Annotated in this window: 52 protein-coding genes, 1 tRNA gene and 1 pseudogene (1 of these 54 cut by a window edge); 35 read left to right on the forward strand and 19 right to left on the reverse strand. The window is 64.4% G+C overall.

Going from position 1 to position 57,244, the window contains the following annotated elements:
* The 8 genes and pseudogenes from HZZ13_RS04880 to HZZ13_RS04915 form a co-directional block, all read right to left on the reverse strand.
* A pseudogene (locus HZZ13_RS04880) lies at nt 1-460 on the reverse strand (DUF2147 domain-containing protein); the annotation flags it as partial.
* Between the two features lie 169 nt (nt 461-629).
* Nucleotides 630-1,421: a transporter substrate-binding domain-containing protein gene (locus tag HZZ13_RS04885; protein WP_197958527.1), complete on the reverse strand. Its 792-nt coding sequence runs from the start codon at nt 1,419-1,421 to the stop codon at nt 630-632.
* A 372-nt stretch (nt 1,422-1,793) separates the two neighbouring features.
* Nucleotides 1,794-2,285: a hypothetical protein gene (locus HZZ13_RS04890; protein WP_197958528.1), complete on the reverse strand. Its 492-nt coding sequence runs from the start codon at nt 2,283-2,285 to the stop codon at nt 1,794-1,796.
* Between the two features lie 168 nt (nt 2,286-2,453).
* Nucleotides 2,454-3,443 (reverse strand): hydroxyacid dehydrogenase, encoded by a 990-nt coding sequence (locus tag HZZ13_RS04895; protein WP_197958529.1) that lies wholly within the window; start codon nt 3,441-3,443, stop codon nt 2,454-2,456.
* Nucleotides 3,444-3,473: 30 nt separating this feature from the next.
* The gene (locus tag HZZ13_RS04900; protein WP_197958530.1) at nt 3,474-4,574 is read right to left on the reverse strand and encodes an ABC transporter ATP-binding protein; all 1,101 of its coding nucleotides are present in this window, start codon (nt 4,572-4,574) and stop codon (nt 3,474-3,476) included.
* Between the two features lie 20 nt (nt 4,575-4,594).
* Nucleotides 4,595-5,506: a carbohydrate ABC transporter permease gene (locus tag HZZ13_RS04905; protein WP_197958531.1), complete on the reverse strand. Its 912-nt coding sequence runs from the start codon at nt 5,504-5,506 to the stop codon at nt 4,595-4,597.
* Nucleotides 5,506-6,444, reverse strand: a complete 939-nt coding sequence (locus tag HZZ13_RS04910; protein ID WP_197958532.1) for a carbohydrate ABC transporter permease — start codon at nt 6,442-6,444, stop codon at nt 5,506-5,508. The genes HZZ13_RS04905 and HZZ13_RS04910 overlap by 1 nt, the downstream gene beginning before the upstream one ends.
* Before the next feature lie 137 nt (nt 6,445-6,581).
* On the reverse strand, nt 6,582-7,922 hold the full coding sequence (locus tag HZZ13_RS04915) for an ABC transporter substrate-binding protein (RefSeq protein WP_197958533.1): 1,341 nt from the start codon (nt 7,920-7,922) through the stop codon (nt 6,582-6,584).
* Between the two features lie 487 nt (nt 7,923-8,409).
* On the opposite strand from HZZ13_RS04915, the gene HZZ13_RS04920 reads away from it, so the two are divergent.
* Entirely contained in the window at nt 8,410-9,219 is an 810-nt protein-coding gene (locus HZZ13_RS04920; protein ID WP_197958534.1) for a Spy/CpxP family protein refolding chaperone, read from the forward strand.
* A gap of 112 nt (nt 9,220-9,331) precedes the next feature.
* Nucleotides 9,332-9,709, forward strand: a complete 378-nt coding sequence (locus HZZ13_RS04925) for a response regulator (RefSeq protein WP_197958535.1) — start codon at nt 9,332-9,334, stop codon at nt 9,707-9,709.
* 35 nt (nt 9,710-9,744) lie between these two features.
* Here the strand turns inward: HZZ13_RS04925 and HZZ13_RS04930 are convergent, their stop codons facing one another.
* Both HZZ13_RS04930 and glk read right to left on the reverse strand, forming a co-directional pair.
* Entirely contained in the window at nt 9,745-9,957 is a 213-nt protein-coding gene (locus HZZ13_RS04930) for a hypothetical protein (RefSeq protein ID WP_197958536.1), read from the reverse strand.
* A gap of 136 nt (nt 9,958-10,093) precedes the next feature.
* Nucleotides 10,094-11,065 (reverse strand): glucokinase, encoded by a 972-nt coding sequence (gene glk, locus HZZ13_RS04935; RefSeq protein ID WP_197958537.1) that lies wholly within the window; start codon nt 11,063-11,065, stop codon nt 10,094-10,096.
* Nucleotides 11,066-11,332: 267 nt separating this feature from the next.
* Between glk and pncA the strand changes: the two genes are divergently transcribed.
* The 15 genes from pncA to HZZ13_RS05010 all read left to right on the forward strand — a co-directional run bounded on the left by pncA (nt 11,333) and on the right by HZZ13_RS05010 (nt 27,605).
* Nucleotides 11,333-11,959 (forward strand): bifunctional nicotinamidase/pyrazinamidase, encoded by a 627-nt coding sequence (gene pncA, locus HZZ13_RS04940; protein ID WP_197958538.1) that lies wholly within the window; start codon nt 11,333-11,335, stop codon nt 11,957-11,959.
* Between the two features lie 16 nt (nt 11,960-11,975).
* The gene (locus HZZ13_RS04945; RefSeq protein WP_197958539.1) at nt 11,976-13,091 is read left to right on the forward strand and encodes an alpha/beta fold hydrolase; all 1,116 of its coding nucleotides are present in this window, start codon (nt 11,976-11,978) and stop codon (nt 13,089-13,091) included.
* 142 nt (nt 13,092-13,233) lie between these two features.
* Nucleotides 13,234-15,267: an NAD(+) synthase gene (locus HZZ13_RS04950; RefSeq protein WP_197958540.1), complete on the forward strand. Its 2,034-nt coding sequence runs from the start codon at nt 13,234-13,236 to the stop codon at nt 15,265-15,267.
* 29 nt (nt 15,268-15,296) lie between these two features.
* Nucleotides 15,297-15,680, forward strand: a complete 384-nt coding sequence (locus HZZ13_RS04955; protein WP_197958541.1) for a GrlR family regulatory protein — start codon at nt 15,297-15,299, stop codon at nt 15,678-15,680.
* Nucleotides 15,681-15,784: 104 nt separating this feature from the next.
* A complete protein-coding gene (locus HZZ13_RS04960; protein WP_197958542.1) occupies nt 15,785-17,050 on the forward strand; it encodes a DUF1236 domain-containing protein in 1,266 nt (421 codons plus the stop codon).
* Nucleotides 17,051-17,501: 451 nt separating this feature from the next.
* The gene (locus HZZ13_RS04965; RefSeq protein ID WP_197958543.1) at nt 17,502-18,317 is read left to right on the forward strand and encodes a sugar phosphate isomerase/epimerase family protein; all 816 of its coding nucleotides are present in this window, start codon (nt 17,502-17,504) and stop codon (nt 18,315-18,317) included.
* Between the two features lie 31 nt (nt 18,318-18,348).
* Complete coding sequence (locus tag HZZ13_RS04970) at nt 18,349-19,986, forward strand: ABC transporter substrate-binding protein (RefSeq protein ID WP_197958544.1); 1,638 nt, start codon at nt 18,349-18,351, stop codon at nt 19,984-19,986.
* Nucleotides 19,987-19,988: 2 nt separating this feature from the next.
* Complete coding sequence (locus HZZ13_RS04975) at nt 19,989-20,972, forward strand: ABC transporter ATP-binding protein (RefSeq protein WP_197958545.1); 984 nt, start codon at nt 19,989-19,991, stop codon at nt 20,970-20,972.
* Nucleotides 20,969-21,955 carry an ABC transporter ATP-binding protein gene (locus HZZ13_RS04980; RefSeq protein WP_197958546.1) on the forward strand — a complete coding sequence of 329 codons (987 nt, stop codon included), beginning with the start codon at nt 20,969-20,971 and terminating at the stop codon, nt 21,953-21,955. The genes HZZ13_RS04975 and HZZ13_RS04980 overlap by 4 nt, the downstream gene beginning before the upstream one ends.
* Nucleotides 21,955-22,884, forward strand: a complete 930-nt coding sequence (locus tag HZZ13_RS04985; protein WP_197958547.1) for an ABC transporter permease — start codon at nt 21,955-21,957, stop codon at nt 22,882-22,884. The genes HZZ13_RS04980 and HZZ13_RS04985 overlap by 1 nt, the downstream gene beginning before the upstream one ends.
* Complete coding sequence (locus HZZ13_RS04990; RefSeq protein ID WP_197958548.1) at nt 22,881-23,741, forward strand: ABC transporter permease; 861 nt, start codon at nt 22,881-22,883, stop codon at nt 23,739-23,741. Before HZZ13_RS04985 ends, HZZ13_RS04990 begins: the two co-directional genes overlap by 4 nt.
* Before the next feature lie 289 nt (nt 23,742-24,030).
* Nucleotides 24,031-25,881: a dihydroxy-acid dehydratase gene (gene ilvD / locus HZZ13_RS04995; protein ID WP_197958549.1), complete on the forward strand. Its 1,851-nt coding sequence runs from the start codon at nt 24,031-24,033 to the stop codon at nt 25,879-25,881.
* Nucleotides 25,882-26,276: 395 nt separating this feature from the next.
* Nucleotides 26,277-26,594, forward strand: coding sequence for a hypothetical protein (locus tag HZZ13_RS05000; RefSeq protein WP_172788926.1), 318 nt, complete (start codon nt 26,277-26,279; stop codon nt 26,592-26,594).
* Between the two features lie 319 nt (nt 26,595-26,913).
* Entirely contained in the window at nt 26,914-27,237 is a 324-nt protein-coding gene (locus tag HZZ13_RS05005; RefSeq protein ID WP_197958867.1) for a hypothetical protein, read from the forward strand.
* 278 nt (nt 27,238-27,515) lie between these two features.
* Nucleotides 27,516-27,605 (forward strand) — tRNA-Ser (locus HZZ13_RS05010).
* A 692-nt stretch (nt 27,606-28,297) separates the two neighbouring features.
* Here the strand turns inward: HZZ13_RS05010 and HZZ13_RS05015 are convergent.
* Both HZZ13_RS05015 and HZZ13_RS05020 read right to left on the reverse strand, forming a co-directional pair.
* Entirely contained in the window at nt 28,298-28,969 is a 672-nt protein-coding gene (locus HZZ13_RS05015; protein WP_197958550.1) for a hypothetical protein, read from the reverse strand.
* Between the two features lie 196 nt (nt 28,970-29,165).
* Nucleotides 29,166-29,744, reverse strand: coding sequence for a DUF2939 domain-containing protein (locus HZZ13_RS05020; protein ID WP_197958551.1), 579 nt, complete (start codon nt 29,742-29,744; stop codon nt 29,166-29,168).
* Between the two features lie 93 nt (nt 29,745-29,837).
* Between HZZ13_RS05020 and HZZ13_RS05025 the strand changes: the two genes are divergently transcribed.
* Complete coding sequence (locus HZZ13_RS05025) at nt 29,838-30,239, forward strand: hypothetical protein (protein ID WP_197958552.1); 402 nt, start codon at nt 29,838-29,840, stop codon at nt 30,237-30,239.
* Between the two features lie 569 nt (nt 30,240-30,808).
* On the opposite strand, the gene HZZ13_RS05030 is transcribed toward HZZ13_RS05025, so the two are convergent.
* A complete protein-coding gene (locus HZZ13_RS05030; RefSeq protein ID WP_197958553.1) occupies nt 30,809-31,417 on the reverse strand; it encodes a sll1863 family stress response protein in 609 nt (202 codons plus the stop codon).
* Between the two features lie 390 nt (nt 31,418-31,807).
* Here HZZ13_RS05030 and HZZ13_RS05035 point away from each other — a divergent pair, with 390 nt between their 5' ends.
* The 7 genes from HZZ13_RS05035 to HZZ13_RS05065 all read left to right on the forward strand — a co-directional run bounded on the left by HZZ13_RS05035 (nt 31,808) and on the right by HZZ13_RS05065 (nt 38,281).
* Nucleotides 31,808-32,104 (forward strand): hypothetical protein, encoded by a 297-nt coding sequence (locus tag HZZ13_RS05035; RefSeq protein ID WP_197958554.1) that lies wholly within the window; start codon nt 31,808-31,810, stop codon nt 32,102-32,104.
* Nucleotides 32,105-32,296: 192 nt separating this feature from the next.
* The gene (locus HZZ13_RS05040) at nt 32,297-34,330 is read left to right on the forward strand and encodes a VTT domain-containing protein (RefSeq protein WP_197958868.1); all 2,034 of its coding nucleotides are present in this window, start codon (nt 32,297-32,299) and stop codon (nt 34,328-34,330) included.
* Complete coding sequence (locus tag HZZ13_RS05045; protein WP_197958555.1) at nt 34,330-35,004, forward strand: endonuclease/exonuclease/phosphatase family protein; 675 nt, start codon at nt 34,330-34,332, stop codon at nt 35,002-35,004. The genes HZZ13_RS05040 and HZZ13_RS05045 overlap by 1 nt, the downstream gene beginning before the upstream one ends.
* Before the next feature lie 170 nt (nt 35,005-35,174).
* Nucleotides 35,175-35,366, forward strand: a complete 192-nt coding sequence (locus HZZ13_RS05050; protein ID WP_035999201.1) for a hypothetical protein — start codon at nt 35,175-35,177, stop codon at nt 35,364-35,366.
* Between the two features lie 361 nt (nt 35,367-35,727).
* Nucleotides 35,728-36,048, forward strand: coding sequence for a DUF1476 domain-containing protein (locus HZZ13_RS05055; protein ID WP_197958556.1), 321 nt, complete (start codon nt 35,728-35,730; stop codon nt 36,046-36,048).
* A 69-nt stretch (nt 36,049-36,117) separates the two neighbouring features.
* A complete protein-coding gene (locus HZZ13_RS05060) occupies nt 36,118-36,408 on the forward strand; it encodes a hypothetical protein (RefSeq protein WP_197958557.1) in 291 nt (96 codons plus the stop codon).
* A 955-nt stretch (nt 36,409-37,363) separates the two neighbouring features.
* Nucleotides 37,364-38,281, forward strand: coding sequence for a septal ring lytic transglycosylase RlpA family protein (locus tag HZZ13_RS05065; protein ID WP_197958558.1), 918 nt, complete (start codon nt 37,364-37,366; stop codon nt 38,279-38,281).
* On the opposite strand, the gene HZZ13_RS05070 is transcribed toward HZZ13_RS05065, so the two are convergent.
* Nucleotides 38,278-39,231, reverse strand: coding sequence for an alpha/beta fold hydrolase (locus tag HZZ13_RS05070; protein WP_197958559.1), 954 nt, complete (start codon nt 39,229-39,231; stop codon nt 38,278-38,280). The genes HZZ13_RS05065 and HZZ13_RS05070 overlap by 4 nt on opposite strands.
* Nucleotides 39,232-39,385: 154 nt before the next feature.
* Here HZZ13_RS05070 and HZZ13_RS05075 point away from each other — a divergent pair, with 154 nt between their 5' ends.
* The 9 genes from HZZ13_RS05075 to HZZ13_RS05115 all read left to right on the forward strand — a co-directional run bounded on the left by HZZ13_RS05075 (nt 39,386) and on the right by HZZ13_RS05115 (nt 49,054).
* Nucleotides 39,386-40,648, forward strand: coding sequence for a D-alanyl-D-alanine carboxypeptidase family protein (locus HZZ13_RS05075; protein ID WP_197958560.1), 1,263 nt, complete (start codon nt 39,386-39,388; stop codon nt 40,646-40,648).
* A gap of 2 nt (nt 40,649-40,650) precedes the next feature.
* Nucleotides 40,651-41,337, forward strand: a complete 687-nt coding sequence (tmk, locus tag HZZ13_RS05080) for a dTMP kinase (RefSeq protein ID WP_197958561.1) — start codon at nt 40,651-40,653, stop codon at nt 41,335-41,337.
* Complete coding sequence (locus HZZ13_RS05085; protein WP_197958562.1) at nt 41,334-42,380, forward strand: DNA polymerase III subunit delta'; 1,047 nt, start codon at nt 41,334-41,336, stop codon at nt 42,378-42,380. Before tmk ends, HZZ13_RS05085 begins: the two co-directional genes overlap by 4 nt.
* A gap of 47 nt (nt 42,381-42,427) precedes the next feature.
* Entirely contained in the window at nt 42,428-44,365 is a 1,938-nt protein-coding gene (metG, locus tag HZZ13_RS05090) for a methionine--tRNA ligase (protein WP_197958563.1), read from the forward strand.
* A gap of 13 nt (nt 44,366-44,378) precedes the next feature.
* The gene (locus HZZ13_RS05095) at nt 44,379-45,155 is read left to right on the forward strand and encodes a TatD family hydrolase (RefSeq protein WP_197958564.1); all 777 of its coding nucleotides are present in this window, start codon (nt 44,379-44,381) and stop codon (nt 45,153-45,155) included.
* 13 nt (nt 45,156-45,168) lie between these two features.
* On the forward strand, nt 45,169-45,966 hold the full coding sequence (locus tag HZZ13_RS05100) for an MBL fold metallo-hydrolase (RefSeq protein ID WP_197958565.1): 798 nt from the start codon (nt 45,169-45,171) through the stop codon (nt 45,964-45,966).
* Nucleotides 45,967-46,127: 161 nt separating this feature from the next.
* Complete coding sequence (locus HZZ13_RS05105; protein WP_197958869.1) at nt 46,128-46,721, forward strand: TRAP transporter small permease; 594 nt, start codon at nt 46,128-46,130, stop codon at nt 46,719-46,721.
* Between the two features lie 2 nt (nt 46,722-46,723).
* Nucleotides 46,724-48,037, forward strand: coding sequence for a TRAP transporter large permease (locus tag HZZ13_RS05110; protein ID WP_197958566.1), 1,314 nt, complete (start codon nt 46,724-46,726; stop codon nt 48,035-48,037).
* Between the two features lie 39 nt (nt 48,038-48,076).
* The gene (locus HZZ13_RS05115) at nt 48,077-49,054 is read left to right on the forward strand and encodes a TRAP transporter substrate-binding protein (RefSeq protein ID WP_197958567.1); all 978 of its coding nucleotides are present in this window, start codon (nt 48,077-48,079) and stop codon (nt 49,052-49,054) included.
* A 58-nt stretch (nt 49,055-49,112) separates the two neighbouring features.
* Here the strand turns inward: HZZ13_RS05115 and HZZ13_RS05120 are convergent, their stop codons facing one another.
* Genes HZZ13_RS05120 through HZZ13_RS05130 form a run of 3 tightly spaced genes read right to left on the reverse strand, consistent with a single transcriptional unit; the run spans nt 49,113 to nt 53,714 of the window.
* Entirely contained in the window at nt 49,113-50,762 is a 1,650-nt protein-coding gene (locus HZZ13_RS05120; protein ID WP_197958568.1) for an acyl-CoA synthetase, read from the reverse strand.
* Nucleotides 50,763-50,783: 21 nt separating this feature from the next.
* A complete protein-coding gene (locus HZZ13_RS05125; protein ID WP_197958569.1) occupies nt 50,784-52,667 on the reverse strand; it encodes a TRAP transporter large permease in 1,884 nt (627 codons plus the stop codon).
* A gap of 15 nt (nt 52,668-52,682) precedes the next feature.
* The gene (locus HZZ13_RS05130; RefSeq protein WP_197958570.1) at nt 52,683-53,714 is read right to left on the reverse strand and encodes a TRAP transporter substrate-binding protein; all 1,032 of its coding nucleotides are present in this window, start codon (nt 53,712-53,714) and stop codon (nt 52,683-52,685) included.
* 757 nt (nt 53,715-54,471) lie between these two features.
* Here HZZ13_RS05130 and HZZ13_RS05135 point away from each other — a divergent pair.
* Nucleotides 54,472-56,091, forward strand: coding sequence for a Fic family protein (locus HZZ13_RS05135; protein ID WP_197958571.1), 1,620 nt, complete (start codon nt 54,472-54,474; stop codon nt 56,089-56,091).
* Nucleotides 56,092-56,399: 308 nt separating this feature from the next.
* On the opposite strand, the gene HZZ13_RS05140 is transcribed toward HZZ13_RS05135, so the two are convergent.
* Together HZZ13_RS05140 and HZZ13_RS05145 are read right to left on the reverse strand one after the other, a co-directional pair.
* Nucleotides 56,400-56,687: a YciI family protein gene (locus HZZ13_RS05140; RefSeq protein WP_197958572.1), complete on the reverse strand. Its 288-nt coding sequence runs from the start codon at nt 56,685-56,687 to the stop codon at nt 56,400-56,402.
* A gap of 68 nt (nt 56,688-56,755) precedes the next feature.
* Nucleotides 56,756-57,244: the 3' portion of a sugar ABC transporter substrate-binding protein gene (locus HZZ13_RS05145; RefSeq protein WP_197958573.1), read on the reverse strand. It continues 480 nt past the right edge of the window; 489 of the gene's 969 nt are visible here — the last part of the coding sequence; the start codon falls outside the window, past its right edge; its stop codon occupies nt 56,756-56,758.

Here is a 57,244-nt window from a genome sequence, read left to right on the forward strand (position 1 = left end):
GGGCGGCAGCCACGGTCGGGGCCGGTGGGGGCGCCGCTGCGGGCGCGGCCTGCTGCTCGACCGGCGCAGGCGCAGGCGGCGGTGCAACGGCCGTTTGGGCCGGCGCGGTGGCAGCGGTCGTGGCCGGCGGGGGAGCCGCCGGCGGCGGTGCAGGAGGCGGAGCAGGAGGTGGCGCGACGGCGGCAGCCGCGGGCGCCTGCACGGCTGCGGGCGGCGCCGCAGGAGCGGGGGCTGGTGCAGCCGGCGCTTGCGGATCGACCGTGGCCTGCTGCGGCGCCGTCTCGTTCTTCTTCGCCTTCTTCGGCTTGCTCTGGCCGGTGTTGTCGTAGACGCCGGGGATCTGCACCGTGCCGCGGTCGGGGTCGATGCGGATGGTGTGCCCGCCATATTCGAAAGTGTATTGCGCCTGCGCGGCGGTGCTCGCCAAAAGGAATGCGGCCGTGGCCAACAGCTTCCTCATTTCCGTCTCCTGAACAGGTAATCCCCGCACCGACGCTTACGCGCCGGCTCGCTTGCAAAAAGTGATCTAGATCACTGTCGTTGCTGTGAGTCGTCTCCCGGCGGTTCCGGGTTCAATAGGCCCGGAGCCGGTCCAAAGTTTGGCGAGGCAAGCGACAGGAGGACGCGGCCTAATCGAACCAGGCCGCATAGATCTTCTTGTAGGTGCCGTCTTCCATGACAATGTGCAGCCACTGGTCGACGAAGGCCTTCAGCGCCATGTCCCGTTGGATCCAATAGGCTTTTTCCGAAAAATCGAACGGCTTTTCCGGATGCACCGCGCAGAGCACGCCCGGATGCTGCTTCTGCTGGTAGCGTGTCTCGGAGGCGTCGGTCATCATCAGATCGGCATTGCCTTTGGCGATCTCGTCGAAGATCACGGTGTTGTCGGGGAAGACCGTGATCTCGGCTTCCTTGACGTTGGCGCGGGCGAAGCGCTCGTTGGTGCCGCCGGGATTGACGATGATTCGGGTGCCTTTCTTGTCGATATCGGGAAGCGTCTGGTACTTGCCGACATCGGCGCAGCGCGCGATCGGCGTCTTGCCTTCGCGCATGATCGGTGTGGAGAAGAGACCCTTCTTCTGCCGGTCGAGCGTCACGGATACGCCGCCCATGGCGATGTCGAACTGGTCGGCCTCGAAATCCTTCATCAGCTTCGGCCAGGCCGTCGGCACGAATTCAACCTTGACCCCGAGCGCCTTGCCGAGCGCTTCCGCCATGTCGACGTCGAAGCCGGAGAACTGCTGCGTGGCCTTGTCCAGATAGGTGAAGGGCTTGTAGTCGCCGGTCATGCCGACGCGCAGGCTGCCGCGCTTCATGATCTCGTCGAGACGCGAGGGCGCCTGCTGCGCCTGGGCCGAAAGGTTTGCCAGCAACATCACGGCCAAAGCCGCCAAGACTCGGACGGATATTCGGACCATCATCTCTTTTTCACCCCTGTGCGAGCTGTCATTGTGCAGCCGTTCGGACGTGGATTAGACCAGATGCCCGTCGCTGGCGAGGCAGAAATCGAAGGGAATCCTTAAGGTGACGATCTCGATGGACGAGGCCTCAATCGGCCTGTTCGTGCCCTCAGGATTATCTGGGGAGGAAGTAACGGCAGGCGCGATGTCCATCTCGGCCCAACGACGGGGGAATCGCAGATGAGGTGAGGGCTGTGGGGCACGTTTGTCTCTACAGCGTCATGGCCGGGCTTGTCCCGGCCATCCACGCCTGTCCACGCAGCGCAACGAACGTGGATGCCCGGGACAAGCCCGGGCATGACGACAACTACTAAATGTTCGAATGCGAGGGTCTTAGGCTTCGCCCTTGCGCTCGTAATCGGCAAGCGAGCTGCGGCCGGCGATCTCGCTGCGCAGCAGCTCGAAGCGCCTGTTCGCCTCATCTTGCTGGGTGTCGACGAAACGCACCGCGGCCTCGCTCGTCATCGGGCCGCTGACCACGGGGGCGGACTGCTCGCCGATGGTCTCGTGAACGTAGTACTGGCCGTCATCGCCGCGATGGACCGTCCATTTCAGACGGATCGCGACCATGGGTCCCGGACCGACCTTGCTGTAGCCGTCGGCATCGGTGTGCTCCGGCGCCAGCGGCTGCTCTTCGACCACGGGATGCTCGTCGATCGCCGGATGCTCGTCCACGATCGGCGGCTCGTCAGACGCGATGTGCTCACGCTCTCCCGCGACCACGATTTCGGTCTCGGTCTGGCGAACGACGAGAACGGGCTCGGGATGCTCCAGGATGCTGGCGATGGTCGCCAGCGCGTGGTCGGTCGGGTCGATCTCTGCCAAGGGGTTCATCCTCCAGCTCGCCGCGCCGGCCAGTCTGTCCCACCGCCGCCGCGTTTCAAGCCCATTACGCGCGTTTGATTAAGGCTGAGTTGGGGCCCGATCTGCACCAAAATGGGACGCTTTCTGGCCTTCCGAAGGCGGGCGGATGAGCCGCCGACCTTCGCGATGTCAGCCCAGCACGTCCTGGTTGATGACGTTCTGCCTGATGGGATCGCCGTCCAGCACGCTCAGGATATTGCGCGCGGTCTGCTCGCTCATGCGCTTCACCGCCTCGACCGTGACGCCGGCGACGTGCGGGGCCATGATGACATTGGGCAGCGCGAACAGCGCGTTGCCGACCGGCGGCGGCTCCACCTCGAACACGTCGATGCCGGCGCCGGCGAGCTTTCCGGACGCCAGTGCGTCGTAAAGCGCCGCTTCCTTCACGATGCCGCCGCGCGCGGTGTTGATGAGGTAGGATCTCGGCTTCATGCGGCCGATCCGCATCGCATCGAACAGGCCGACGGTCTCCGGCGTCTTCGGGCAGTGGATGGTGACGAAGTCGGCGTGAGGCAGCGCGGCGTCGAGGTCGGCGACCGGCTCGCATCCGGCCACCTTGATGTCGGCGGCTGCCTTGTAGGGATCGTAGACCTGCACCTTCATCTCGAACGCCAAACAGCGCTTGGCGGTGCGGCTGCCGATGCGGCCGAAGCCGATGATCAGCACGGTCTTGCCGTAGAGGTCGAACGGCAGCATGCCGAGGCGGTCGGCCCAGGTGCCCTCCTTGACGCAGGAATGCAGCTCCTGCGCGCGCTTGGCCAGCGTCAGCATCATGAACAGCGCCGCTTCCGCGACCGAGGGCGAGTTGGCGCTGCCGGCGACCATCAGCGGCACCTTGCGGCGGGAGAGGGCGGGCACGTCCACGGCGTCGTAGCCGACGCCGATGCGGGTCACCACCTTCATGTCGCGGGCAGCCTCGAGCTCGGTCTCGCCGAAGGCGGTGGCGCCCAGCGCCACGCCATGGACCGGCGCATGGCTTTTCAACAAGGCCTCGAAATCCTTCGCCGAGATCAGGTTCGGAAACTCGACGAGCTCGATATCGTCCCGCTGGGTGAGGAGGGCGCGTGCGCCTTGCGACAAGGTTTGTGTAACGAAAATCTTCTTCTTGTTGGTCGCCATCGCTCCCCTGCCTGCTATTTTGAGGCGGCGTCACAGCACGACGCCGGTCTCCTCATTTAGCAGGTGCATGTTGTTGAGGTCCATCGCCAGGCGCATGGGTGCCCCGTCCTTGGCGCCGGCATTGGGATCGACGCGGCCGCAGACCGGCGTGCCGTCAAGCCCGAAATAGACCAGCGTCTCCATCCCCATCGGCTCGGTCACGTCGAGCACGGTATCGAAGGTCTCGACGCCGGGCGCCAGATGCGCATGCGACTCGGTGAGATGCTCGGGACGGATGCCGAGCAGGAGCTTCTCGGTGCGCGGCAGCGCGTTGTAGCGCGCGGCGCGGGCCGGCGGCAGCGGGAAGGCGATGCGGTCGGTGAGGCGGAGCTGGAGCGTGCCGCCGACATCCTCGAGCCGGCAGGGGATGAAGTTCATCGCGGGCGAGCCGATGAAGCCCGCAACGAAGCGCGTCGCCGGCTTGTGATAGAGCTCGTTCGGCGTGCCGATCTGCTCGATGCAGCCCTTGTTCATCACCACCACGCGGTCGGCCAGCGTCATCGCCTCGACCTGGTCGTGGGTGACGTAGACCGTGGTGGTGCGCACCTTCTGGTGCACCTTCTTGATCTCGATCCGCATCTGCACGCGGAGCTTGGCGTCGAGATTGGACAGCGGCTCGTCGAACAGGAAGACCTTGGGATTGCGCACGATGGCGCGGCCCATGGCGACGCGCTGACGCTGGCCGCCGGAGAGCTGCTTCGGCTTGCGGTCGATCAGGTCGGTGATGTCGAGGAGGCGGGCGGCTTCCGTCACCCGCGCCTTGATCTCGGCCTTGGGATAGTGCTTCAGGCGCAGCCCGAACGACATGTTCTCGGCGACCGTCATGTGCGGATAGAGCGCGTAGTTCTGGAACACCATGGCGATGTCGCGGTCCTTCGGCGGCACGTCGTTGACGATGTCGCCGCCGATCATGATGTCGCCGTCGCTGATGTCCTCGAGGCCTGCGATCATGCGCAGCGTGGTCGACTTGCCGCAGCCGGAGGGGCCGACCAATACGATGAACTCATGGTCGGCGATGTCGAGGTCGATGCCGCGCACGGCTTCGACATCGTCGTAACGCTTGACTACCTTCCGCAAAGCAACGTCAGCCATCGAACTTCAGCTCCTCGCCATCAACCCTTTGTCGCGCCGGCGGTCAGGCCGGCAATGTAGTAGTCCATCAGGAATGCGTAGATGATCAGCGGCGGCGCGGCGCCGAGCAGCGCGCCGGTCATGATCTGCCCCCAGTTGAAGACGTCGCCCTTGATCAGGGTGGTGGTGATGCCCACGGGCAGCACGAGCTGATCGACCGAGGTCGTGAACACCAGGGGATAGAGGAACTGCGCCCAGGACACCGTGAAGGCGAAGATCGTCGCGGCGATCAGCCCGGGCAGCGCGACCGGGATGAAGATCCGTGTCAGCGTCTGCAGCCAGGAGGCGCCGTCGATGAGGGCCGCCTCGTCGAGCTCCTTCGGAATCGAAGCGAAATAGCCGATCATGATCCAGGTGCAGAACGGCACCGTCAGCGTGGGATAGATGAACAGCAGCACGTACCATCTGTTGAGCAGCATGATGCCGGTGTAGTCCTGGACCACGCCGAGCATCTTGAACAGCGGGATGAACAGAAGACTGTCCGGGATCAGGTAGGTGAGGAAAACACCGGTGGCCAGCGTCGCCGAGCCCCAGAATTTCATTCGCGCCAGCGCGAAGGCTGCGGGGATGCTGATCAGCATCGTGATGATCACGACCACGATCGAGACGATCGACGAATTCCAGAAGAAGCGTAGAAACTGGTTCGAGGTGAGGAGCTCGACATAGTTCGATAGCGTCGGGTGGAACACCCACCAAGGATTGGTCGCCGCCGATATCTCCGCGCTGCTCTTGAGCGAAGTGATCAGCATGTAGATCGGCGGCGTCAGGAAGAAGATCGCGAACAACACCAGGAAGAAATAGGACCAGCGAAGGGCCCAGGCCCGGTCCCGGCTCATGCTGCCATACTTGACCTTGCGGGAGGGGCCGGCCTTGTCGATTGCAAACGTGCTCATCAGGCTTCATTCCCGCGTTTGGTGACATCGCGCAGGATGAAGATCGCTGCGACGGCGAGGATCGGCACCATGAACAGCGACACGCAGGCGCCGAGCGGAATGTCGCTGCTCTGGATGCCGACCTGGAACGCCCATGTCGCGAACAGATGCGTCGTATCCAGCGGGCCTCCCGAGGTCAGGATGCGAACGATGTCAAAGTTGGCGAAGGTCACGATGAGCGAAAACAACGTGGTGATGGCGATGATGTTGCGCATCATCGGCAGGGTGACGTACCAGATCTTCTGCCACCAATTGGCCCCATCGATCGCCGCGGCCTCGTAGAGCTGGTCGGGCACGGATTTCAGCGCTGCAAGATACATGATCAGGAAGAATGGCGCGCCGTACCAGACATTGACGAGGATGATGGAGAAGCGCGCCCAGAACGTCTCGCCGAGCCAGGGGATCGGGCCGACACCGAAGAAGGACAGGGTATAGTTGAAGGCGCTGTAGGAAGGGTCGAACAGCCAGAGCCAGGCCAGCGTGCTCATCGCCGGCGGAATCACCCAGGGTACCAGCAGCATGCCCCGCCATTTGCGCTGCTTCTTGCCGGGAATGTTGTGGACGAAATGCGCGACAATGAATCCGATCAGCGCCTTGAAGATCACGGCTGTGATGGCGAAGATGCAGGACTGCTTCACCACCATCCAGAACGTCTCACGCTTGAACAGGAAGGTGAAATTGCTGAGGCCGACGAACTTCGTCATCGCCTTGTTCAGGGTCGCAAGGTAGAGCGAAAAGAAGGCGGGATAGAGAACGAGCAGCCCGATCAGGAGGATCAGCGGCAGCGTCAGGAGGAATGCGACCGTCGATTTGCGCCCGAGCACGTTGCGCAGGCTCGATCCCTTCCGCGCGCCCGTCGCACGGGCGATGCGACCTCGTTCAACGACGACATCGGCCATATTAGCTTCCTTGGGTCAGCTTTCCTGCAGACTTTCAAACTGTGATGCCGCCTCTGGTGTCGGCATCGCAGCATGCGGATGGACAACGGAATGTGGGCGGCTCGCGCATATCGCTTGAGCCGCCCTGTCACACCGCACTAACTCCGCATGAAGCCTTCGCACTCACCCTCTGCCCAGGCGAGCGCCTGCTCCATTGTCTCGCCCCGCGCGTAACGCAGCGCCATCTTTGTCAGGGTCGCCTGAGCGTAGATCTGCTGCGCGATTTTGGGCGGCGCCGGCGACGCTGCGATCGACAGCGTCTGATGGTTGTAGGGATTCGGATAGTGATAGAGCGTTCCCTTCGGCGGCCCTTCCTCGGCCCAGGTCTTCAAAGTCGTCATGTTTGCGTAGGCCGGCAAGTCGTAGCCGCCGCTAGCCTCGACGATTTTTTCGATCGCCGCAGGCGACGACAGGTGGGTCAGTAGACTCTTGGCCGCCTGCTTGTTCTTGCCAAAGCTCCAGACGCCCCAGAAGTAGGGCAGGTACGGCGCGAACCGCCCCTTCGGGCCGGCCGGGAATCCATGCGTCCAGCACTGCTCGGCCACCTGCGGCGCGTCGCGCTTGGCGACTGCCCAGGCACTTGGCGGATTCATGATCATAGCGCCGCGGCCTGACACGAGCCACTTGTTGTTCGAGGCATCATCCCACGACGGCGCATCCGGCGGCAGCACGGCGATCAGCTTCTTGTAGAATTCGAGCGCCTGACGAACCGCATCGGTCTTCACGGTCACGTCGCCCTTGGCGTTGACGAGCTCGGCGCCAAAGGACTGGAAGATCGCGCCGGCCGTGTCGACGCTGTCGGTGGTCTCGCCAAGGCCGATGCCGAACGGGAAGCCCCCCTTCTGGCAAGCTTCGGCCGCCTTGAGGAAGGTCTCCATCGTCCAGTTGTCGGCCTTCGGCCGTGCGCCTGCCGGATACATCTCCTGGACGTCGATGTTCGCGTATTTCTTCATCAGGTCGATGCGGGAGCAGGGACCCTTGATCTGGCTGCCGATCGTCGCGGGCACGGCAAGCCATTTGCCGCCGGACTGGCCGAGATACTTGACCGTGCCGTTGGCCTCACCGTTCTGCTTAAGGACCGGCTCCATGACGTCGTTCATCGGCTCAAGCAGCTCCGCATAGGCCTGCGGCCACCAGCTCGGCATCGCCAGAATATCGTGACCGGACTTGGCCTGGGCTTCGGCCGCCGAGGTCAGCTCGATCTTCTTGTTGTTGCTGGTGATGTAGTCGATGGAGACTTCGACCTTCTCCTTCGCCGCCCATTCGTTGACGAGGTCGGTCGAGGCCTTGTTGGCGCCGGGGACCCAATGGTCCCAGAAGCCGATCGAGAGCTTGCCGGCGGCGTAGGCGCCCCGGACATAGGGCGCTGTGATCAGCGCCGCGGAGGACATTGCAGTGGTAGCCACAAATTGACGTCGCGTCAGTTTCTTGCGTGACATCTCGTTTCCTCGCTTGGGTGTTGTTGTTGGAGTTTCCTCTGAGAATTCTTTCTTGAGTTTTTCTTGAGTTCTTGTTGGTCGATTTTCTTGTTGGTGCCGTCGGCCCGCGTGGGCAATTCACGCCTGTCGCAGCAAATTGGTAGCGCGATCAGATCATGATTGATCGCGTCTGTCGAGAAAGCCGAATGGCTCTGCGTCTAAAACTAACGTTGCGTCCTGAAACGTGGCGATGCCTGGGCGATGCGACGCGCAGAAGGCGCGGGGCACCGAAGTTTTTTGCGACGCACACTTTGCGCCAAGCGCTCTCAAACACTGCCGTGCGCATTTACGCCGCAGTTCCGCATGAGCCTGGATAACCGCTTCGCGTGAAAGACTTTTCGGGCGTGGACAGCAATTAGCCGCGTCTGGACCTCGAAGCGGCGGAAACGATAGAGTTGCGGCAGCGGCTGACTACCGCTGATAGGCCAGATCGATGATGGAGACGAGAATGATCAAACCGGCGCCACCAGCGCGGCTTCACCTGCGGCGATGCTTGGCGCTGGGGTCCGTGCTCGCGCTGTTGCTCGGGGCCGCCGCGGTGGCGAATGCTCAAGGTCTGGTCAAGGGCGTTCAGGAAGGCGCCGCGGCCGGCAACAAGGCTGCAGGGCCGGTCGGTGGCGTGCTCGGCGGCGCCATCGGCGGGGTGGTCGGCGTCTTCACCGGCGTGCTCGGTGTCGGCAACACCGGCAATCAGGCGCCGCCGCCCAAGGAGGCCGGCAAGGAAGCCGGCAAGGACGCGGCCAAGGATTCCAAGCTGCCGGGCGCGGCCAAGGACAAGGATGCCAAGAACGCCAAGGGCAAGGGCGCCAAGGCGACCAAGGAAGCGAAGAACGCGCCGCAGGACAATAAGGGCAAAGACAACAAGGAAGTCACGGTTCTGACCCAGCCCGGTGCGCCGCAGCTCACCGCCGAGCAGATCGTCGCCAACAGCGATTCCTACATCGAGCGGATCAAGAGCGAGCTGAACCTCACGCCCGATCAGGAGAAGCACTGGTACGGCTTCTCCAGCGCGATGCACTACCTCGGGCATAATGGCGCAGAGCGGCTCAACCTGCGGATTGCGCGCGCCAAGCGCGATCCGCCCGACGACATCATCGAGCAGATGCGCAACGAGGCCCAGTTCCTGATCGATCGCGCCGCCGACCAGCGCAACGTCGCCGACGCCGCTGAGCCGCTCTATTCCAGCCTCGATGACAAGCAGAAGCAGGTGTTCATCCAGGAGATGGTGCGCCTCAGCCACGAGCGCGGACTGGATTGATTAAGTTGCGCAGGTTCGGGCGCGCCTGAATTAACGGCGCCCGCCACGAATTCGTGTATCCACACCGCAATTCGGTTATGCTTAGCTTCGCAAGGCTGATTGCGGGGTTGATATGGCGGACGGACTCTCCGTTTTCCTGGTCGAAGACGAGGCGTTGATCCGGATGATGATCGCCGACATGGTGGAGGAACTCGGCCACCACGTCGTTGCGGAAGCAGACAATGTGCGCGACGCCAGCGCCTTTGCCATGACCGCGCAGTACGATCTGGCCATCCTCGACATCAACCTGATGGGCGTCTATGTCGACCCCGTCGCCGACCTGATCGAACGTCGCGGAAAGCCGTTTCTGTTCGCAACGGGCTATGGTCCGGAACTGCTGCCGTCCCTGCTCCGGCGCAGGCCGATCCTGCGCAAGCCGATCGCGATGGATCAGCTCAAGGCGATGATCGATTCGATGTTTCCTGAGGCGTCGGCCACGATCCCGCGCTGACCGATTGCGCTTTTGGCGCAAGTCGGAGAGAGGGCTCAACCAGCAGTGTTGCGGCCGTTCCTCAGCACCGTGGCAATGGTGTGAGCCGTCATCGCCGCGCGGTCCGAAGCGCGCTGGGCAGCCAGCTGGTCGCGGGCCTTTTCCTCGATCAGGAGCTCGATGAGCGCCAGCCGCTTGTCTTCGCTGTCCGCTTCGCGCAGCAGGCGGTGATAGCGGTGATAGTCGAAACCCGAATCCTGCTTACGCATGTCACGCCCCCGCAACTACGCCACACCGGCAGATTGTTTCTCATCGGGAACACGCAGGCAAGCACGAACCTGCGTGGAACCGCAGGTGTGCCGCAATCAGCTGTGCATGACGGGGACTCGCCGTCTGGAAACCCGCTCAGCCAGGATTGTGCTCGGCAAACATCGTCAGCCCGAGGAAGCTCGCATCGGGCTTGATCACGAGCCTGGTGGGGATGTTGCGCAAATAGTCCTGGAACCGTCCCTTGGCCTCGAAGCGTGCCCGGAACGCCGATGCGGCGAGGAACTCGCGGAAGCGCGGCACGATTCCGCCGGCGACATAGACGCCGCCGCGGGCGCCGAAGGTCACCGCGAGATTGCCGGCAACAGAGCCGAGAATGGCGCAAAACATCTCCAGCGCTGCGCGGCTGACCGGACAGCTGTTCTCCAGGGCGGCCTTGGTGATCGCGGCGGCATCGCGATGCGGCACCTGAACGCCGTCGATCTCAGCCAACGCCTCATACAGGTTTTGCAGCCCCGAGCCCGAGAGGGCGCCGCGCTCGATGGAGACATGGCCGAGGCGCCGGCGCAAGCAGGCGATCACGCGCTCCTCGCGCTCGTTCTCCGCCGGCAGGGTCGCATGTCCAGCCTCGGTGACGACGGCCAGTCGCGAGCCATGGCGGTCGACCAGGCAGGAGACACCAAATCCGGTTCCGGGACCAACGACCAGCAACGGCTCTCCGGGCAAGCCGTCGCCACCGCCGAGCGGGACCAGGTCGGAAGGCTCCAGGGTGGGCAGGGACCAGGCCACCACCTCGAAATCGTTCAGCACATGGACGCTATCGAAGCCGAGCGCGGACTGCAGCTCGTTGCCGTCGATGACCCAGGGGCTGTTGGTCATGACGCAGCGATTGTTGGTGACGGGTCCCGCCACGGCCAGCACCGCGCGATGGGGCTGCTCGCCATTCGACCGGCGCGCCAGCACGTCCGCGATGGCTTCACGGACGGTCGGGAAGTCCGCGACCTTGACATAGTCGATCGGTCCGGTCTGACCGCTCGGGCTCAGCGTGAAGCGCGCATTGGTGCCGCCGATATCGGCGAGAAGAATTTTTCCGGTCTTGCCGATATTCATGGCCTCATCGCCGCCACTGCCTTCAAGCCCTGGCAGCCTGTCCTCCGCTCCTTGGACCCGATCCGCCTGGCGCGGGCAGTGCGAGAATCCGCCCTTGGGTGCGCCTAGTCAACACGGACGAGGCCAAACCGTTGCATCGTGGCGGCCTGCGGTGACCAATTCGCGCAGCTGTCGCGCGCGCCACGTGGTTGCGAAGCCGCGCGGGAAGGCCGACACTGAGGCGGCTCGCCCGGCGCCCTCGCGCCTGGCAGATCGAATGAGACGACGATGAGGATTTCCGACCACGACGTGCTGCTGGCGATCGACATCCAGAACGACTTCTGCACCGGCGGAGCGCTGGCGGTGCCAGGGGGCGAGAAAGTCGTGCCCGCCGTCAATCGCATCGCCCAAAAATTCGCCAATCTGGTGCTGACCCAGGACTGGCATCCGAGCGACCACGTCTCGTTCGCGCCGAACCATGCCGGCAAGCAGCCGTTCGAGACGATCGAGCTCGACTACGGCCGGCAGGTGCTATGGCCGACGCATTGCGTGCAAGGCACGGCCGGCGCAGAATTTCACCGCGATCTCGACGTGACGCGGGCGAGCCTCGTGGTGCGCAAGGGCTTTCGCCGCGGCATCGATTCCTATTCGGCGTTTTTCGAGAACGACCATCGCACGCCGACCGGATTGCTTGGATATTTGCGCGAACGCGAGCTGAAGACCGTCTTTGTCGCCGGTCTGGCGCTGGACTTCTGCGTCCGCTACTCGGCGGAAGATGCGCGCAAGGCGGGGCTGGAGGTGGCCGTCATCGAGGATGCCTGTCGCGGCATCGATCTCGACGGCTCGGTCGCGGCGACCCATCGGAGTTTTCGGGACCTCGGCATTGCTGTCGTGAGCCTCGAGGCGTTTCTGTGAGGATGTCGAGGTAGCCATGGTCGACAAGACCGCCAAACCGCCACGCGGGCCGGGGCTCGCTCCTGATGATCCCAGGCTCTGGCCGTTTGCGGCGGCGCAGCTCGCCATCGATGCCTGCTTCTGGTGGCTGGAGCGGGCACCCGAGAAACAGGGTGACAGCAGCCTGCCATGGACGACGCCGAGCAGCGTTGCGTTGGAGCTGGCAACGATGCAGCTGCGCGATTGCTCGCAGACCCGGTCCGGCCAGCCGGCGCTGGTCTGCGCGCCTTATGCGCTGCATCGGGCCCTGATCGCCGATTTCGCCCCAGGCCACAGCGTGGTGCAGTCGCTGCAAAACGGCGGCATCGACCGGGTCTATCTCACCGACTGGCGGTCCGCGACGCCGGACATGCGCTATCTCTCGATCGACAGCTATCTCGGCGATCTCAACGTCGCCATCGACGAGATCGGCGCGCCGGTCGATCTCGTCGGACTCTGCCAGGGCGGATGGCTGTCGCTGCTCTATGCCGCGCGCTTTCCAGCCAAGGTGCGGCGGCTGGTTCTGGTCGGTGCTCCCGTTGACCTGTCGATCGAGTCCTCGCTGTCCCGGCTGGCCCGCAACGCGCCCGAGCTGGTCTATGACCAGCTCGTCGCGCGCGGCGGCGGCAATGTGAGCGGCGAGGAGATGCTGCGCTTCTGGTCCAAAACCCCCGACAACGACGAAATCGCGGTGGCATTGCAGCGGGATCTCTCGGACGAGCAGGGCACCGAGCTGCTCGCGCGGTTCGACCGCTGGAACGCCGAGACGCTCAACCTGCCGGGCACTTATTATCTCGAGATCGTCAACGCGATCTTCCGGGAGAACCGCATCGCCGAGGGCAGTTTCGTCGCGCTCGGCCGCCCGATCGATCTGAAGCATGTCAAGGCGCCGATCTTCCTGCTCGCCGGACTGGACGACGATGTGGTGCCGGCGACGCAAGCGCTCGCCACCGCGGGGCTCATCGGCACGCCGCCCGCCTTCATCGCGGCGGCATCCGAGCCCAGCAACCATCTCGGCCTGTTCATGGGCGCGCGCACCCATGCGCATGCCTGGCCCCGGATCGCCGGGTGGCTGCGCGACGATCTGCCCGGCGTGCTGGCCCGCAGCGCCTGAGCTCGCCGGCACTGGACCGGACGGGGCGCAAATCCGTTATGCATGATGGCGGATGGCCTGCACGAGGCCAGATCGATGGGCTAAATATGACCGGAGCTGACGGCGGCTTCCGCCGGCAAGAGACTTGAGGGTACTGCGCTCGATGACTTTCCACTCTATTTACACCCACGGATTTGCGCGCGTGGCGGCCTGCGTGACCATCTCCCACGTCGCCGATCCCAGCGCCAACGCGAAGGCCGTGCTGGCGGCGGCCAATGCCTGCCATGAGCAGTCGGTCGCGGTCGCGGTGTTTCCCGAGCTGTGCCTGTGCGGTTATGCGATCGAGGACCTGGTGAAGCAGGATCCGCTGCTCGATGCGGTCGAGCGCGGGCTCGGAGCGATCGTTGCGGCCTCCGCGGGGCTGATGACGGTCCTGATCGTCGGGGCGCCGCTGCGCTTTGGCAATCGCATCTACAACTGCGCCGTCGTTATTCATCGCGGCAACATCCTCGGTGTCGTGCCGAAATCTTACTTGCCGACCTACCGGGAGTTCTACGAGGGACGGCATTTCGCCTCCGGCGCCGGCATCGCCGGTGAGAGCATCGCCATTGGCGGCCTGCACGCACCGTTCGGCGTGGATCTCCTGTTCGCGGCTGAGGACGTTCCGGGCCTCACCATCGGCGTCGAGATTTGCGAGGACATGTGGATTCCGGTGACGCCGGCCTCGGAGCTCGCGCTTGCGGGCGCGAGCGTGCTGATCAACCTGTCGGGCAGTCCGATCACGATCGGCCGGGCGCGCTCGCGCGCGTTGCTGTGCCGATCGACCTCGGCGCGCTGCCTCGCGGCTTACGTTTATTCCGCGGCCGGGGCCGGGGAATCCACCACCGATCTCGCCTGGGACGGCCAGACCTCGATCTACGAGAACGGCGTGCTGCTGGCCGAGGGTGAGCGGTTCCGCCAGGGCGGCCAGATCACGCTGGCCGATGTCGACCTCGACCTGCTCAGGCAGGAGCGCGCGCTGATGGGAACGTTCGACGACAACAGGCGGCAGCGCGAGGCGTTTTTCCGCAAGGTGGCATTTGCCCTGAAGCCGCCGGCCGCCGATATCGGCTTCCTGCGCAAGGTCGAGCGCTTTCCGTTCGTGCCGAGCGATGAGAACCTGCTCGAGCAGGATTGCTACGAGGCCTACAACATCCAGGTCGCTGGGCTCGTGCAGCGCATGCGCGCCACCGGCACCAAGCGCGTCGTGATCGGCGTGTCAGGCGGCCTCGATTCCACCCACGCCCTGATCGTCGCCGCCAAGGCGATCGACCTGCTCGGCCTGCCGCGCGAGAACATCCTGGCCTACACCCTGCCGGGCTTTGCCACCGGCAGCGAGAGCAAGACCAACGCGCTCGCGCTGATGAAGGCGTTGCAGACGAGCTGGCAGGAGCTCGACATCCGCACCACGGCGACGCAGATGCTGAGGGATATCGGCCATCCCTTCGGCAAGGGCGAGAAGGTCTACGACGTCACCTTCGAGAACGTGCAGGCGGGCCTGCGCACGGATTATCTGTTCCGGCTCGCCAACCATCACGGCGGCATCGTGATCGGGACCGGCGATCTCTCCGAGCTCGCGCTCGGCTGGTGCACCTATGGTGTCGGCGACCAGATGGCGCATTACAACGTCAACGCCGGCGTGCCGAAGACGCTGATCCAGCATCTGATCCGCTGGGTGATCTCCTCCAAACAGTTCAGCGACGACGTCAATCGCACGCTCGGCTCGATCCTCGTCGCCGAGATCTCGCCCGAGCTCGTGCCGGTCGAGGCCGGGGAGAAACCGCAGAGCACCGAAGCGTCCGTCGGACCTTACGAGCTGCAGGACTTCAACCTGTTCTACACGCTGCGCTTCGGCATGCGGCCGTCCAAGATCGCCTTCATGGCGCTTCAGGCGTGGAAGGACGTTGCTAGCGGCGAATGGCCGCCGGCCTTCCCAAGCGACCGGCGCAGGGCCTATGATCTCAAGGAGATCCGCCGCTGGCTCGAGGTGTTCCTGCGCCGCTTCTTCGCCTTCAGCCAGTTCAAGCGCTCGGCCATGCCGAACGGGCCGAAGGTCTCGGCCGGCGGTTCATTGTCGCCGCGCGGCGATTGGCGCGCACCTTCGGATTCGAGTGCGGCGGCATGGCTCGAGGATCTCGAGCGGAACGTGCCGAACTGATTGGGGGCGCGGATCGAGGGGATGATCGGATGTCGGCTGGCGACGAGGCGGAAGCGGGTGAGGAGGCCAGGGTCGTCAACGGCCTCTACATCTTCGACATCGAAATGCGCGACGGCAAGCGTGGGCAGGCCAGGGGCGTGGTCGTACTCTGCGACGGCCGCATCATGGGCGGCGACAGCTACTTCTACTACACCGGAAGCTACACTTTCCGGAATGGCAAGTGGCGGGGCGACATGATCGTCAATCAGCACACCGAGGCGGTCGGCAGGACGCTCGCGTTCGGCGGCAGGGAGGTCACTTGCGGTTTTTCGGGCGACTATTCCGCCGGCGGCGCCGAGGTCGATGGCATGGCGCTGGTGGGCAAGACCAGCGTGACCTTCACGGCGCGACTGACGCTGAAGGATGCGATGTGATGGCGACTTAATCGGCTCCCTTCCACGGCTGCGTTCCTGCCCAGGAACCTTCGCACGGACAGAACGTTCGCGTCTGTTGTTGCGAATTGTCGAGGAGAGGGACCATGCGTCAACGTTTGCTGTTATCGACTGCGGCCGTCGGGCTCATGCTCGCGTCCGGCCTTGCCTACGCCCAGGCGCCCGGTGAGCGCAGGGACGAGCCGAAACGGACCGAGGAACCGGCCAAGGGCGCTGCTCCGCAGCGCGGCGGTGCGGCTCAAGACCGCGTTCAAGAGCGCACGCAGGGTGCCCAGGAGCGGGTCCAGGGCGCAGGCCGCGAGGATCGAGGCGGCGGCGCTGCCAAGAACGAGGCAAATGACGACAAGCGCCAGCCGGCGACGGCTTCGGAGCGCAATCAACCGAAGGCGAAGGATCAAGCGCAAGAATCTCGCGAGCCGGCGCGGGATCGCAACCGTGAGGCCGAGAGCGCGAAGCCCGGACGCGATGCGGGCAAGAGCAGTGCGGAAACCAAGCAGGACAAGGCTGCGCAGGACAAGGCTGCGCCGCAGAAATCAACCGCCGAATCCGAGAAATCCAAGACCCAGCAGAACCAGCGTCCGGGAACTGCGGCCAACCAGAACGAGCGCAGCCAGGCTCAGCCGCCGCGCAATGCCGCCGAGCAGCAGCCGCCGGCGCAACAGACCAACCGGCCGGCGACCGCGACCGATACCAACCGCACAGCTCCGGCCAGCAACGCGCAGACCGCGCCCGGAACCTCGGCCACACAGACCAACCAGGCCAATCAGACCACGCAGACCAATACGCAGGTCAACCAGCAGGCCCAGGTGACGACCGAGAGGCAGGTGCGGATCTCCGAAACGGTGAGCCGCGCGCGTCTCGCCCAGCCGGAGCGCAATCTGAACATCTCGATCCGGGTCGGCGAGACCATTCCGCCGCGCGTGCGTCTCCACAGGCTGCCGCCCGAGATCATCTCGATCGAGCCGCAATATCGCGACTACGAGTATTTTGCCACGGAAGACGACGTCGTCATCGTGGAGCCGCGCACGCATCGCATCGTCAGCCAGGTGCCGCGCGATCCGTCGCGCGCCCGTGCACAGATGGGCGGCGGCATGTCGTCGAGCATGGCGGCGGCCGGCGGAAGCAATGTGAACTGCCAGATCATGCGGCGTGACGCCTCGGGCAATGTCGCCGAAGCAGAACCGACGACCGTCGGCTCAACCACGCGCATGGATTCGTTGAGCGTGACAGTGCAGATGCCCGGCGGCGGCTCGTCCGCGCCGATCGCCCTCGGCGCTGCGGCGGGCGACATCGTGGTCGCGACGCAAGGGCAGGGCGACTGCACGGTGACGCTCGAGCCGCAAACGCGCTGAGACCGGAAGACGGCCCTGAAACGCGAACGCGCCGCCCGGCTCAACAGCCGGACGGCGCGCATCGCGTTCAATCTGAAAAGTTTCGAGGTCCGGAGTGCCTAGGAGTCCGGACCTCGTCACCTTGCCCCAGCCTTCAATCCCCCGCTCCATGTGGTCCCCCAACCCCATGTCGCGCGATCAGAGGGTGATGCCCGTGGAAGTGGCCGCCGATCGATGTCCCGCGATGTACGCGAAGGTCCGCTAGGATTCCATTCCGGAGCACTACGGACATGATAGCGCTTGCCGTTTGCCCGCGCGGCATCGCTCGCCACCGATCGTTGCTGCTGCTTGAGCCGCAGCGCGCGCGGGCACGATGTCCACATCTCGTCCGCGCTGGGGAAGACGGATTTCACGGGCCTGTCATTGAACTGGTCTAGCGCTGCTCCCGTCATCGCTGACGAAGGAGCTTGCCATGTCGAAGCCGGTGCTGGGCGCCGCATTGTCCATCAAGTCAATTCCCGCGCATCGTGACTGGCTCCTGGAACGGCAGCGCGATCTGGAAATCCAGGACTTTTTCCGCGCCGATCTGCTCGATAGCGACTGGCGCGTAACCGCCGGCGAGATCAAGCAGATGCTCGCAGGTCACACCGGGCGGCTCGGTATCCACGGCCCGTTCTGGGGCTTCAAGATCGACAGCCACGATCCGATGATCCGTCAGGCCGTGACCAAGCGCCTGCTGCAGGGCCTCGAAGCCGCCGAGTTCCTCGGCGCGACGCAGATGGTGATCCATTCGCCGTTCACGACCTGGGACCACAACAATCTCGATCTCTATCCCGACAACCGCGCCAATATCGTCGAGCGCGTCAAGGCGACACTCGCCGAGGTGATCGCGCGCGCCGAGACGATCGGCTGCGAGATCGTCATCGAGAACATCGAGGACAAGGACCCGCGCGACCGCGTGCGCCTCGCCAAAGCGCTGGAAAGCAGCAAGGTCCGTGTCTCGCTCGACACCGGCCACGCCAATTACGCCCACATCTCTACCGGCGCGCCGCCGGTCGATTATTACGTCGAGACCGCCGGCGACATGCTGACGCATGTGCACCTGCAGGACACCGATGGCTTTGCCGACCGGCACTGGGCGCCGGGCGAGGGCAACATTCCCTGGCTCGCCGTATTCCGCGCGCTGGGACGGCTGACGTCGAACCCCCGGCTGATTCTCGAACTCCGCAATCACGACGACGTCCGCAAGGGCGCGGCGCATCTCGCCGCGCTCGGTCTCGCCGAATAACGGTAAATCATAAAGGGCAGGGGTCATCCTCATGAGCAAGCTCACCCGTCGCACCATCCTGAAATCCGGCGGCGCCGCCGCAAGCACTTTGCTGCTGCCGCGCTTTGCGATCGCGCAAGGCGACAATCGTCCGTCGGTGACGATCGCGGTGCAGAAGGTCACGAATGCGAACGTGCTCGACGTGCTGCGCGAGCAGTCCAATGTCGGCGAGCGGGTGTTCTTCTCCTCGATCTGGGAAGGCCTGATCTCGAAGAACTGGCGCGGCAAACTCGAAGCCGTGCCGGGCCTTGCCACCGAATGGCGCCGCATCGACGACCAGACCGTCGAGGTGAAGCTGCGCCAGGGCGTCAAGTTCCACAACGGCGACGAGCTCACGGCGGAAGACGTCGTCTTCACCTTCAGCCGCGAACGCATGTTCGGCGAGACCGAGGCCAAGAACCGCTCCACCATCAAGGCGTTCGAGAAGATTCCGACGCCGCGCCCGGGCAAGGAGCTGCCGCCGGACGTTCCCGCGGTCGCCCGCCGCATCTGGCCGGACCTCGTGCGCGTCGATGCCGTCGACAAGTACACGGTGCGCTTCTACAACGCGACGCCCGACGTCACGATCGAGGGCCGGCTGTCGCGCTACGGCTCCGACATCATGAACCGCCGCGCCTGGGAAGAGGCGGCGAGCTATCTCGACTGGGCCCGCAAGCCGGTGACGACCGGCCCCTACAAGGTCGTCGAGCTCAAGCCCGACGTCTCGCTGACGCTGGAAGCCCACGACGAATATTGGGGCGGCCGGCCGCCGCTCAAGCGGATCCGCTTCCTCGAAGTGCCTGAAGTCGCGAGCCGCATCAACGGCCTGCTCTCGGGCGAGTACCAGTTCGCCTGCGACATCCCGCCGGACCAGATCGCCGGCATCGAGAAGAATTCCGCCTTCGAAGTGCAGGGCGGCACGATTCAGAATCACCGCCTCACAGTGTTCGACAAGAACCACGCCGTGCTCGCCAATCCGCTTGTGCGGCGCGCCTTCACCCACGCGATCGATCGCCAGGCGATCGTCGACAGCCTGTGGGCCGGCCGCACCCGCGTGCCGAAGGGGCTGCAATGGGAATTCTACGGCGACATGTTCAACGCCGACTGGAACGTGCCGGCCTACGATCCCAAGCTGGCGCAGGATCTGCTGAAGCAGGCCAATTACAAGGGTGACCCGATCCCGTACCGCCTGCTCAACAATTACTACACCAACCAGGTCGCCACCGCGCAGATCCTGGTCGAGATGTGGAAGTCGGTCGGCCTCAATGTGCAGATCGAGACCAAGGAGAACTGGTCGCAGATCATGGAGCGGGCGCCGACCCGCGCCGTGCGCGACTGGTCGAATTCGGCCGCCTTCAACGATCCGGTCTCCTCGCTGGTCGCCCAGCACGGCCCCAACGGCCAGCAGCAGCAGATCGGCGAATGGACCAACGCCGAGCTGAACACGCTCTCCGAGTTTCTGGAGACCTCGACCGACCGGGCCGCCCGCAAGAAGGCGTTCCGCCGCATGCTGGAGATCGCCGAGCGCGAGGATCCCGCCTACACGGTGCTGCACCAGAACGCGACCTTCACGGCCAAGCCGAAATCGATCAAGTGGAAGGCGGCGCCTGCCTTTGCGATGGATTTTCGTGCCGGCAATTTCGAGGCCTGAAGGTGACGCCGCTGGTCAGCATCGAGGACTTGCGCGTCGCCTTTAACGGCGTGCCGGTCTTGCGCGGCGTCGATATTGCCTTGCAGAAGGGCGAGGCCGTCGGCCTCGTCGGCGAGTCCGGCTCCGGCAAATCGGTGACGTGGCTCGCTGCGCTGGGGCTGTTGCCGCGACATGCGCAAGTCTCCGGCTCGGTGCGGCTCGACGGGCGCCAGATTCTCGGCGCGCCAGCCGGCGAGCTCGACCAGGTCAGGGGCGGGCGCATCGCCATGATCTTTCAGGATCCGGCGAGCGCGCTCAACCCGGTGCTGACCATCCGCAGGCAGCTTTGCGAAGCGCTGGTATTACACCGCGATCTCCAAGGCAACGCCGTGAAGGCGGAAGCGCGGCGGCTGCTCGATCTCGTCGGCATCCCCGACGCAGGCCGGCGCTTGGAAGCCTATCCGCACGAATTCTCGGGCGGCCAGGTCCAGCGCATCATGATCGCGATGGCGCTCGCCGGGAATCCCGATCTCTTGATCGCGGACGAGCCGACCACGGCGCTCGATGCCACCATTCAGGCGCAGATCCTGGAGCTGCTTTCAACCGTCCGCCGCGAGCTCGGCATGGCCATGGTGCTGATCAGCCACGACCTCGGCGTGGTCGCGGAGAATTGCGACCGCGTCGCGGTGATGTATGCCGGCCGCATCGTCGAGCAGGCCCCGAGCATCCAGCTGTTCGCCGATCCCGTGCACCCTTACGCGCAAGGGTTGATCGGCGCACTGCCGCCGCTCGATGGTCCACGGCGGCGCCTCACCGCCATTCCCGGCACGGTGCCTGATCCCGCGCACATGCCTGGCGGCTGCGCCTTCGCGCCGCGCTGTTCGCTGGTCGCGGAAGCATGCGGCCTTGCGGCGCCGACCCTGGCGCCGATCGCCGATGACCGCAGCGTCGCCTGCATCCGTGCCGAGGCCTCGCGCCGCGCGCTGCTCGGGATCGCCGCCGAATGAGTTCGCCGCTCGTCGAGGTCTCCGCGATCTCGCGCACCTATGCGATGCGGTCCGGAATGTTCGGGCGAGCCGCGGCCGTTCACGCCGTCGATGGCGTGTCGCTCACGATTGCCAGAGGCCAGACGCTGGGTCTCGTCGGCGAATCCGGTTCGGGCAAATCCACCACGGGCCGCCTCGTGCTCGGCCTCGAGCCGCCGGACCGCGGCGCGGTGCGGTTCGATGGCAAGCCGATGACCGCGCTTGGGACGACGGCCTGGCGTGCGCAGCGCGCGCGGATGCAGATGATCTTCCAGGATCCGCTCGGCGCGCTCGACCGTCGACTGCCGGTCGCAACGCAGATCCGCGAGCCGCTTGATATTCACGGCATCGGCACGCCGGCGATGCGCGACGACCGGGTGCGCGAATTGTTGCGCGCCGTCGAGCTGACACCGGCGCATGGCGCGCGTTATCCCGGCGCGCTCTCCGGCGGCCAGCGTCAGCGCATCGTGCTGGCGCGGGCGCTGGCCACCAAGCCGGATTTCCTGGTCTGCGACGAGCCGGTCAGCGCGCTCGACGTCTCGATCCAGGCGCAGGTGGTGAACCTGCTCTGCGATCTCCAGGCGCAGCTGTCGCTGACGTTGCTGTTCATCAGCCACGATTTGCGCGTCGTCAGGCAGATCAGCAACGTCGTCGCCGTGATGTATCTCGGCCGCATCGTCGAGATCGGCAGCGCCGACGATCTGTTCGCCCGGCCCGAGCACCCCTACACCCAGGCCCTGGTCTCGGCCTCGCCCGCGCCGGGCCGCCGCAGCGCGGGCCGCATCGTGCTATCAGGCGATCCGCCGAACCCGGCCGCGCGCCCCGCAGGCTGCGCCTTCCATCCGCGCTGCCCGCGCGCCATTGCGCGCTGTGCGAGCGAGGTGCCGGCGCTGTCCGCCGTCGGCGGCGACAGGCAGGTCGCCTGCCATCTCGTCACCGGCGCTGCGACACGGGATGCCGCCTGATGGGTCGTTATTTCGCCGTTCGGATCGGACGCGCTGCGCTCACGATCGTGCTCGTCGTCACCTTTGCCTTCATCGTGTTGCGCCTGTCGGGCGATCCCGCGCTGATGATCCTGGGGCCTGAGGCACCGCCCGAGGTGCTCGCGGCGTTTCGCAAGGCCTGGGGCCTCGATGATCCGATCTGGGCTCAATACTTCGATTATTTCGGCGCCATCGCGCGAGGCGAGCTCGGCCGCTCCATGCGCGACGGCCGGCCCGCGATCGAGCTGGTGCTGGAACGCATCCCGGCGACGCTGGCGCTGACCCTGCCGGCGTTCTTCTTCAAGGTGGCGCTCGGCGTTCCCGCAGGGATTTACGCGGCGCTGCATCGCGGCTCGGGAATCGACCGCGCCGTGATGATGACGGCGGTCGCCGGCTTCACCGTGCCGAGTTTCGTGCTCGCGCTGCTGCTGGTGCTCGTCTTCGCCGTGCAGCTCGGCTGGCTGCCCTCGGGCGGGCAGGACAGCTGGCGCCACGCCATCCTGCCGATCGCAACGCTCAGCCTCGGCGGCGCCGCGGTGCTGGCGCGCTTCACCCGCAGCGCCATGCTGGAGGTGCTGGGCCAGCCTTATATCCGCGCCGCATCCGCAAAAGGCGTGCCGTGGCGCAAGGTGGTGACCTCGCATGCACTGCCGAATGCAGCGATCCCGACCGTGACCATCCTCGGCTTCATGGTCGGCACGCTGATCGCAGGCGCCGTCGTGGTCGAGAGCGTGTTCGCCTGGCCGGGAGTAGGGCGGCTTCTTGTCGTTGCGGTCGCCAATCGCGATCTCGCCGTCGTGCAATGCATCCTGCTGTTGGTCGCGATGACCATGGTGACGTCCAATCTGATCGTCGATTTCCTCTACGGCTTCCTCGATCCGCGCCTGCGCAGCAAGGGAGCGCATGCATGACCGACGCCACGCTCAAGGTTACCCCTATCCGCCGCCGCTTCGGCCTGCCGGCCGTTCCGATCTCAGTTGCGCTGGCGGTCACCTGGATCGTCGCGATGCTGCTGATCGCGGCCTTTGCGGAGAAGATCGCGCCTTACGGTTTCACGCAGCTCGACCTGCGCAACCGGCTCGCTGCGCCCGGCAATGCCGCGCACTGGCTCGGCACCGACGAGCTTGGCCGGGACGTGCTGTCGCGGCTGCTCGTTTCCATCCGCATCTCGCTGCTGATCGCGTTCGGCGCCACCGCGATCTCGGCCGTGGTCGGGACCATGCTCGGCTTCCTCGCCGCCCATTTTCGCGGGGCCGTCGAGCAGCTCGTGCTGATGCTGTCGGACTTCCAGGCCAGCATGCCGTTCCTGATCATGGCGCTGGCCGTGCTCGCCTTTTTCGGCAACTCGCTGCCACTTCTGGTCGGCCTGATGGGCCTGTTCGGCTGGGAGCGCTATGCCCGCATCGCGCGCGGCCTTGCCATCTCCGCCAATGCGCAAGGCTACGCCGCCGCCGTCCGCCAGTTGGGGGCGACGCCGTCGCGGATCTACCTCCGGCACATCCTGCCCAACATCGCCTCGACCCTGATCGTTTCGACCACGCTGGTCTTCCCCGAGGTAATCCTGATGGAGTCGGGCCTGTCCTTCCTCGGCCTCGGCGTGCAGCCGCCGATGACCAGCCTCGGCAACATGGTCGGCTACGGCCGCGAATATCTGACCCGCGCCCCCTGGATCATGCTGGCGCCGGCGACCACCATCGTGGTGACCACGCTCGCGGTCTCCGTGATCGGCGACTGGCTGCGCGACCGGCTCGATCCGACGCTGCAATAGGGGCTCCGACACCCCCCGCTGTCATTCCGGGGCGCGCCGAAAGGCGCGAACCCGGAATCCATTGTCCCGCGGGTGCTGCCGCCCGATGGATTCCGGGTTCGATGCTGCGCATCGCCCCGGAATGACGGAGAGGTAAGACCGGCGACAAAAACCCCGCGCCGGGAGCAGGGGAGCCCTGCCGGGCCCAAGTTCCCGTTGCGCCCGCCGGATCCGTGCGCTATCCGGCCCGAAAGGCCTGAGGCGGCTTCATATTTTCCCGCCCCGGCCCAACCCGAGGACGGAAACCGCCATGCCAGCCTATCGCTCCCGCACCACAACCCACGGCCGCAACATGGCGGGCGCCCGCGGCCTCTGGCGCGCGACCGGCATGAAGGACGCCGATTTCGGCAAGCCGATCATCGCGGTCGTCAATTCCTTCACCCAGTTCGTGCCCGGCCACGTCCATCTGAAGGACCTCGGCCAGCTCGTGGCCCGCGAGATCGAGCAGGCCGGCGGCGTCGCCAAGGAGTTCAACACCATCGCGGTCGACGATGGCATCGCCATGGGCCATGACGGCATGCTCTACAGCCTGCCGTCGCGTGAGCTGATCGCCGACAGCGTCGAGTACATGGCCAACGCGCATTGCGCCGACGGTCTCGTCTGCATCTCCAACTGCGACAAGATCACGCCCGGCATGCTGATGGCAGCGCTCAGGCTCAACATCCCCGCCGTGTTCGTCTCGGGCGGGCCGATGGAGGCCGGCAAGGTCAAGCTGGCCGGCAAGACCAAGGCCGTCGACCTCATCGACGCCATGGTGGCCGCGGCGGATTCCAAGGTCAGCGACGACGACGTCAAGGTGATCGAGCGCTCGGCGTGCCCGACCTGCGGCTCCTGCTCGGGCATGTTCACCGCCAATTCCATGAACTGCCTGACCGAGGCGCTGGGCCTCGCGCTGCCCGGCAACGGCTCGGTGGTCGCAACCCATGCCGACCGCAAGCGGCTGTTCGTCGAGGCCGGCCACACCATCGTCGATCTGGTCCGCCGCTATTACGAGCAGGACGACGCCTCCGTGTTGCCGCGCAACATCGCCAACTTCAAGGCATTCGAGAACGCGATGACGCTCGACATCGCCATGGGCGGCTCGACCAACACCGTGCTGCATCTGCTCGCCGCGGCCCATGAAGGGCAGGTCGAGTTCACCATGCGCGACATCGACCGGCTTTCGCGCCGCGTGCCGGTGCTCTGCAAGGTCGCGCCCTCCGTCGCCGACGTGCACGTCGAGGACGTGCATCGTGCCGGTGGCATCATGGGCATCCTGGGCGAGCTCGACCGCGCCGGGCTGATCGACACTTCGGTCTCGACGGTGCACGCGCCGACCATGAACGAGGCGCTGGAGCGCTGGGACATCAAGCGCACCAAGAGCGAGACGGTGCGCACCTTTTATCGCGCCTCGCCCGGCGGCATCCCGACGCAGGTCGCCTTCAGCCAGGAGCGCCGTTACGACGAGCTCGATGCCGACCGCGAGAAGGGCGTGGTGCGCGATCTCGAACACGCCTTCAGCAAGGACGGCGGCCTCGCCGTGCTCTACGGCAATCTCGCGCAGGACGGCTGCATCGTGAAGACCGCCGGTGTCGATGCCTCGATCCTGAAATTCTCCGGCCCCGCGCGCGTGTTCGAAAGCCAGGACGCGGCGGTCGAAGGCATTCTGGGCGGCAAGGTCGTCGCGGGCGAGGTCGTCGTGGTGCGCTACGAAGGCCCGCGCGGCGGCCCCGGCATGCAGGAGATGCTGTATCCGACCAGCTATTTGAAATCGATGGGCCTGGGCAAGGCTTGCGCGCTCGTCACCGACGGCCGCTTCTCGGGCGGCTCGTCCGGCCTGTCGATCGGACATCTGTCGCCGGAAGCCGCCGAAGGCGGCAATATCGGTCTCGTGCGCGACGGCGACCGCATCGCCATCGACATCCCGAACCGCAGCATCAGCCTCGAGGTTTCCGACGAGGAGCTCGTCAGGCGCCGCGCTGCGGAGGAGGCGAAGGGCGATGCCGCCTGGCAGCCGGCCAATCGCAAGCGCAACGTCTCCACCGCGCTGCAGGCCTACGCCGCGCTCACCACCAGCGCCGCGCGCGGCGCGGTGCGCGAGGTGAAGCGGCGTCCGAAGTAGGCGCCCGATCGGCACCACAAGGATGGGTCGGCGATCTTCGGAACGCCTCGCGGCTCCCTGCGAGCAGGCCGTCGCGCTGTTGCAGGAAACGCGAAGCCGAAACGGAGATTTGGAAGAACGGCCCCCGCGTCCCCGGGGCGTGGGCTGGTTGGGTGGGGAGCGGGAGCCGTTTGCGTAGTGGGCACCCGACGTGCGGGCTCGCCCGCCAGGCGCCACCACCTTAGTGCATTTATCCACATTATGCTATTTAATTTATATTAATTGTCTTTTTATTTCGATTTAATCGTGCCATCCTGAGAAAAATCGCCAAAATCCGATTTTCCGAATCCGGCCGAGGCGGTCGCCGTGTCGAGGTACGTCCGCAAAGGTTCGGATTGCCAGCAGCGGAGTTAGTCATGAGCCATTCTCCATCACTCGTGCCGCAAATCACGACAGACCGGGACGTCTACCTCGTGCTCGATGACTTCGGCCGCCGGCTGGGCAGGGCCTGGTGCGAGACGGCCGAGGAGGACGCCAATCGCGCGACCCTGCTCAGACATCTCGCCGAAGGGCAGTATCTCCATCCCACACGTATCGTGGCGTTCAACACCGCGGAGGGATGGTCGCGGGATGCCACCGCCGAAATTGCCGATGAGCTGCGTCGCCGCTTCGTCGAGCTCGAGGAGACCGATCCCTCGCTGCTGGAGTTCCTGGAAAGAGCAGCGAGGCGTTGAAGCTCTTACTGTCGAGGGCGGATGAACGCTGCAAATTGTGCTCGAACGAGCACCGCGGCGATGTCCGATTCCGCACGCGCTTGTCATGCGCACGTCGCTGCAAACATTCCCGCGCGCTTATGCGCGTGGTCAATGAGTTCTTACCGCTCCGCCGCGACCGGCCGTTCGCATTAAGGATGCTCCGACGAAGTTCGGCAAAGCAAGGTTTAGCGGCATATACTCGCGCGACCTTCGCTAATCCATTTCGGGCAACTGGGGCACCGCTACAATGTCTCGTACTCTTGCTGTCGTTTTCTCGACCGCCGTCGCCGCGATTTCCATGACGGGCGCAGCCTCCGCCGGCTGCTACAATTGCTACACGCCGTCGCCGTGCACGACCTGCTATCAGCAGCAATATGTGCCGCCGCAATATCGCACCGTCGACGAGACCGTGATGGTCTCCCCGGGCGCTGTGGTCGCGCACCGTACACCGGCGCAGTATCGCACCGTGATGGTGCCGCAGACCGTGATGGTCGCGCCGCCGAGCGTCCAGTACGAGCGCATCCCGCCGCAATACGCCACCCGCCAGCGCGTCGAGATGGTTTCGCCGGGCTATTCCTACTACGCCCCGGTGCAGATGAACTGCGCGTCCTGCGGCTATTGACGCCAGCCAACGGAACAGGCTTCGAGCGGCGCTCCCTTAAGGGGGCGCCGTTTGCTTTTACGAGGCGCAAAGCGAGGCCCGGGTATGGAGACCAATCCGGCCGGGCCTCGCAACCAGCGATGCCCTGGGAGACGTCGCCAGTGTCTGCGGATTTGCGAAGGCAATAGGCTAAGCGAGCAGGCTGACGCTTGCCTGACAAGAAGCCGGAGGCGAGGGCGGGCCAACTTCGCGTTGCCTTGCGCAGGCGACTGGGTTAAGCGACAGCCATTCCAGGCTCAGGAAGGGTGGCCGAGTGGTTTAAGGCACCGGTCTTGAAAACCGGCGTGCCCGCAAGGGTACCGTGGGTTCGAATCCCACCCCTTCCGCCAAAACATCAGCAAAATCAATTACTTACATCGATTGTTGCGATCGAACGCACAAATGAACGTACAACCGATGCTGATTTGATCGTCGCGGAAGGCGTCGCGATATTTTGGACTGCAATCGCCATACGCTTTCTGCTCGCACGACTAAGGCGAGGCCCGGCGGGCCAGGTCGTCACCCGTCGCAGCGAGCCTCTGCTGTGAATGCCCCGTGAATAGGCCGTTCAATCACCGTTGGGCCATGGAACGCTATTGTCCTCGCCAGAATTGAACCTCTGGAGGAGGACATTCAAATGCTCGTGACCATCGCAGCCGCCGCGCTAGCCCTTCAAACGAACCTACCGATTCCCTCAGGTATCCAAAGCCCTCCGTCCATCCAGCAGGTCCAATATGGTGTTCCCCGGCACCCACCGCCGTGCGGCCATGGGTGGGATCTGAGAGCCCGTGATGGCATGTGTTACCCGAACGGGTATCTTCCTCCGCAGGAGCAGGAAGCTCGGACACGCTACTATCGCGGATACGACTACTACCCTCGGCATCGGCGTCACTATCGCTCCTACTGGGACGATTGAGCGTGCGCGCGGCGGCGGGGTTGCCGCCGTCCTGTTCGTCGTCATCTGTTGGCGAGAGCGCGTGAAGCGGCGCCGCGATCAGAACGGAGAAGGCCCGCCAAGCGTAGACCGGCGGGCCTAGCTCTCTCAGCTCTGACAGAAACGCTGAAGGTCATATAGCAGCGACGTGATGATCGGTTCGTCGCCGCTCACGCCGTCCAGGCTGCCGTTGATCTCAACGCAGCGCAGCTTCGCGCGCATTCCTTCTATGGTTGCCGCGGGTGTTGCGGCCACCTCGGCAGCGAGTTGAGCACAGATCCGGCCGCGCCTTTTCACCTCGCGGTCGGCTTTGACGTACCCACGGGGGCGCTTGTGCCAAGCGTCAAATGCTTCAACGATCTCTCGACCACGCGCGGCCAGTTCCTCGGATGCGGGAATACGGCGTTGGATGATGGCAAAGGTGTCCGGAGTTTCTTCCTTTTCCGTCTCCCACTGGTCCACGTGTCGCCATTGACCAATGTCGCAGGGGCGGCGCCAAAACTCGTCAGAGGCCTCGAACGCCTTCCGCCCCAGCTCCAGATCTCGGGGCCGTATACGCAGCACCTCTGGCGGAGCCGGGCGCTCCAATTCGTCCAGTCTGGTGACGGCTTCGAAATAGCGCTTCTCCGCCGCGATGCAATCCTCGATGAGGTCGAATAGTGCCGCGTCGGGATGGGGAGAAGCGGGCGAGATATCCATCACGTTCGGCGCTGGCAGCGCCTCAGGCTGAGAGGGAATTGCAGCGGTGGCGAGCGTGGCGGCGCCAACGAAAACGTTCATGAGTGACCTCCTGCTGATCTGCGCCCCGCCCGAGGGAATCCCTGCCGACTGCGATGGTTCGCCGTCCACAGGGCCGCGCTGGCATGCGCCGGGCGGGCTGGTGGGAATCAGAGGAGGTGAGGAGAATTGACCCGCGCCTGGGGCGCTGGATTGAAGGGCCGGCCTAATGCCTTTTAAGCGGCGAGGACGCGAGCGATCAGCGCGTTGGTAGCCGAGCAACTATATTGGACAGCACTTTAGGTGGTAGGCCAATGCCTGATAATTTCCAGGTCGCGCCTTCAAGATGCATGCTCACGCTGCCCTCGTCCTCACTGTGGCCAAGGCGCAATGCTAACTCTACAGGCTTCACTAGGGTGATGCGTCGGGCGAAAACAAAGATGTTGGAGATGTCGAGATCGGCCAGGGATGACATTGATCCGAAATCTATGTTTTCGGCGGCGCTGCGGACCGCGCCGGTGTTTAGCAGCACGGCGAGATTTTCCGGCGTCATGAGTTTGATCGCGAGATCATCCGCGATCGTTGCGCCGAACGCATTGATCGCCATCCTCTCTAACGGGCGCACCGTCCGTTTCTGGCCAAGGCGGTCAAGGTAGGCGGACATCACCTGATCAACGATGGAATGCCGAACGCGCGGCAAATCGGTGCGAGCAATCACCTGGGTGGCGTCCCCGCTGCGAACCGCCGAGACTAGCGCTAACGTGGATACGAACGCCGACCCGGCATACACCACAAGGCAGAGCAGGAGGACCGCAGCGATACCAAGGAGCCACTTCATGAAGCGGCAATTTGGGCTCTCCGGCTTTGTTCCAATCAAAGGCGTTGGCGCCCGCCCGACGGCGAGGCATGCTTCGGTGAGGGAGGACCATCAGTGCCCGCTTACCTCGTCCGCATCATCGAGACCCGCGACCTCGTGGGCATCTTCGTCGCTGATGACGAGGACGATCTCGAGCTCGTTGTCGACGAGTGCACCGACGTGCCGTACTGTGAATATGTCGAGCTGCCTCCTGGCGGCGTCATGTGGGAGAGGCCGGCAAAACCGGTGCCCCTCGACCCGGGGGACCCTGAAGACGGCGCGTCGCCGATCGAGGAGTTTCCCTGGAGCGGCGCCTCTCTGACCGAGGCATGGTGGTTCATCGCCTACGGGCGAGACGAAGTGGAATGGATGCCCTTTGTGGAAGATCCGCCGCAACCACCGCGCCCGCAGCCGCTCACGAAGACGCCGAGGGACCCGGGCAGGGTGATCCCGATCCGGAAGCGACAATCGCCCTAGTGCAATACCCGGCCGGCCTCGGCGAGGCGGACCCTTTCTCTCAGCTCCTCGAGCTCCTCGATCGCTTCCAGCAACCTCAAGAGCTCGCGGGCAGGGTGTATCAAACTGGACTTCGGCTGCTTTGGAGTCCGAACTCGCTGTCTCATCGGTGCACGCCTCCATGCTGGGGACGTCCAACTGGCAAGCAGCGTGCCACCCCGTGAAGGGGTAGATTTTTAACGCAAATCAGCTGATGATGTCCGTGGGCGTGACAACCCGGACCAGAGCTATAGCCGCACATCCTTGATCAGGATGACACCGATTGACGTCGGTGGTGACGGCTGAATCGTGCGGCTTCGCCGCATGAACGGACGCTGGCGATGCGGCTCCGAACCCTTCCGCCAGTATGATCTCGCGCACTGGCGCGTCCGAATTCATCCGGGAGATAATACAGTTATTGCAATGGTCTGATCCAGAGCATCGATCGTCGTAAGACCGTAGGGGCAGGGCGGCGTGAACTACGGTTGGCTCGCAGGGGTCACAACACGCGTCCCCACCCCGTCTCTTTGGGCATGCGCTAAAACCAGTCGTCAGCTCTTCGTGTCACCGCCCTTCAGCGCGTCCCACGCGGCCTTGTTGGCCCGGTCGAACGCCTTGCGGGATTCGGCGAGTGCGGCGCTCATCACCGACCATGACTCGCTGCCGGCCTGCTTCAGCTTTTGCAGGCGTGCTTCGGCTTCGGAGGCGTCGGACTTCATCTGCTTGAGCGCGGCGTCGACGTCCGCGGTGCGGGCTGCGGCGACCTTGCCAGCGGCCTCGCGGAATTTCTCTGCGGCCTCGCCCCAGGCCTTGGCCTGTGCAGCTGCAAGATCCCTGAACGTGGCCTGCTGCTGCTCGAGTTGTTTGCCGGCGCTTTCGAAGTAGGTCTTCATCTGGGCTTCGAAACCGTTCCATTGCCGTTCCAACTCGGCCTTGGCATCGGCCCACGCCGCTTCACCTTCCTTCGCCTTGGCCTTGAGCAGCGCCTGAAACTCGTCGCGGCGCTGCGTCAGATCGGACAGGAGCTGATCAGTCTTGACCTTGGACTCAGCCTTGGCCTGACCGGCCTTGACCTCGAACGAGCCCAACGCGGCGTCCATTTCGTCGATCCGCTCCTTGGCCCAGTTGAGATAGAAATGCATGCTGCTCTGCTGTGACATTGGCGGTCTCCGTTGATTGGCCGAGGTCAGTTTCCCAGAGCTTCGGCTTGTTGGTATTGACCTGTCTCAATGCTGTGGAGGGAGCGCAGCGCGCCCGAGCCAAGGGACGCACGAACCTGCGGCAGGAACGCTATCCAATGTGGGAAATTGGCCCGAGAACAAGCTTCATGGCGGCCAACGCATGTTCTTCTTTTTCTCGAACCGGCTGGGATGTCTCGGCTCGCTGCTGATCTCCGGCCTGGTCACGGTGATGCTGCTCTTGCTGCTCGGAGTCATTCGGTTCTGACGTTCGGCGCCTGGATCCAACCGTCATTTCTCCCTTCGTGCTCCGTCAGGAACTTGGCTCCAGCTCGCCAGTTGTTCGCAGTCTCGACCACACGGAGAGCGTCCTTGGAAAGCACCATCATTGGAGAATTCGACACGCGCCGCGGCGCCGAGCTTGCGGTTGAGCATGTCGTGCAGGAATGCGGCGTGCCGCGAGGCGACGTCTTCGTCCAGCCCGTCGGCGATGCGAATACGGTGGGAACACGCCCGGCAGGTCCCGACGCCAAGACCGCGCCCACTCCGGAAGGACGGCAGAAGCTGGAAGGCCTGATCGAGGTGTCAGTCGATTTTCACGGCGACGCCCCTGAGAAGATCGCGGATGCGTTGCGGAGCGCCGGCGCGAAGACTGTCCGCACCAAATGACGAATTGTGCGGTATGCCCAGTAAGCGCCGGACATCCGGCATTGCCGTCGACCCGCAGCTGCTGACGGCGTGGAACCCCTTGAGCATCCAGCGCGTTTAGACGCGAATGCCAATTGCGAGGTCCACCTGCTTCAGAGCTCATCGACTCTCATTCCCGGCGACACCGTCTGGCGGCGGTGCAAGGCGCGGCGCGTGGCGGTTCTGAACGACGCCGCCGCCTATTTCGCAGCGCTGCGGGAGGCCCTGCTGGAGGCGCAGGATCTCGTCTATATCATCGGCTGGGATATCCATAGCAAGACGCGCCTGGTCGGAGCTTCCGGTCGTGCGGATGATGGCCTGCCTGAGGAGCTCGGTCCCTTGCTGCGCGCCCTGGTGCAGCGCCGGCCCGCCTTGCGCATCAATATTCTCGTCTGGGACTTCGTCTCGTTTTACGCCTCCGAGAGAGAGTGGAATTCCGCGACGAAAATCACGGCCGACACGGATGGCCGCGTCCGGTTGCATCTGGACGCCACGCTTCCGTTCGGTTCGGCGCAACACCAGAAGATCGTCTGCGTCGACGGATCACTGGCGTTCGTCGGCGGCCTCGATCTGACGATCAGGCGCTGGGACACGAGTGACCACCGCGCCGACAACGCCATGCGCTGCGACCCTCAGCGCAAGCCGTATCCGCCGTTTCACGACGTTCAATGCCTGGTCGACGGGGATGCTGCGGAGCAGCTGTTCGCCCTCGTGGAGCAGCGCTGGCGTGCGGCAGGCCAACAGGCCGATGAGCGGCGCGCGCTGAAGACGGGTCGATGGCCGGCGAACGTGCCTGTCGAGGCCGAGCACTTGCCGGTCGGGATCGCCAGGACCGAGGTGGTCTGTCCTGCAGGCTCGACCATCAGGGAGGTCGAACGCTCCTTCATTGCGGCGATCCGGTCCGCAACGAGCTTCGTGTACATCGAAAATCAGTTCACCAGCGCGACCAGGATGGCGCGCGAATTGGCGGAGCAGATGCGTCGCGTGCCGTCGCTTCGGGTTCTGGTCGTCGCTCCGAAACTGCATTCGTCGTGGCTGGAATCTCAGGCCATGCAGAACGGCCGTGGCGCCTTCATCGACTGCTTCAGCGCGGCTGGCGTGGCCGATCGCATCCGCTTCGTCTATCCGGTCTCCCGCAGCGGCAATAAGGAAGCCGCGGTGATGGTGCACAGCAAGCTCATGGTCGTCGACGACCGGATCTTGCGGATCGGCTCGGCCAATTTGAACAATCGATCGATGGGCGCCGACAGCGAATGCGACCTCATCTTTGAAGCTGAATCCGAGCAGCATCGGGATTTCATCGCCTCGGTCCGCCGTCGTCTCATCGCTCATTTCTGCGGTCTCGACGAACAGGCCGTCTCGCAAAACGAGCATCGGCTGTTCGCCCTGCTGGACCAGGTGTCGAAAACGGGCGGGGCGAAGACCTTGCGCAAAGTGGAGTCCTCGGTTCTGACCAGCACGCTAGCTACCCTGGTTCAGCCGGTGGCGGACCCTGAGCTGCCGCTGCATCTGGAGCGCGCGGCATCGCGCATGTGGAGCACGAAGACGATCATCGGGATCGCCTCGATCGCCCTGGCGCTTCTTGGACTGGCGCTGGCCTGGTCGTACACGTCCCTGAGCGATTACGCCGATGCGGGCCGGCTCTCCTCGTTCCTGTCTGCCTATTCGCAGTCGGTCTGGGGACCGCCATTCGCGATTGCGGCCTTTGTCGTCGGCGGGCTGGTCATCTTTCCGGTTCTCGTGCTCATTGCTGCGACTGCCGCCGCCCTTGGGCCATGGCTGGGTTTCGTTACCGCAATGGCGGGCGTCTCGCTGAGCGCGCTCCTCCTTTTTGCGATCGGACGGTTCCTGGGCCGAGAGCGCCTTCAGCGCTTGCTGGGACGCCGTGCCGCGCGCATCCAGGAGCGCGTCGTCGGCAAGGGAATTTTGGCCGTCGTCATCATCCGGATGATTCCCATCGCACCGTTCTCGGTGGTGAATGTCGTAGCCGGTGCGAGCACGCTGCCACTCCGTGATTTCCTGGTCGGAACGCTGCTGGGCATGATGCCCGGCATTCTCGCCATGGCCGTTCTGGGAGCGCAGATCGCAGATCTGGCCAGGAATGCGTCCTGGAGCAACGTATTGCTGCTCACGCTGGCATTTCTGGGCTGGCTCGGCGTCTGTGCGGGCGCTCAATTCCTCGCGACGTGGCTCGCCGGGAGGCGCTGATGGCGCCGATGCGCTTCATGACTTGGAACGTGCACGGCACGTTCAATCTCAATCCGAAGTTCGATCTGGAGGGTGTTTGCTCCGTCATTCGCAAATGGTCGCCGGATGTCGTCGCGCTTCAGGAGGTGGATTCCCGATCGCGGACGGACGATCCGTTCGCGAAGCTGGCGCGTGTCGTCGGCGATCATCGCGTTCATGCCAAATCAATCGTCACGGAGGACGGTGACTACGGCCAGATGCTCATGAGCCGCCTTCCGTTCTCCGGCGTGCCCGAGATCGTCGACGTGTCATATCGGGAGCGGGAGCCGCGCAGGGCGATTGCCGCTGGGCTGTTGACGCCTTTCGGCGATGTCCGCGTGGTCGCCACTCATCTCGGCCTCAGCATCCACGAGCGTCATGCGCAGGCCCAGGCCCTGGTGAGCCTGGTGAAGCCCGAAAGGACCGTCGTGCTCGGCGATTTCAACGACTGGTTCTGGGTGAAATCGGTGCGGCGCGTGCTGGCGCAGGTCTGTCCGAACCGGACGCGGCTGCGGACCTTTCCGGCGCATTTGCCCTTGCTTCGGCTCGACCGCATCTATGCAACGCGGGACAGCCGCTTCGACAAGGTCTGGACCGACGAAGAGGCGAGAGCCTATTCGGATCATTTGCCGGTGATCGCGGACATCGCGATCTGATGGTTCCGGCGAGCGGAGCGCGGATGGGCTCCGGCGCCTTGAGAAAGTCGTTGTGGTATAGTGACTTAGCTACTGTGCATGGGGTTGTTTTCGCAGAACTTCATGTCTCCTGCCGACGCTCGCGAACAGGACCATGCGGAACTTTTTCCTCACGGCCACGTTCACTCGGCATGACTGAAGACCTTTCCTTCCGACGCAAACCCCTGACTCCCGAACAGCGCCACGCCCGCGACGCGGCTCGCCGGATCGAGGCCGAGAAGGCCATGCGCGACCACGAAGCGGCGCAGAAGGCGTTCTACGCCAACAAGGAACGGCTGAAGGCCGAGCGGCTGGCGCGTGAAGCGGCGGCGGCGAAGGGTTGAGCGAACCGCGCTTCGCCGCTCAAACTCCCAAATCGCTTCTCCTGCGGCTGCCTTGGTGCGCCCCCCGCGAGGCGCTTGTCTCGCGATCGCCTAGGCCGCGATCCGGGGCAATCATCAGCGACCTTCAGCAGACCCCTTCGTCATCCGGCGCCGCGTCTGCTTATTGAATGGCAACCTTCCCAGTTTGACCAGCGCTCGCTTGCGCAGCACTGGCGAGCCGCGTGCACTCGCCTTGAGGGCAGGCTTGACGGCGCTCGGCTTCCGGGAGGAAGCTTCCAATGATCCGAAACTGACGTGAACCACGGAGACGTTCGCTCCCAGCAAGTCCGATCCTCATCAGCGAATTAGAATGGAGCTGACCATGACCACATTCGACAAGCGCGAGCAGGGCTTTGAAGCCAAATTCGCCCGCGACGAGGAATTCATGTTCAAGGCCACGGCCCGGTCCAACAAGCTGCTCGGGCTGTGGGCCGCAGGCCAGCTCGGGCTCAGCGGCGATGCCGCGGCAAGTTACGCAACCGCGCTGGTGACGGACCATCTGGAGAGCCGGACGATGGACGACGTGGTCGGCAAGGTGGCGGGCGATCTCGCAGGCAAGGGGATCGCGCGCGAGCACGTCGCCGTCAGACTCCAGGAATGTCTCCACCAAGCGCTGGCGCAGCTCGAAGCGGACCAGCCATGACACCTGCCGCTGTGCCGTTTCGTGCTAGCGTGCCGGCTCTCGGGGGACACGGCGAGCGAGAGGTGGGACATGTCTGCGAGCGGCTTTGGCAAGTGGTCCGGCGCAATCGTATGCGCCGGCGCCATGCTGGTCGCTGCAGGTGGCGCCGAGCTCTCGGCGACGCCGCTGACGCCGTTTCGCTACGAGGCGCAGGCCCAGCGTCATTGCCCGCGCGACAAGGTGGTCTGGCTCGACTTCGGGAAGGGCGTCTATTACCGCAAGGGGCAGAAGCGCTACGGCCAGGGCTTCGACGGCAGCTTCGTCTGCCAGAACGAGGCCCGCGGCAGCTTCTACCGCCGCTCGCTGTTGGGGCTGCGCTGAGCGGCACGCGGCGGCGGCTGGCGGACGCGCCGGCTATTTCGCTGGTGGCAGCCTGACCGGCACATGCGGGGAGGTGCTGATGACCCGGGGACTTCCATCTGGATAGGTGCGGTCCCCGCGGATCAGGGATTCCAGGACCAGGAAGAACTTCTCGGCAAGCATTTGCGTCACCCTCGTTGGTGATGGCCTCTTGCAATTGGTCGAGGCGCCGAACGCAATAATTCAATCAACTGAATGGGAGCGGGGACGGCTGCGCTTGCTGCGCCGCAATGGAGAGAACCGTATTGGACAGGAGGACGTGCGGTTCAGGCAAACGCCAGCGCGACAAGACTTGAGCAGAGCAGCACCAAGCCGCCGGCGGTCAAGGCCAGGAAGCCATCGGATACGAGGTCATGATTACGCATGGGACACCTGCCACTCTCGTGTTCGATGCGCGACCGGATCGACCTAGGAACGTCCGAACGCGCCGCTTTGAAAGGGGTGATGCTTGCCGTCCGCGCGAGTGGCTTCACGCCCTCGTGCGGTAACCTTCGAAGGCATGGGCCAGGAAGATCCCCGCGCTTACCAGACCCATCAGTGCCGAAACCGTCTCGATCATCGTTAAATTCCAATTCCCGCCCTCGCATCCGAGAGAACGCGTGCGGCCTTGCACAGTCAAAAGAATTTCGGTGAGCGTTGCGACAATGGGGGTGGAGTGAGGATTTGGCGCAACAGAATGTCCAGCACTGGCACAGTGCCGACGCCATCGCCCCGTAGAACAACGGAAAAATGCGAACGTCCCGTTTACCATCCCGGCGTGATCGCCGTGGGCTCCCCATTTCCGCCGCGTTCGGGTTGCGTTATCGTTACTGTGTCCGATGCGGTGGTGGGCCGCCTCGGATGAGATGACCGGACAGCGCTCCCCCGTCACCAAAGCGGGTTGGGTACGCCTCCGGCAAAGTGGTATTTAGGGCGCATGGGGATCCGTCGGTCAGATTCGGTTTTGCGGGCCGCGCGCGGTGTTGCGGCGCTCGCGACCTGCCTTGCGCTTGCCAATTGTGCCTCCTCGAACAAGTTCGCCAGCCGCGTCGATCCGAAATACGGCGTGTCCTCGAGCCCGCGTGTAGTGGCCTGGGGCGACCCGGTCCCGAAAGGCGGCGGTACCTACCGCGTCGGCAAGCCCTATGTCGTGGCGGGCAGGACCTACGTGCCGGAGGAGGACGTCAATTATCGCGCCGAGGGCATGGCGTCCTGGTACGGCGATGATTTCCACGGCCGCCTGACGGCCAACGGCGAGGTGTTCGACATGACCTCGCTGACCGCGGCGCACCCGACCCTGCCGATGCCGTCCTACGCCCGGGTCACCAACATCTCGAACGGCAAGTCGCTGATCGTCCGCGTCAATGACCGCGGGCCCTATCATGGCAACCGCCTCATCGACGTCTCGAACAAGGCCGCCGAACTCCTTGAATTCAAAGGAAATGGCGTCGCCAAGGTCCGGGTCGAATATGTCGGCCGGGCGCCGCTCGAAGGCTCCGACGACCGTCAGCTTCTGGCGACCCTGCGGACCGGCGTTCCGGCGCCGTCGCCCTCGATGGTCCGGGTCGCCTCGGCCAAGCCGTTTGTACCGGAACTGCCGTCCTCGACCCGCGGCGCCATTCGCGGCGAGGTCCCGATGCCGGAGGGGCGGCCATACAATCTCGGCAGCACTTCGGCCGATATGGCTTCGCTCAACGCGACCTCGGAAATGTCGGCCTCGAGCCGGAGCCGGGGGCGGGCGCTCCAGAACGCCCGCGCGGTGTCCTATGACGAGGACGGCCGCTATGCCGCCGAGAGCGCGACCGACGGCGCCGCCGAGGCCCGCAGCATCCTGAGCGGCCGCGGTCTCTACTAGGGTGCGCTCTCCTTCAGGAAAGTCAGCAGGGCCGCGTTCACCTCGTCGGGCCGTTCCTGCTGCACCCAATGGCCGGCGCCCTCGAGGATCAGCTTGCGCTTCAGATTGGGCAGCACGCGCTCAAGCTCGTTGACGCGCTTGGCGCCGATCAGGCCGGTAATGACGGCATCCTTGGAGCCGGCGATGAACAACGAGGGTTGATGGATCTGCGCGTCCTGCCAGGGTGCGGTCAGCTCCCAATTGCGATCGATGTTGCGGTACCAGTTCAGCCCGCCGCGAAAGCCGGACTTGCGGAAGGCCTCGGTGAAATAAGCGAGGTCTGCCTCGCTGAGCCAGCCGGGCAGCGGCTCGTCGGCGCCCGCATGGCCGAGAAAGCCCTTGCCCTCCTGCACGAACATGGCCGCGGTGGGATCGGCGAGGCCGCGCCCGCCAAGGACGATGCGCATGGTGCGTGCGACGTCACGCTCGAGCTCCGCCTCGGCGACGCCGGGCGTCTGGAAATACTGCCAGTAGAAATTGGTGACGCCGCCCTGGCGCAGCAGGTCGAGCGGCTTGCCGCGGCCGCGGAACGGCGGCGGCACGCTGAGGCCCGCGACTGCCGTGAAGATGTCGGGGCGGAACAGCGCCGCGTGCCAGGCGACCGGCGCACCCCAATCGTGGCCGACCACCATCGCCTTAGTCTCACCAAGCGCCTGGACGAGGCCGACCACGTCGCCGACAGTGTCGAAGATCGAATAGGCGGCAACGTCGGGCGGCGCCGCGCTCTGGCCGTAGCCGCGCATATCAGGGGCAACGACGTGAAACCCGGCTGCGGCAAGCGCGGGGATCTGGTGGCGCCAGGAGTAGGACAGTTCCGGCCAGCCATGGCACAGCACCACCAGCGGTCCCTGGCCGGCTTCGCGGACGAACAGCTCGACCCCGTTGGTCTTGATCATGCGGGTTGAGGACATTCGCTTTTCCGCCTTGTTTCAGGGGTTTGGTCGAAAAACATGAGGCACCACGATAGGGGCGCAGCGAGAATCGTGCAATCTCAGCGACAAGCGTCCAACCGCGTGTTGTTCGCATCTGTTCCAGCTGTTAGAACGCCTCTCTCAGGGCTTCGCCATGGCACTTCGTATCCCTTCGCTTCGTGGCAACCGGCTCACCGCCGGAACGCTGGCGCGCGGTCTGATCGCGATGATCTTGGCGGCGGGCATCGGCTGGGGCGGGGCGCTCTATGCGGCCAACCAGAGCATCCAGGGCGCCAAGAAGGCGGAAGATACCGGTTTCGACGGCGATGCCCCGACCGCGATCCTGATCGAAGCCTCCTCGGGCAGCGTGCTGTTCGAGAAGAACGCCGACGAGCTGCGCGCGCCTTCGAGCATGATGAAGCTGATGACCGCGGAGGTCGTCTTCAACGCGGTCAAGAAGGGCGACATCAAGCTGACCGACGAGTACCGGATCAGCGAGAATGCCTGGCGCAGAGGCGGGGCCCCCTCGGGCGGCTCGACCATGTTCGCGGCCATCAACAGCAAGGTCTCGGTCGACGATCTCCTGCGCGGCGCGATCATCCAGAGCGGCAACGACGCCTGCATCGCGCTGGCCGAAGCCATGGCGGGCAATGAGCGGATCTTTGCCGCCGACTTCATGACCAAGCGCGCCCGCGAGCTTGGCATGACCAAGTCGACCTTCGCCAATTCCAACGGTCTGCCCGATCCCGGCAACAAGATGACGGTGCGCGAGCTCGGCATGCTCGCCCGGCACATCATCCTGGACTTCCCCGAATTCTACAAACTGTTCGGCGAGAGGGAGTTCACCTGGAACAAGATCCGACAGCAGAATCGCAATCCGCTGCTCAATTCGATGGAAGGCGCTGACGGTCTGAAGACCGGCTACACCAAGGAAGGCGGCTACGGCATGGTCGGCTCCGCCGTGCAGAACGGCACGCGTCTGATCGTCGTCGTCAACGGACTTGAAGATCCCGAAGACCGCGCCACGGAAGCCAAGAAGATGCTGGAATGGGGTTTTCGCAATTTCGAGACCCGCACCCTGATCGCAGCCGAGCAGCCCGTCGGCTACGCCAAGGTGTTCGGCGGCGAGCGCCGCTCGGTCAAGCTCGTCGCCAAGACGCCGGTGAAGGTGATGGTGCACAAGAACGGCAGCGACAAGCTGATTGCGCGCGTCGTCTATAGCGGCCCGGTGCGTGCGCCGGTCGAGGCCGGCCAGCGGGTCGGCGTGGTCAGGGTCTGGCGCAGCGGCAACATCGCGGTCGAGACGCCGGTCTATGCCGCCGAGGCCATCGGCACCGGCTCGACCATGCGCCGCGCCATCGATGGCGCCAGCGAGCTCGTGATCGGCATGTTCCGTGCAGGTGCTGAGAAGCTCTGAGCATGAGTGAGAGCGCGGCACAGCGACCGTCCGGACGGGGACGCTTCGTCACCTTTGAAGGCGGCGAGGGCACGGGGAAGTCGACCCAGATCAAGAAGCTCGCCGACCGCCTCACGGCGGCCAAGCTGCGCATCCGGGTCACGCGTGAGCCAGGCGGCTCGCCGGGCGCCGAGATCATGCGCCATCTGGTGCTGTCGGGCATGGGCAAGCTGCTCGGCCCCGAAGCCGAGACGCTGCTGTTTGCCGCCGCGCGCGATGACCATGTCCGCACCGTGATTCTGCCCGCGTTGAGCCAGGGCGTCTGGGTGCTGTGCGACCGCTTCGCCGACTCGACGCGGGCCTATCAAGGCAGCCTTGGCCTCGTCCCCGATGGCCTGATCAACGCCATGCAGCGGGTCACGATCGGCGATCTCAAGCCGGACCTCACCATCATCCTCGACTTGCCGGTGGAGATTGGCCTGCAACGCGCCGCCGCGCGCCGCGGCAGCGGCGCGCCTGACCGGTTCGAGGCCGAGAAGCTCAGCTTCCACCAGGGCCTGCGCGAGGCCTATCGCAGGATCGCGGCGGAGGATCCGGCGCGCTGCGTGCTGATCGACGCCAATTCCGATCCGGACACGGTTGCTGCGCGCGTCTGGACCGCGGTGCGCGAGCGCCTGCTGCCCACGCCTGCCTCGGTCGTGTCGGCATGAGTCCGCGTCAGGCCGAGCGGGAAACCGCCATACCGCATCCGCGCGAGACGTCGCAGCTGTTCGGCCATCGCGAGGCGGAGGCCGCGCTGCTTGACGCCTATCGCAGCGGACGCATCCCGCACGCCTGGCTGATCGGCGGGCCGCAAGGGATCGGAAAGGCGACGCTGGCCTATCGGATGGCGCGGTTCGTGCTCGCCCATGCGCAGCCGTTGGCGCCGGCCGTGCAGCGCGCCGAAAGCCTGGCGATCGATCCCGATGATGCCGTGGCGCGGCAGGTGGCGGCCGGCTCGCATGGGGGGCTGCTGACGCTCGAGCGCAGCGCCAACGAGCGTGGCGTGATGCGCACCGTGATCACCGTGGACGAGACGCGCGAGACGATCGGTTTCTTCGGCTCGACCGCCGCGGCCGAGGGCTGGCGCGTCTGCGTCGTCGATACCGTCGACGAGCTCAATCCGAACGCGGCCAACGCGCTTTTGAAGATTCTTGAGGAGCCGCCGCAGCAATCGCTGTTCCTTCTGGTCAGCCACGCGCCCGCGCGGGTGCTCGCCACGATCCAGTCGCGCTGCCGCAAGCTGCGCCTGCGGCCGCTCGCCACGAACGATGTGATCGGCGCTGCAGCGTCAGCGGCTGAGCTCGATCCGAACGATGCCGCGCTGCGCGAGGCGGCCGAGGCATCCGAGGGCAGCGTCGCACGGGCGCTGACGTTGCTCGGTGGCGACGCGCTGAAACTTCAGCAGCGCACGGCGGCGCTGCTCGCGCGCCTGCCACAGATCGATCCGCGCGAATTGCACACGCTCGGCGATTCGCTTGGCACCAGCGACCGCGTGGCGCTTGCGGCCTTCATCGACGGCATCGATCGCTGGATCGCCGAGCGCCTGCATGCGGATGAGGCCAATGCCAACGAGAATCTGCCGCGCCTTGCGCGGCTAGCTGAGGTATGGGAAAAGATCGTCCGCGCCGCGCGCGACACCGAAACCTACAATCTGGAGCGAAAGCCCTTGGTTTTCTCGGTGTTCGGCTGGCTGGCGGACGCAACGCGCTAGGCGCCGAGCCGTTTCCAAAATTCGAGAAGCCGGTAAAGGAATTCGTGGTGGCAACGCGAGCTAAGAAATCCGTCAAACGCAAGAGCGGCAAGAAGGCTGCGAAGAAGGCCAAGACGCGCGCGGCCAAAGCTGCCAAGACCAACGAGAAAGCCGGCGCCAAGAAGAGCGTGAAGAAGAGCGCCGCAAAGAAGGCTGGCAAGAAGGCCGCGAAGAAGCAGGTTCTCGCCAAGAAAGCGGTGAAGAAGGCTGCCAGGAAGCCGGCCAAGAAACCGGCAAAGGCCCCGGCGAAGAAGGTCGCGAAAACGGCGGCTGCGCCTGCCGCGACCGCTGCACCGGCTCCCGTCGTCACGCCTGTGACGCCAAAGGCGGCGAAACCAAGGGCTCCGCGTGCGCCGAAGCCCGTCGCTTCTCCGCAAGCTGCCGCGCCCACGGTCGCCGCAGCGCGCGACAACGTCTTCTACATCACGACCGCGATCGCCTATCCGAACGGCAGCCCGCATATCGGTCACGCCTATGAGGCGATCGCGACCGACGCGCTGGCGCGCTTTGCGCGGCTCGACGGCAAGGATGTGTTCTTTTTGACCGGCACCGACGAGCACGGTCAGAAGATGATTCAGACGGCGGCGAGCGAAGGCATGTCCACCGCCGCGCTCGCGACGCGCAATGCCGGCCGCTTCAGAGAGATGGACGAGCGCCTGAACGTGTCGTTCGATCGCTTCATCCGCACCACCGAGGAGCAGCATCACCGCTCCAGCCAGGAAATCTGGCGCCGCATGGAAGCGAATGGCGACATCTACGCCGACACCTATTCGGGCTGGTACTCGGTCCGCGACGAGGCCTATTACGCCGAGGACGAGACGCGCGTGAACGATGACGGCGTGCGCTTGGGTCCACAGGGCACGCCGGTCGAATGGGTGGAGGAGAAGAGCTATTTCTTCCGCCTTTCGGCCTACGAGGACAAGCTGCTCAAGCTCTATGCGGATCAGCCTGAGTTCATCGGCCCGGACTCGCGCAAAAACGAGGTCGTCAGCTTCGTCAAGGGCGGCCTGCGCGATCTCTCGATCTCGCGCACCACGTTCGATTGGGGCGTGAAGGTGCCCGGCGACGAAGAGCATGTGATGTATGTCTGGGTCGACGCGCTGACCAACTACATCACCGGCGTCGGTTTCCCCGATGAGAGCGACAAGAATTGGCGCTATTGGCCGGCCGACGTGCACATCATCGGCAAGGACATCATCCGCTTCCATGCGGTGTATTGGCCGGCCTTCCTTTTGTCGGCGGGCATCCCGCTGCCGAAGCGGGTCTATGCCCACGGCTTCCTGTTCAACAGGGGCGAGAAGATGTCGAAGTCGGTCGGCAATGTCGTCGATCCCTTCAACCTTGCCGACCAATACGGCGTCGACCAGATGCGCTACTTCTTCCTGCGCGAGGTGCCGTTCGGCCAGGACGGCAATTACAACCATGAGGCTATCGTGGCGCGCATCAATGCCGATCTCGCCAACGATCTCGGCAATCTTGCGCAGCGCTCGCTGTCGATGATCGCAAAGCAGTTCGGCGGCGTGCTGCCCGAGCCCGGCGAGTTCAGCGACAACGACAAGGCGATCCTGGCGATGGCCGACGGCATGATCGCGGCCTCGCGCGAGGCCATGGCGACGCAGCAGATCCATCAATGGCTCAATGCCGTCTGGGCCGTGGTCGCGGAAGCCAACCGCTATTTTGCGGGTGAAGCGCCGTGGGTGCTCGCCAAGACGGATCCGGCCAGGCAGAAGACGGTGCTCTACGTCACCGCCGAAGTCGTGCGCCAGATCGCGATCCTGGCTCAGCCTGCGATGCCGACCGCCTCCGGCAAGCTGCTCGACAGCCTCGGCATCCCCGAAGCCGAGCGTAAATTTGACATGCTCGGCGGCGCAAAGCGCATCGCGCCCGGTTCGACGCTGCCGGCGCCGACGCCGGCGTTCCCACGCTATGTCGAGCCGGCAGCCTGAAGGCGTTCGCACGATGCTGGTCGACAGTCATTGCCATCTGGATTTTCCGGACTTTGCGGACAATCTCGACGGGATCGTGTCGCGAGCGCGAGCGGCCGGGGTCGCGCGCATGGTCACGATCTCGACGCGGGTGCGGCGGCTGCCGGACCTGCTCGCGATCGCCGAGCGCTATGACGACGTCTATTGCTCGGTCGGCACCCATCCGCACCATGCGGACGAGGAGGACGGCATCGCGCCGGATGAGCTGATTGCGCTGACCCAGCATCCCAAGGTCGTCGCGCTCGGCGAGGCCGGGCTCGACTATTTCTACGACAACGGCTCGCCGGAAGCGCAGGCGAGGGGCTTTCGCGCCCACATCGCCGCCGCCCGCGCCACCGGCTTGCCGCTGGTGATCCATACCCGCGACGCCGACGAGGACTGCGCGCGCATTCTCGAAGAGGAGGCGGCAAGGGGATCGTTTCGCGCCGTCCTGCATTGTTACACGGGCGGGCGCGAGCTGGCACTGAAGGCGGTGTCGCTCGGGTTTTATATCGGCTTCACGGGAATCCTGACCTTCAAGAAATCCGAGGCCTTGCGCGCGCTCGCAGCCGAACTGCCGCCCGACCGTATTCTGGTTGAAACAGACTCGCCCTATCTTGCGCCCGGCAAGTTTCGGGGCAAGCGCAACGAGCCGGCCTACGTGGTCGAGGTCGCAAAAGTGCTCGCCGAGACGCGCGGCGTGTCCCTTGACGAGATCTCGCGCCAGACCAGCGAAAACTTCTTCCGCCTGTTCTCGAAGGTGAAAGCTTGAGACTGGAAGCCACATGACGCTGACGCTGACGATCCTGGGCTGCGGCTCCTCCGCCGGCGTGCCGCGCCCGGCGCTCGGCTGGGGCGCCTGCGATCCGAACAATCCCAAGAACCGCCGCCGCCGCTGCTCGCTGCTGGTCGAACGGACGTCCGAGCACGGCACGACACGCATCGTGATCGACACCTCGCCGGACCTGCGCGAGCAATTGCTCTCGACCAATGTCGACCACATCGACGCGGTGTTCCTCACCCACGAGCATGCCGACCAGACCCACGGCATGGATGATCTGCGCTCGGTCGTCATGCACATGCGCCGGCGCATTCCGACCTATTTCAACCAGTCGACCGCCAAGGATATCTTATCGCGGTTCTCCTATTGCTTCATCTCGCCCGAAGGCAGCGACTATCCGCCGATCCTGACCCGGCATTCGATCGAGGCGGGCGAGAGCCAGACCATCCTGGGGAAGGGCGGCGCGGTGACGATGACAGCCTTCCTGGTGCAGCACGGCGCCATTCCCGCGCTCGGCTACCGCATCGGGGATGCTGCCTACACACCGGATCTCAACGACATCCCGCGCGAGAGCTGGGGCGCGCTGGAGAATCTCGATCTCTGGATCGTCGACGGCCTGCGCTACACCAGCCATGTCAGCCATTTCAGCATCAACGACGCGCTGTCCTGGATCGAGCGCTTCAAGCCGAAGCGCGCGGTCATCACCAACATGACCGCCGACGTCGATTACGAGGTCATCCGGCAGTCGCTGCCCCCTGGCGTGGTGCCGGCCTATGACGGGCTGCGGCTGGAGACGCACTAAACCCGCGGTGGAAATTCTCCTGCCAGCCGGCATAGACCTTGCTTGCGCCGGCCCCATCATGTTGATCTAACGTCTGAAAGACAGGCGTTGGGCAGGGCGATATTCAAACCGGGCCGGCACGGCCCAAGTGCAATCGGTCGGTCGAATCGCCTCGTGTGAGGGTGGGGATCGCGTTGGCAGAGGACGATGTAGCGGCTCAAGGACCGGTGCGACGCGCTCTGGACCTCCTTTATCTCGGCGCGGGTTATGCCGCGGGCGCCTTCCTGGTCGCGATCTTCGCAATCATGATGGTGATGTCGGTCGGGCGCCAGTTTGCGCTCAACATTCCCGCCGGCGACGATTTTGCGTCCTGGTGCATGGCTGCGATGGCGTTCCTCGGCCTCGCTCACACCTTCAAGCGCGGGGAGATGATCCGCGTCGGGCTGCTGCTGGAGCGTCTGCACGGGCGGACCAAGCAGGTCGCGGAGGTCGTGGCACTCGGCATTGCCGCCGCCTTCATCCTCTACTTCACCCGTCATGCGGTGCAGATGACCTACGATTCCTGGCGCTTCAACGACGTCGCGCAGGGCGTCGTCGCGCTTCCGCTCTGGATTCCCCAGCTCGGCTTTGCCGGCGGCCTCGTGATCCTCTCGATCGCGCTGATCGACGAGATGGTCAACGTCATCGGCGGCAACCGTCCGAGCTACGAGAAGGGCTCGCCCGACGAAACTCCGGAAGAGTTCGTCGAACGCATCTCGCAGGGTGGTGGGGGCTGAGCATGGCCAATCTCGGCATGATCGAGCTGTCGTTCGTCCTGCTCGGCGTCATGATCCTGCTGCTGGGAAGCGGCGTCTGGATCGCGGTCTCGCTCGGGCTGGTCGGCTTCGTGGCGATGGCGCTGACCACGAGCCTGCCGCTCGGGACCGTGCTTGCGACCACCACCTGGAGTGCGAGCTCAACCTGGACGCTGGCGGCGCTGCCGTTGTTCATCTGGATGGGAGAGATTCTGTTCCGCACCAAATTGTCCGAGGAAATGTTCCGCGGCCTGTCGCCCTGGGTGCAGTGGCTGCCGGGACGCCTGACCCATGTCAACGTGATCGGCTGTGGCATTTTCGCGGCGGTGTCGGGGTCGTCGGCGGCGACCTGCGCGACGATCGGCAAGATCGCGCTGCCGGAGCTCGACAAGCGCGGATACGACAAGGGCCTGAGCCTCGGATCGCTGGCGGGCTCGGGCACGCTCGGCCTTTTGATCCCGCCGTCGATTCCGATGGTGGTCTATGCCGTCACGGCGAACGTCTCCGTGCTTCAAGTGTTTCTCGGCGGCTTCCTGCCGGGACTGCTCGTGATCGTGCTCTATTCCGGCTACATCATCGTCTGGTCGCTGCTCAACCCCAAGAAGATTCCGCCGCGAGATCCGCCGATGCCGCTCCGGCAGAAGCTGCGCGAGTCGGCCAAGCTCGCGCCCTGTCTGCTGCTGATCCTGGCGGTGTTCCTGTCGCTCGTTCTCGGCTTTGCGACGGCGACGGAATGCGCGGCCTGGGGCGTTTCCGGCGCGCTGCTGCTGGCGTGGTGGAGCGGCACGCTCACGCGCAAGAACTTCCTCGAGAGCATCATGAGCGCGACGCGCCTGACCTGCATGATCATGCTGATCCTGGCAGGCGCGGCCTATACCACGGCTGCGATGGCCTATACCGGCATTCCGGCAGCGCTCGCCACCTGGGTCCAGGGCCAGCAGCTCACGCCGAGCATGCTGGCGCTGTATCTGAGCATCATGTACATCATCCTGGGTTGCCTGATCGACGGCATTTCGATGATCGTTCTGACCGCTGTCATCGTGCTGCCCATGGTCAAGCAGGCCGGTCTCGACCTGGTCTGGTTCGGCGTCTACCTGATCATCCACGTCGAGATGGCGCAGATCACGCCGCCGGTCGGATTCAATCTGTTCGTGCTCCAGAACATGAGCGGCCGCGATACGTTCACGGTCGCGCGGGCGGCGTTTCCGTTCTTCGTGTTGCTGCTGGTCGCCGTGTTCATCATCACGGAGTATCCGCAGATCGTGATGTTCGTGCCGAAGCTCGCTTTCCCAGACTGAGCGTACCCGTTCTTCAGATCGACTGTGAGGAGAAGCCCGATGATGTCTCGTTTATTCCGCGCATCCCTGATCGCCGGCGTTGTGCTGGCCGCGACGCCTGCCTTGGCCCAGACCAAATGGAATCTGCCGGCAGCGTATCCTGCGGATAACCCGCACTCCGAAAACCTGGTCGCGTTCGCCAAGGACGTCGAAGCCGCCACCTCCGGCAAGCTCCAGATCACGGTTCATCCGGGCGCCTCGCTGTTCAAGGCGCCCGACATCAAGCGCGCCGTGATGACCGGGCAGGCGCAGATGGGTGAGGTGCTGCTGTCGATCCACGAGAACGAAGACCCGATGTTCGGCATCGACGTCGTGCCCTTCCTCGCGACCAGCTTCCCCGACGCGATGAAGCTGTATCAGGCCTCCAAGCCTGCGATCGCCAAGAAGCTCGATGCGCAAGGTCTCAAGCTGCTATTCGTGGTGCCGTGGGCACCGCAGGGCGTTTACGTCAACAAGCCGCTGGCGACGATCGAGGACATGAAGGGCTTGAAGTGGCGCGCCTACAATGTCGGGACCGCCCGGATCGGCGAACTGGTCGGCGCGCAATCGGTCACGATCCAGGCCGCGGAACTGCCGCAGGCGCTGGCAACCGGTGTGGTGAACTCCTTCATGTCGTCGGGCGGCACCGGCTACGATTCGAAGGCCTGGGAGTCGCTCAAATACTTCTATGACGTGCAGGCCTGGATTCCGAAGGACTACACCTTCGTCAACAAGGCTGCGTTCGACGCGCTCGACAAGCCGACCCAGGAGGCCATCCTGAAGGCCGCCGCCACCGCGGAGACGCGCGGCTGGAAGGCCTGGCAAGAGAAGGCCAATTGGTACCTCGATCAGCTCAAGGCCAAAGGCATGATCGTCGAGCCGCCGAGCCCGGCACTCAAGGCCGGCTTCCAGAAGATCGGTGACCAGCTCACGGCCGACTGGCTGAAGAAGGCAGGGGCCGACGGTCAGGCGGTGGTCGACGCCTATAAGAAGATGTGAGGATGAGAGAGCTTCCGCCCGCCGTGCGCGGGCGGGCGGAAGCTTCTTTAGCGGCTGTTCAGGCCGAGATCGCCTTCACCGAGCCGACTTCGTTGCGCAGCAGGAATTTCTGGATCTTGCCCGTGGACGTCTTCGGGATCGGCCCGAACACGACCGCCTTGGGTGTCTTGAAGCCGCTCATATGTGAACGGCAGAAGGCGATGATGTCGGCTTCGCTGGCGCTGGCGCCCTCTTTCAGCTCGACGAAGGCGCAGGGCACTTCACCCCATTTGGGATCGGGTTTGGCCACTACGGCTGCGAACAGCACGGCCGGGTGCTTGTAGAGGATGTCCTCGACCTCGACCGAGGAGATGTTCTCGCCGCCTGAGATGATGATGTCCTTGGAGCGATCCTTGATGATGACGTAGCCGTGCTCGTCGAGCACGCCGAGATCGCCGGTGTGAAACCAGCCGCCTTCGAAGGCTTCTTTGGTCGCCTTATCGTTCTTCAGGTAGCCCTTCATCACGATGTTGCCGCGGAACATGACCTCGCCGATGGTCTCGCCGTCGCGCGGCACCTCCTGCATGGTCTGCGGGTTGATGACCGTGACGGCTTCCTGGAGCGGGTAGGGCACGCCCTGCCGGCGCTTCATGCGGGCGCGTTCGGCGGGCGCGAGCTCGTCCCAGCCCGGCTGCTCGGCGCAGACCGAGGCGGGGCCGTAGACCTCGGTCAGGCCGTACACGTGGGTGAGCTTGATGCCGATGCTTTCGGCGCCTTCGAGCACCGCGACCGGCGGCGCCGCGCCCGCGATCAGGCCGACGACGCGGCGGGCGGCATTGCCTTTGGGGGCATCCGGGGCGTTGATCAGCGTGTTGTAGACGATCGGCGCGCCGCACATATGGGTGACGCCGTGCTGTTTGATCAGCTCGAAGATCCTGGTCGGCTCGACCTTGCGCAGGCAGACATTGATCCCGGCGGCCGCCGCAATGGTCCAGGGAAAGCACCAGCCGTTGCAGTGGAACATCGGCAGCGTCCAGAGATAGACCGGATGCTGGCCGAGATTGCCGGCGAGGATGTTGCTGACGGCGTTCAGATAGGCGCCGCGATGATGGGTGACGACGCCCTTGGGATTGCCTGTCGTGCCCGAAGTGTAGCTCAGCGCAATCGCGTCCCATTCATCACTCGGCGTGATCGGCGCGAAGCCTGGATCGCCTTGGGCGACGGCCATCTCGTATTCGATCTCGCCGATGCGCGTGCCGCCCTTGAACGCAGCGTCGTCGACGTCGACCACCAGCGGCTTGGGGCCGGTCATCCGCGCCAGCGCGTCGCTGATGACGCCAGAAAACTCTGGATCGACCAGGATGATTTTCGCGCCGCCATGGTCGAGCTGGAACGCGATCGACGGCGCATCGAGGCGGATGTTGAGCGCGTTGAGCACGGCGCCGGTCATGGGCACGGCGAAGTGCGCCTCGTTCATCGCGGGAATGTTGGGCAGCATCGCCGCGACGGTGTCGCCGACGCCGATGCCCTTGCCTGCGAGCCAGGAGGCAAACCGTCTGCAGCGCTCATAGGTCTGCGCCCAGGTGAAGCTGCGGCCTTCATAGACCGTGCTGACGTGATCGGGATAGACCGCGGCGCTGCGCACGAGGAAGCTCAGCGGGCTCAGCGGCACATAATTGGCTTGCGTCTTGTCGAGGCCGAGATTGTACGGGTTCTGTCGCTCGCTCATCGACACCCTCCTTAAATCGCGTCAAAGAAATCCGATCGAGATCCAGGGGAAGATCGCGACGATGATCAATCCCACCAGCAGCGCCAGCAGATAGCCCCAGATCGGCCTGATGCCTTCGGCCGGATCGACGCGTCCGATGGCGCAGGCGGCATAATAGCCGACGCCGAAGGGCGGAGCGAATAGTCCGATACCCATGGCCAGAATGATGACCATGGCGTAGTGCACCTCGTGCACGCCGACGGCGCGGGCGATCGGAAACAGCAGCGGTCCGAACAGCACGATCGCCGGGATGCCCTCCAGCACGCTGCCGAGGATGGTGAAGGCCAGGATCGATACCGCAATGAAGGTCGCAGCTCCCCCTGGCAATCCCGTCATGGCCGCAGCCAGCGAGCGCGAGAAGCCGGATTGGGTCAGGCCCCAGGCCATGCCGGTCGCCGTGCCGATGATCAGGAGGATCGCACCCGACAGCGCGGCGGTCTCGACCAGCATCGGAAACAGCCGCCGCCAGTCGAAGCGGCGGTAGACCAGGAGGCCGACAAGGGCGCCGTAGACGATGCCGATGGTGGAGACTTCGGTCGCGGTCGCGATGCCCTCGACCACGGCATAGCGGATCACGAAAGGCAGCGCGAGCGCGGGCAGGGCGATGACGAACGTCTTGCCGATCTCGGACGCCGAGGCGCGGCGGACATGGCTCATGTCCTCGTGGCGGTAGCGCCACCACACCAGCATGCAGAGCGTGACCGCGAGCACGACGCCGGGCAGCAGGCCGCCGGTGAAGAGAGCGGCAATCGAGACGCCCGTGACCGAGCCGATCGTGATCAGCACGAGGCTCGGCGGGATCGTCTCGGTCTGGGCGCCCGTGGCCGCCAGCAGCGCGACGAGATCGCCGGGCTTGGCGCCGCGCTCTTTCATCTCGGGAAACAGCACGGGCGCGACCGCGGCCATGTCGGCAGCCTTGGCGCCTGAGATGCCGGAGACCAGGTACATGGCGCCGACCAGCACGTAATGCAGGCCGCCCCTGATGTGGCCGAGCAGGCTTGCCAGGAACGCCACCATGGCCCGCGCCATGCCGGTCATCTCGATCAGTAGGCCCAGGAACACAAACAGCGGCACGGAAAGCAGGATGAGGTGGCTCATGCCCTCGTCCATGCGCCCGACCAGCACCATGACCGGCGTGCGCGTGGTCAGCGCGAGATAGCCGAAGATGGCCAGGCCAAAGCCGAACGCAATGGGAACGCCGGCAAAGACGCAGAAGCCGGCGACGCCGACGAAGAAGATGACGAGGTTGAGATTGCCGAGCGGCCGCAGCAACGGCTCCGTCAGCCAGAACAGGCCGATCACAACCGCAACCGACAGCACCGCGGCCGCGACCATCCGGTAATCAGCCGCGCGTAGCAGCCGCAGCAAGGCGAAAGCGGCCATCAGGCCGATGCCGGCCGGCAGCGCGGCGGCGCGCCACATGTTGGAGATCTGCAGCGCCGGCGTGGTGATGTAGCTTTCCTCATAGGCGTAGTCGCAGGCCGGCCAGACGATCAGGACCAGAAACGCCAGCGCCGCCGAGGTCGCGACCAGATCGAGATAGGCCCGCATGGCTGGCGGTGCGCTCGCGACGACCGCGGTCATGCGCATGTGCTCGGAGCGGCGGAACGCGACCGCCGCGCCCAGCATGGCGAGCCACAGGAACAGGATCGAGGCGAGCTCGTCCGACCAGATCAGCGGCCGGTGCAGGCCGTAGCGTGCGACCACGCCGGCAAACAGGATCACGATCTCGGCGACGACCAGGATCGCCGCCGGAATTTCGACGAGGAGACCGAGCATGCGCTCGGCGGAAGCCAGCAGCGAAGGTCGGCGAGGGGACGTCACCTCGCCCACCACTTCGGTCACCTCGATCTCGACATGAGCCATGCTGGGCCCAACGCGCTACGACAGCTTGCCGACAGCCTTCTCCAGGAGCTCCCAGGCCTGATCGCCATATTTGCCCTTCCATTCGGCATAGAAGCCAGCGGAGCGCAGCTTGTCGCGGAACGGCGCGACCGCTGGCTGGTTGAAGGTCAGGCCCTTGCCAGCGAGCTCCTGCTGCAGGTTGGCGTTCAGTTTGGCGGTATCCTCACGCTCCTTGACGGCGGCGGTATTGATGTTCTTGGCGACGACGGTGCGCACGTCCTGCGGCAGCTTTTCCCAGGCTCTGCGGTTGGCCAGGAACCAGAAGCCGTCCCACATGTGGTTGGTCAGCGAGCAGTACTTCTGCACCTCGTAGAGCTTGGCGGTCGAGATGATGGCCAGCGGGTTCTCCTGGCCCTCGACGATCTTGGTCTGGAGCGCGGAATAGACCTCGCTGAAATTGATCGAGGCCGGCGCGGCATCGAACGCCTTGAACATCGAGGTCCATAGCGGCGACACCGGCACGCGGATCTTGAAGCCCTTGAGGTCGTCAGGCCCGGTGATCGGCTTGGTCGACGACGTGGTCTGGCGGAAGCCGTTGTCCCAGATCTTGTCCATGACCTCGAGGCCGGCCTTCTTGATCTCGCCGCGGACATGGGCGCCGAGTTCGCCGTCCATGGCCTTCCAGACCGTATCGTAGTCCGGGAACGCGAAGCCGATGCCGTTGATGGACGCCGCCGGCACCAGGGTCGACAGGATCAGGCCGGACAGCGTGAAGAACTCGACGCCGCCCGAGCGGATCTGGCTCAGCATGTCGGTGTCGGAGCCGAGCTGGTTGTTCGGGAAGATCTGCAGGTCGAACTTGCCGCCTGTCTCGGTCTTGATCGCCGCCGCCATCTCCTTGGCGCGGACGTTGAGCGGATGGGTGTCGGGCAGGTTATTGGCGTACTTGTAAGTGAACTCGGCGCTCTGGGCGCGGGCCACATGGGGCGCACCGAGGCCGCCCAGGACCGCGGTGGCGGCGGAGGCCTTGAGAAGCGTGCGTCGGGAAAAGCGCGTGGAAAGGACCATGGGTCTGCTTCCTCGGAAGGTTTGTTGTTGTTCTGAGATGCAAACCTATACGGACGGTCCGCCTCAAGGTCATCTGCGATCTCGCGGAAGCCTCGCTTATTGCAGCCAGACAAGGTCACGGCAATATCGGCTTTCGGCACACGAGACCCGACCAAAAACTGCGAAAACAACCCCATGCACAGTAGCCGTCAAGTGCTCAGGGATGGTCGAGCGCCGGACTAAAAAAGGCGCTAGAGCGAAGGCGTGGTGGCAGGAATTCCGCCTAAATATTGTCGTTTCTCGCTCCATCTGAGTCTCGGAACGAGAAAGACAAGTAATTTCAGTCTAGGAATTATGGCTCCTTCTGAGTCTATTCTGGTTCCATCGGAGTCAGTTCGCCAGAATTAGGGTTCCATCGGAGTCTTTGGTCTCGCGGTGGGCTCGCGCAAGGGCTTGGCTAGCCCGAATGGCCGAGCCACAGCTCACCGCCCGCCAGCAAACCGACTGCTCTCGAGGTCATCGAAGCTCCGCTCCTTGCCTGCTCGGGGACTCGAGGGCTTAAGAACACAAAGGGAACATCACGTAGGATAAAGTGACGTTTGGCGACAGTTCCGCGTCTAAAGTCGTGGTTAGCGACAGTAGCTAAACATTAGGTCCAGCGCTAATCGGAGTGCGCTGGAACTCAGCTGATCAACAATTACGTTGATTTTAGCGACAAAATGGGCTATTAAGTTTTAAATAGCGACAAAATTCACATTCCCGGACGGCTTAAGCTGCCATGACCGACGAACTCCAATTTACCGGTTCGGGCGATCGCGCGCTCGACCGCGCCATTCAGCGCGAGGCGAAATCGGGTGAGCTCACGCAGATTGCCGAGGGTATCTATGCGCGCCTTGGTACGCGCACAAAAGAGGAATTCGCTTACGCACACTGGACGCCCATCCTGGGCAAGCTGATCCCAGGAGCTGTCCTGACCGGACGAACGGCGATATCGGTCATTCCTTGGCGTGGGCGCGGAGAGGATGGTCGGCCGGTATACCCGGGCTGGGTCTTTTGCACGCATAGCGAAGGTAAAACACGAAAGGCCTTCTCGTTACCCGGTCTGGAGATACGCTCCTTCCCAGGACCGGGTCCACTGGAGGGCGATGTTGCTTACCTGGGCACATACATTCCGAGCGCGGCGCGCAAGCTCCTGGAAAACTTGAAGCCGTCACGCGAGCGCGATGGGCCGCGGCGTAACGTCGGGCGCGAAGGTGCCGAACTCGAGCTTGAGAGGCTGCTTAAGACCGAGCATGAAGACGGGCTTCGCGCGATTCGGCGGCGCGCGCACGCCATTGCTTCAGCGTTGGGGGCGACCGACGAGCTCAAGGTGCTCGATGATCTAATCGGCACTCTGCTCAAAACGCGGCAGTCAAAGCTCGCAAACCAGAAGGTCGCCGCCCGCCAGCGTCGCGAGGCTCCTTACGACCCGGACTGCATGGAGCGCCTGAAGGAACTCGCTATCGTGCTCGAGCGCGCTCCGCTGCCCGATCGCCCCAACCCGCACGCAGGGGAAGACGAACGCGCCTGCACGTCATTTATCGAGGCCTATTTCACGAACTATATCGAGGGGACTCGGTTCTCGGTCGACAAGGCTCGCCGCATCGTTTTCAACGACGAGGAGCCGGACGGGCGGCCTGCCGACGGCCGTGACATCGTGCAGACATTCAAGCAGGTCTCCACGATGACGCAGGGCATGGCCATGGCGGGCTCATTCGCTGAGTTCGTCGACGAGATCAAAGAACGTAACCGCACGCTGATGGACGCTCGGCCGGAGAAGAATCCGGGTAACTTCAAGAGCGAGCCGAATTATGTCGGCAACTCGGAGTTCGTCCCGCCGGACCTTGTAGAAGGTACGTTGAAGGAAGGTTACGAGATGCTGAAGAGCATCTCCCATCCCCTGGCGCGCGGCATCTTTGTGCACACTTTGCTCGTTCTCGTCCACCCGTTCAATGATGGGAACGGTCGAACCTCGCGCATCATGATGACCAAAGAGCTCGTCGGTGCAGGCCAGTGCAGGCTGATCGTTCCAACGATCTTCCGAACCGACTACGTCGGAGGATTGGTCAAGCTCTTCGATTCAGAGCCCAAGGCAGCTCCGCTTGTGCGCGCGATGATCGAATGCCAACGGATCACTAACGCAATCGTCTCTCCTGATCTCGACCGAACCATCGATCTATGGGCATCAACGAATGCGTTCCTGGAGGATATCGAAAATGCCCGACTAACTTCCCCCAATCCCGATCTCAAGATCGAAAGGAGAAGGGGTATTCCAGCTCCCGCTGAGTATTGGGAGGCGCTCGACTTGAAGCGCAGCCTCGGAGACGATGCATCGTCGCTGTTTGGGCGATCGATGTGATCCCCAGCGGAAGGCCGCGGCCCGACAGCTGGCGATGCTCGGCATATCGATGATTGAGCGCATCCAATACGAGAAGGCAAGGCCGTTGATGGCTCCTCGTTATGCCGCCCTGAGCGTCGCACTAGATCGACTAGGTCGGCAGCACATCACGAGCGCGGTGTCCGCTAACAGCCTGCGTCTTTTACGCCACAGATCGATAGGGCACCTTCGATTCCATGGATGTCGGCCCATTAGGAAGTCAACGAGGACAGCCCCATATCATTGAGTGTGTAGTAGGGGATGATGCCGTCGGTCCCAATGTCGGAAGCTCAGCCTTGGCGGCGTAGGAAGCCTGTTATCGTGACGTTCTCCCAAATACCTGCTGCGGCGAACGGATCGGCGCGGTTGAAGGCCTCGACCTCGGCGCGGCCGGGAGCCTCGATCAGGAACAGGCTGCCGATCATGGTGGCGCCGTCATCGGCGACCAGCGGTCCTGACATTACGATCCTGACGCCGAAGCGCGAGGTGTCGCTCAGGAACGTCTTGTGAGCGTCGTAATTGGCAAGGCGCGTCGGCAATGCACCGGTGCGGTCGATGGCATGGATGGCGAACAGCATGACGTCTCCGTTTCTTGGCAGGTTCTTGGGACGGCCGCGCTGGCGGCCATCCGTGTTTGATGTGAGGCTTACTTCGCGCTGAGCTTGCTGGCTTCCTCGAAGGTCGGGCAGGTGCGCTGCTCGAGCGGCGTGTCGAACGGCTGGTAATTATCCTTGGTGATAACCGTCGGTTTCAGCACGATCTCGCCGATGACAGGCTGCTCGCGCAGGGCGCGGATCGCCATCATCGTGCCTATGCAGCCCTGGTAGAAGCCGTTGTAATCGCCGCTCGCCAGCAGCTTGCCCGATTTGATGGCGTCAATCGCTTCCTTGGTGCCATTGATGCCGATCACCTGGGCCTTGCGGTTGGCGCCGTCGAGCGCCTCGATCGCGCCGACCGCCATGGCGTCGTTGGCGGCAAGCACGCCGTCGATCTGCGAATTCGACTGCATCAAATTTTCCATGACCTGGAGCGCCTGGAGCCGTTGATAGTTGCCGGGCTGCGAGGCCAAAAGCTTGGCGCCCGGGTTCTCCTTCAGCGCGTCGTTGAAGCCGCGGACGCGATCGACATTGGTCAG

The sequence above is a fragment of the Bradyrhizobium agreste genome, from assembly GCF_016031625.1.
Lineage (GTDB): Bacteria > Pseudomonadota > Alphaproteobacteria > Rhizobiales > Xanthobacteraceae > Bradyrhizobium > Bradyrhizobium agreste.

Bases quoted from the DNA above. Each gene is read 5' to 3' on its own strand.
- HZZ13_RS05085 (WP_197958562.1), top strand. From the start codon at position 41,334: ATGAGTCCGCGTCAGGCCGAGCGGGAAACCGCCATACCGCATCCGCGC.
- HZZ13_RS04930 (WP_197958536.1), bottom strand. From the start codon at position 9,957: ATGCGTAAGCAGGATTCGGGTTTCGACTATCACCGCTATCACCGCCTG.
- ilvD (WP_197958549.1), top strand. From the start codon at position 24,031: ATGCCAGCCTATCGCTCCCGCACCACAACCCACGGCCGCAACATGGCG.
- HZZ13_RS04915 (WP_197958533.1), bottom strand. From the start codon at position 7,922: ATGTCACGCAAGAAACTGACGCGACGTCAATTTGTGGCTACCACTGCA.
- HZZ13_RS04965 (WP_197958543.1), top strand. From the start codon at position 17,502: ATGTCGAAGCCGGTGCTGGGCGCCGCATTGTCCATCAAGTCAATTCCC.
- HZZ13_RS05120 (WP_197958568.1), bottom strand. From the start codon at position 50,762: ATGAGCGAGCGACAGAACCCGTACAATCTCGGCCTCGACAAGACGCAA.
- pncA (WP_197958538.1), top strand. From the start codon at position 11,333: ATGAGGATTTCCGACCACGACGTGCTGCTGGCGATCGACATCCAGAAC.
- HZZ13_RS04955 (WP_197958541.1), top strand. From the start codon at position 15,297: ATGTCGGCTGGCGACGAGGCGGAAGCGGGTGAGGAGGCCAGGGTCGTC.
- HZZ13_RS04985 (WP_197958547.1), top strand. From the start codon at position 21,955: ATGGGTCGTTATTTCGCCGTTCGGATCGGACGCGCTGCGCTCACGATC.
- HZZ13_RS04990 (WP_197958548.1), top strand. From the start codon at position 22,881: ATGACCGACGCCACGCTCAAGGTTACCCCTATCCGCCGCCGCTTCGGC.
- HZZ13_RS05015 (WP_197958550.1), bottom strand. From the start codon at position 28,969: ATGAACGTTTTCGTTGGCGCCGCCACGCTCGCCACCGCTGCAATTCCC.
- HZZ13_RS05000 (WP_172788926.1), top strand. From the start codon at position 26,277: ATGAGCCATTCTCCATCACTCGTGCCGCAAATCACGACAGACCGGGAC.
- HZZ13_RS04900 (WP_197958530.1), bottom strand. From the start codon at position 4,574: ATGGCTGACGTTGCTTTGCGGAAGGTAGTCAAGCGTTACGACGATGTC.
- HZZ13_RS05140 (WP_197958572.1), bottom strand. From the start codon at position 56,687: ATGCTGTTCGCCATCCATGCCATCGACCGCACCGGTGCATTGCCGACG.
- HZZ13_RS04910 (WP_197958532.1), bottom strand. From the start codon at position 6,444: ATGGCCGATGTCGTCGTTGAACGAGGTCGCATCGCCCGTGCGACGGGC.
- HZZ13_RS05065 (WP_197958558.1), top strand. From the start codon at position 37,364: ATGGGGATCCGTCGGTCAGATTCGGTTTTGCGGGCCGCGCGCGGTGTT.
- HZZ13_RS04980 (WP_197958546.1), top strand. From the start codon at position 20,969: ATGAGTTCGCCGCTCGTCGAGGTCTCCGCGATCTCGCGCACCTATGCG.
- HZZ13_RS04885 (WP_197958527.1), bottom strand. From the start codon at position 1,421: ATGATGGTCCGAATATCCGTCCGAGTCTTGGCGGCTTTGGCCGTGATG.
- HZZ13_RS05095 (WP_197958564.1), top strand. From the start codon at position 44,379: ATGCTGGTCGACAGTCATTGCCATCTGGATTTTCCGGACTTTGCGGAC.
- HZZ13_RS04925 (WP_197958535.1), top strand. From the start codon at position 9,332: ATGGCGGACGGACTCTCCGTTTTCCTGGTCGAAGACGAGGCGTTGATC.
- HZZ13_RS05050 (WP_035999201.1), top strand. From the start codon at position 35,175: ATGACTGAAGACCTTTCCTTCCGACGCAAACCCCTGACTCCCGAACAG.
- HZZ13_RS05100 (WP_197958565.1), top strand. From the start codon at position 45,169: ATGACGCTGACGCTGACGATCCTGGGCTGCGGCTCCTCCGCCGGCGTG.
- HZZ13_RS04950 (WP_197958540.1), top strand. From the start codon at position 13,234: ATGACTTTCCACTCTATTTACACCCACGGATTTGCGCGCGTGGCGGCC.
- HZZ13_RS04960 (WP_197958542.1), top strand. From the start codon at position 15,785: ATGCGTCAACGTTTGCTGTTATCGACTGCGGCCGTCGGGCTCATGCTC.
- HZZ13_RS05110 (WP_197958566.1), top strand. From the start codon at position 46,724: ATGGCCAATCTCGGCATGATCGAGCTGTCGTTCGTCCTGCTCGGCGTC.
- HZZ13_RS05020 (WP_197958551.1), bottom strand. From the start codon at position 29,744: ATGAAGTGGCTCCTTGGTATCGCTGCGGTCCTCCTGCTCTGCCTTGTG.
- HZZ13_RS05030 (WP_197958553.1), bottom strand. From the start codon at position 31,417: ATGTCACAGCAGAGCAGCATGCATTTCTATCTCAACTGGGCCAAGGAG.
- HZZ13_RS05115 (WP_197958567.1), top strand. From the start codon at position 48,077: ATGATGTCTCGTTTATTCCGCGCATCCCTGATCGCCGGCGTTGTGCTG.
- tmk (WP_197958561.1), top strand. From the start codon at position 40,651: ATGAGTGAGAGCGCGGCACAGCGACCGTCCGGACGGGGACGCTTCGTC.
- HZZ13_RS05135 (WP_197958571.1), top strand. From the start codon at position 54,472: ATGACCGACGAACTCCAATTTACCGGTTCGGGCGATCGCGCGCTCGAC.
- HZZ13_RS04905 (WP_197958531.1), bottom strand. From the start codon at position 5,506: ATGAGCACGTTTGCAATCGACAAGGCCGGCCCCTCCCGCAAGGTCAAG.
- HZZ13_RS05005 (WP_197958867.1), top strand. From the start codon at position 26,914: ATGACGGGCGCAGCCTCCGCCGGCTGCTACAATTGCTACACGCCGTCG.
- HZZ13_RS05075 (WP_197958560.1), top strand. From the start codon at position 39,386: ATGGCACTTCGTATCCCTTCGCTTCGTGGCAACCGGCTCACCGCCGGA.
- HZZ13_RS05055 (WP_197958556.1), top strand. From the start codon at position 35,728: ATGACCACATTCGACAAGCGCGAGCAGGGCTTTGAAGCCAAATTCGCC.
- HZZ13_RS04945 (WP_197958539.1), top strand. From the start codon at position 11,976: ATGGTCGACAAGACCGCCAAACCGCCACGCGGGCCGGGGCTCGCTCCT.
- HZZ13_RS04970 (WP_197958544.1), top strand. From the start codon at position 18,349: ATGAGCAAGCTCACCCGTCGCACCATCCTGAAATCCGGCGGCGCCGCC.
- HZZ13_RS05045 (WP_197958555.1), top strand. From the start codon at position 34,330: ATGGCGCCGATGCGCTTCATGACTTGGAACGTGCACGGCACGTTCAAT.
- HZZ13_RS05125 (WP_197958569.1), bottom strand. From the start codon at position 52,667: ATGGCTCATGTCGAGATCGAGGTGACCGAAGTGGTGGGCGAGGTGACG.
- HZZ13_RS04895 (WP_197958529.1), bottom strand. From the start codon at position 3,443: ATGGCGACCAACAAGAAGAAGATTTTCGTTACACAAACCTTGTCGCAA.
- HZZ13_RS05060 (WP_197958557.1), top strand. From the start codon at position 36,118: ATGTCTGCGAGCGGCTTTGGCAAGTGGTCCGGCGCAATCGTATGCGCC.
- HZZ13_RS05070 (WP_197958559.1), bottom strand. From the start codon at position 39,231: ATGTCCTCAACCCGCATGATCAAGACCAACGGGGTCGAGCTGTTCGTC.
- HZZ13_RS05130 (WP_197958570.1), bottom strand. From the start codon at position 53,714: ATGGTCCTTTCCACGCGCTTTTCCCGACGCACGCTTCTCAAGGCCTCC.
- glk (WP_197958537.1), bottom strand. From the start codon at position 11,065: ATGAATATCGGCAAGACCGGAAAAATTCTTCTCGCCGATATCGGCGGC.
- HZZ13_RS04920 (WP_197958534.1), top strand. From the start codon at position 8,410: ATGATCAAACCGGCGCCACCAGCGCGGCTTCACCTGCGGCGATGCTTG.